The sequence below is a fragment of the Limnohabitans sp. 2KL-17 genome (assembly GCF_003063415.1).
Classification (GTDB): Bacteria; Pseudomonadota; Gammaproteobacteria; order Burkholderiales; family Burkholderiaceae_C; genus Limnohabitans_A.
In genome coordinates this window covers 1-56071 of sequence record NZ_NESK01000020.1, presented here as the reverse complement: position 1 = coordinate 56071, position 56071 = coordinate 1, and the positions used below count along the sequence as shown (strand labels likewise).

The 56071-nt window shown below is 58.5% G+C and carries 57 protein-coding genes and 1 pseudogene (1 of these 58 cut by a window edge); 33 read left to right on the top strand and 25 right to left on the bottom strand.

From position 1 onward, the window contains the following. The 3 genes in view from B9Z45_RS11370 to B9Z45_RS11360 are tightly spaced (at most 6 nt apart) and all read left to right on the top strand, a layout consistent with a single transcriptional unit that may run on beyond the window. Window positions 1-200, top strand: the 3' end of a protein-coding gene (locus B9Z45_RS11370; RefSeq protein WP_233252178.1) for a uroporphyrinogen-III synthase. It extends 634 nt beyond the left edge of the window; only the last 200 of its 834 coding nucleotides appear in the window; its start codon lies beyond the left edge, outside the window; it ends in the stop codon at window positions 198-200. Further along, on the top strand, window positions 197-1243 hold the full coding sequence (locus B9Z45_RS11365; protein WP_108407337.1) for a uroporphyrinogen-III C-methyltransferase: 1047 nt from the start codon (window positions 197-199) through the stop codon (window positions 1241-1243). Before B9Z45_RS11370 ends, B9Z45_RS11365 begins: the two co-directional genes overlap by 4 nt. Window positions 1244-1249: 6 nt before the next feature. Continuing rightward, entirely contained in the window at window positions 1250-2548 is a 1299-nt protein-coding gene (locus tag B9Z45_RS11360) for a heme biosynthesis protein HemY (protein ID WP_108407336.1), read from the top strand. Between the two features lie 235 nt (window positions 2549-2783). Here B9Z45_RS11360 and B9Z45_RS11355 read toward each other — a convergent pair whose 3' ends face one another. Continuing rightward, a complete protein-coding gene (locus B9Z45_RS11355) occupies window positions 2784-5735 on the bottom strand; it encodes an Rne/Rng family ribonuclease (RefSeq protein ID WP_108407335.1) in 2952 nt (983 codons plus the stop codon). Window positions 5736-6327: 592 nt separating this feature from the next. Here B9Z45_RS11355 and B9Z45_RS11350 point away from each other — a divergent pair. The 4 genes from B9Z45_RS11350 to B9Z45_RS11335 are packed head-to-tail and all read left to right on the top strand — an operon-like array spanning window position 6328 to window position 9372. Continuing rightward, window positions 6328-7335 (top strand): RluA family pseudouridine synthase, encoded by a 1008-nt coding sequence (locus B9Z45_RS11350; RefSeq protein WP_108407334.1) that lies wholly within the window; start codon window positions 6328-6330, stop codon window positions 7333-7335. Further along, window positions 7307-7996: an HAD family hydrolase gene (locus B9Z45_RS11345; RefSeq protein ID WP_370445836.1), complete on the top strand. Its 690-nt coding sequence runs from the start codon at window positions 7307-7309 to the stop codon at window positions 7994-7996. Before B9Z45_RS11350 ends, B9Z45_RS11345 begins: the two co-directional genes overlap by 29 nt. 12 nt (window positions 7997-8008) lie before the next feature. Continuing rightward, window positions 8009-8374, top strand: coding sequence for a Rieske 2Fe-2S domain-containing protein (locus B9Z45_RS11340; RefSeq protein ID WP_108407333.1), 366 nt, complete (start codon window positions 8009-8011; stop codon window positions 8372-8374). A gap of 2 nt (window positions 8375-8376) precedes the next feature. Then, window positions 8377-9372, top strand: a complete 996-nt coding sequence (locus B9Z45_RS11335) for a S49 family peptidase (protein ID WP_108407332.1) — start codon at window positions 8377-8379, stop codon at window positions 9370-9372. A gap of 3 nt (window positions 9373-9375) precedes the next feature. On the opposite strand, the gene B9Z45_RS11330 is transcribed toward B9Z45_RS11335, so the two are convergent. Together B9Z45_RS11330 and B9Z45_RS11325 are read right to left on the bottom strand one after the other, a co-directional pair. Then, window positions 9376-10149, bottom strand: coding sequence for an SAM-dependent methyltransferase (locus B9Z45_RS11330; protein ID WP_108407331.1), 774 nt, complete (start codon window positions 10147-10149; stop codon window positions 9376-9378). Next, a complete protein-coding gene (locus tag B9Z45_RS11325) occupies window positions 10146-10757 on the bottom strand; it encodes a Maf family nucleotide pyrophosphatase (protein WP_108407330.1) in 612 nt (203 codons plus the stop codon). The genes B9Z45_RS11330 and B9Z45_RS11325 overlap by 4 nt, the downstream gene beginning before the upstream one ends. A gap of 51 nt (window positions 10758-10808) precedes the next feature. On the opposite strand from B9Z45_RS11325, the gene B9Z45_RS11320 reads away from it, so the two are divergent. The 19 genes from B9Z45_RS11320 (at window position 10809) to B9Z45_RS11230 (ending at window position 27624) form a co-directional block, all read left to right on the top strand. Further along, window positions 10809-11357 carry a DUF177 domain-containing protein gene (locus B9Z45_RS11320; protein WP_108407329.1) on the top strand — a complete coding sequence of 183 codons (549 nt, stop codon included), beginning with the start codon at window positions 10809-10811 and terminating at the stop codon, window positions 11355-11357. A gap of 134 nt (window positions 11358-11491) precedes the next feature. Beyond that, window positions 11492-11674: a 50S ribosomal protein L32 gene (rpmF, locus tag B9Z45_RS11315; protein WP_019575026.1), complete on the top strand. Its 183-nt coding sequence runs from the start codon at window positions 11492-11494 to the stop codon at window positions 11672-11674. A 109-nt stretch (window positions 11675-11783) separates the two neighbouring features. After that, on the top strand, window positions 11784-12848 hold the full coding sequence (gene plsX, locus B9Z45_RS11310; protein ID WP_108407328.1) for a phosphate acyltransferase PlsX: 1065 nt from the start codon (window positions 11784-11786) through the stop codon (window positions 12846-12848). Beyond that, window positions 12845-13822 (top strand): beta-ketoacyl-ACP synthase III, encoded by a 978-nt coding sequence (locus B9Z45_RS11305; protein WP_108407327.1) that lies wholly within the window; start codon window positions 12845-12847, stop codon window positions 13820-13822. Before plsX ends, B9Z45_RS11305 begins: the two co-directional genes overlap by 4 nt. 66 nt (window positions 13823-13888) lie before the next feature. Next, window positions 13889-14839 (top strand): ACP S-malonyltransferase, encoded by a 951-nt coding sequence (gene fabD, locus B9Z45_RS11300; RefSeq protein ID WP_108407326.1) that lies wholly within the window; start codon window positions 13889-13891, stop codon window positions 14837-14839. Further along, window positions 14836-15591, top strand: coding sequence for a 3-oxoacyl-ACP reductase FabG (gene fabG / locus B9Z45_RS11295; RefSeq protein ID WP_108407325.1), 756 nt, complete (start codon window positions 14836-14838; stop codon window positions 15589-15591). The genes fabD and fabG overlap by 4 nt, the downstream gene beginning before the upstream one ends. A gap of 62 nt (window positions 15592-15653) precedes the next feature. After that, entirely contained in the window at window positions 15654-15890 is a 237-nt protein-coding gene (acpP, locus tag B9Z45_RS11290) for an acyl carrier protein (protein ID WP_019427049.1), read from the top strand. Window positions 15891-15896: 6 nt separating this feature from the next. Continuing rightward, window positions 15897-17141, top strand: coding sequence for a beta-ketoacyl-ACP synthase II (gene fabF, locus B9Z45_RS11285; RefSeq protein WP_108407324.1), 1245 nt, complete (start codon window positions 15897-15899; stop codon window positions 17139-17141). A gap of 14 nt (window positions 17142-17155) precedes the next feature. Further along, window positions 17156-17653: a hypothetical protein gene (locus B9Z45_RS11280; RefSeq protein WP_108407323.1), complete on the top strand. Its 498-nt coding sequence runs from the start codon at window positions 17156-17158 to the stop codon at window positions 17651-17653. 97 nt (window positions 17654-17750) lie between these two features. Then, window positions 17751-19205: a DegQ family serine endoprotease gene (locus B9Z45_RS11275; protein ID WP_108407322.1), complete on the top strand. Its 1455-nt coding sequence runs from the start codon at window positions 17751-17753 to the stop codon at window positions 19203-19205. 497 nt (window positions 19206-19702) lie between these two features. After that, complete coding sequence (gene lepA, locus B9Z45_RS11270) at window positions 19703-21511, top strand: translation elongation factor 4 (protein WP_108407321.1); 1809 nt, start codon at window positions 19703-19705, stop codon at window positions 21509-21511. Next, entirely contained in the window at window positions 21511-22476 is a 966-nt protein-coding gene (gene lepB, locus B9Z45_RS11265; protein WP_108407320.1) for a signal peptidase I, read from the top strand. The genes lepA and lepB overlap by 1 nt, the downstream gene beginning before the upstream one ends. A 7-nt stretch (window positions 22477-22483) precedes the next feature. After that, window positions 22484-23176, top strand: coding sequence for a ribonuclease III (gene rnc, locus B9Z45_RS11260; protein WP_370445835.1), 693 nt, complete (start codon window positions 22484-22486; stop codon window positions 23174-23176). Then, complete coding sequence (gene era / locus B9Z45_RS11255) at window positions 23173-24225, top strand: GTPase Era (RefSeq protein ID WP_108407319.1); 1053 nt, start codon at window positions 23173-23175, stop codon at window positions 24223-24225. The genes rnc and era overlap by 4 nt, the downstream gene beginning before the upstream one ends. Before the next feature lie 12 nt (window positions 24226-24237). Beyond that, complete coding sequence (gene recO / locus B9Z45_RS11250; RefSeq protein WP_108407318.1) at window positions 24238-24987, top strand: DNA repair protein RecO; 750 nt, start codon at window positions 24238-24240, stop codon at window positions 24985-24987. Between the two features lie 8 nt (window positions 24988-24995). Next, window positions 24996-25745: a pyridoxine 5'-phosphate synthase gene (locus tag B9Z45_RS11245; RefSeq protein WP_370445834.1), complete on the top strand. Its 750-nt coding sequence runs from the start codon at window positions 24996-24998 to the stop codon at window positions 25743-25745. A 13-nt stretch (window positions 25746-25758) separates the two neighbouring features. Then, a complete protein-coding gene (acpS, locus tag B9Z45_RS11240) occupies window positions 25759-26184 on the top strand; it encodes a holo-ACP synthase (RefSeq protein ID WP_108407316.1) in 426 nt (141 codons plus the stop codon). A 36-nt stretch (window positions 26185-26220) separates the two neighbouring features. Further along, window positions 26221-27306 carry a beta-N-acetylhexosaminidase gene (gene nagZ, locus B9Z45_RS11235; RefSeq protein WP_108407315.1) on the top strand — a complete coding sequence of 362 codons (1086 nt, stop codon included), beginning with the start codon at window positions 26221-26223 and terminating at the stop codon, window positions 27304-27306. A gap of 18 nt (window positions 27307-27324) precedes the next feature. Next, on the top strand, window positions 27325-27624 hold the full coding sequence (locus tag B9Z45_RS11230; RefSeq protein ID WP_108407314.1) for a hypothetical protein: 300 nt from the start codon (window positions 27325-27327) through the stop codon (window positions 27622-27624). Window positions 27625-27683: 59 nt separating this feature from the next. Here the strand turns inward: B9Z45_RS11230 and lysS are convergent, their stop codons facing one another. Beyond that, on the bottom strand, window positions 27684-29243 hold the full coding sequence (gene lysS, locus B9Z45_RS11225) for a lysine--tRNA ligase (protein WP_108407313.1): 1560 nt from the start codon (window positions 29241-29243) through the stop codon (window positions 27684-27686). Window positions 29244-29325: 82 nt separating this feature from the next. Continuing rightward, complete coding sequence (locus B9Z45_RS11220; protein ID WP_108407312.1) at window positions 29326-30009, bottom strand: LON peptidase substrate-binding domain-containing protein; 684 nt, start codon at window positions 30007-30009, stop codon at window positions 29326-29328. 31 nt (window positions 30010-30040) lie between these two features. Between B9Z45_RS11220 and B9Z45_RS11215 the strand changes: the two genes are divergently transcribed. Next, entirely contained in the window at window positions 30041-30589 is a 549-nt protein-coding gene (locus B9Z45_RS11215) for a YggT family protein (RefSeq protein ID WP_108407311.1), read from the top strand. Window positions 30590-30659: 70 nt separating this feature from the next. Here the strand turns inward: B9Z45_RS11215 and accD are convergent, their stop codons facing one another. The 18 genes from accD to B9Z45_RS11125 all read right to left on the bottom strand — a co-directional run bounded on the left by accD (window position 30660) and on the right by B9Z45_RS11125 (window position 47768). Further along, the gene (gene accD / locus B9Z45_RS11210) at window positions 30660-31532 is read right to left on the bottom strand and encodes an acetyl-CoA carboxylase, carboxyltransferase subunit beta (protein ID WP_108407310.1); all 873 of its coding nucleotides are present in this window, start codon (window positions 31530-31532) and stop codon (window positions 30660-30662) included. 99 nt (window positions 31533-31631) lie between these two features. Then, complete coding sequence (trpA, locus tag B9Z45_RS11205; RefSeq protein WP_108407309.1) at window positions 31632-32441, bottom strand: tryptophan synthase subunit alpha; 810 nt, start codon at window positions 32439-32441, stop codon at window positions 31632-31634. 10 nt (window positions 32442-32451) lie between these two features. Then, on the bottom strand, window positions 32452-33735 hold the full coding sequence (gene trpB, locus B9Z45_RS11200) for a tryptophan synthase subunit beta (protein WP_108407308.1): 1284 nt from the start codon (window positions 33733-33735) through the stop codon (window positions 32452-32454). Window positions 33736-33768: 33 nt separating this feature from the next. Next, window positions 33769-34473, bottom strand: a complete 705-nt coding sequence (locus B9Z45_RS11195; RefSeq protein ID WP_108407307.1) for a phosphoribosylanthranilate isomerase — start codon at window positions 34471-34473, stop codon at window positions 33769-33771. Next, entirely contained in the window at window positions 34470-35255 is a 786-nt protein-coding gene (gene truA, locus B9Z45_RS11190) for a tRNA pseudouridine(38-40) synthase TruA (protein ID WP_108407306.1), read from the bottom strand. Before truA ends, B9Z45_RS11195 begins: the two co-directional genes overlap by 4 nt. After that, window positions 35252-36664: a FimV family protein gene (locus tag B9Z45_RS11185; protein ID WP_158270417.1), complete on the bottom strand. Its 1413-nt coding sequence runs from the start codon at window positions 36662-36664 to the stop codon at window positions 35252-35254. The genes truA and B9Z45_RS11185 overlap by 4 nt, the downstream gene beginning before the upstream one ends. Before the next feature lie 53 nt (window positions 36665-36717). After that, the gene (asd, locus tag B9Z45_RS11180) at window positions 36718-37875 is read right to left on the bottom strand and encodes an aspartate-semialdehyde dehydrogenase (protein WP_108407304.1); all 1158 of its coding nucleotides are present in this window, start codon (window positions 37873-37875) and stop codon (window positions 36718-36720) included. Window positions 37876-38124: 249 nt separating this feature from the next. Next, entirely contained in the window at window positions 38125-39210 is a 1086-nt protein-coding gene (leuB, locus tag B9Z45_RS11175) for a 3-isopropylmalate dehydrogenase (protein WP_108407303.1), read from the bottom strand. 28 nt (window positions 39211-39238) lie between these two features. Continuing rightward, window positions 39239-39892 (bottom strand): 3-isopropylmalate dehydratase small subunit, encoded by a 654-nt coding sequence (gene leuD, locus B9Z45_RS11170; protein ID WP_108407302.1) that lies wholly within the window; start codon window positions 39890-39892, stop codon window positions 39239-39241. A gap of 5 nt (window positions 39893-39897) precedes the next feature. Then, window positions 39898-40023: an entericidin A/B family lipoprotein gene (locus B9Z45_RS11165; RefSeq protein ID WP_108407301.1), complete on the bottom strand. Its 126-nt coding sequence runs from the start codon at window positions 40021-40023 to the stop codon at window positions 39898-39900. A 17-nt stretch (window positions 40024-40040) separates the two neighbouring features. Further along, complete coding sequence (gene leuC / locus B9Z45_RS11160) at window positions 40041-41492, bottom strand: 3-isopropylmalate dehydratase large subunit (RefSeq protein WP_108407300.1); 1452 nt, start codon at window positions 41490-41492, stop codon at window positions 40041-40043. 251 nt (window positions 41493-41743) lie between these two features. After that, window positions 41744-43042 (bottom strand): citrate synthase, encoded by a 1299-nt coding sequence (gene gltA, locus B9Z45_RS11155; protein WP_108407299.1) that lies wholly within the window; start codon window positions 43040-43042, stop codon window positions 41744-41746. A gap of 41 nt (window positions 43043-43083) precedes the next feature. Further along, window positions 43084-43392, bottom strand: coding sequence for a succinate dehydrogenase assembly factor 2 (locus tag B9Z45_RS11150; RefSeq protein ID WP_108407298.1), 309 nt, complete (start codon window positions 43390-43392; stop codon window positions 43084-43086). After that, complete coding sequence (locus B9Z45_RS11145; RefSeq protein WP_108407297.1) at window positions 43392-44096, bottom strand: succinate dehydrogenase iron-sulfur subunit; 705 nt, start codon at window positions 44094-44096, stop codon at window positions 43392-43394. Before B9Z45_RS11145 ends, B9Z45_RS11150 begins: the two co-directional genes overlap by 1 nt. A 64-nt stretch (window positions 44097-44160) precedes the next feature. Further along, window positions 44161-45966, bottom strand: coding sequence for a succinate dehydrogenase flavoprotein subunit (gene sdhA, locus B9Z45_RS11140; RefSeq protein WP_108407296.1), 1806 nt, complete (start codon window positions 45964-45966; stop codon window positions 44161-44163). A 53-nt stretch (window positions 45967-46019) separates the two neighbouring features. Beyond that, window positions 46020-46385, bottom strand: coding sequence for a succinate dehydrogenase, hydrophobic membrane anchor protein (gene sdhD, locus B9Z45_RS11135; RefSeq protein WP_108407295.1), 366 nt, complete (start codon window positions 46383-46385; stop codon window positions 46020-46022). A 34-nt stretch (window positions 46386-46419) separates the two neighbouring features. Continuing rightward, window positions 46420-46851 carry a succinate dehydrogenase, cytochrome b556 subunit gene (gene sdhC / locus B9Z45_RS11130; protein WP_108407294.1) on the bottom strand — a complete coding sequence of 144 codons (432 nt, stop codon included), beginning with the start codon at window positions 46849-46851 and terminating at the stop codon, window positions 46420-46422. 131 nt (window positions 46852-46982) lie between these two features. Then, on the bottom strand, window positions 46983-47768 hold the full coding sequence (locus B9Z45_RS11125) for a GntR family transcriptional regulator (RefSeq protein ID WP_108407293.1): 786 nt from the start codon (window positions 47766-47768) through the stop codon (window positions 46983-46985). 236 nt (window positions 47769-48004) lie between these two features. Here B9Z45_RS11125 and B9Z45_RS11120 point away from each other — a divergent pair, with 236 nt between their 5' ends. The 6 genes from B9Z45_RS11120 to B9Z45_RS11095 all read left to right on the top strand — a co-directional run bounded on the left by B9Z45_RS11120 (window position 48005) and on the right by B9Z45_RS11095 (window position 55400). Next, window positions 48005-48991, top strand: coding sequence for a malate dehydrogenase (locus B9Z45_RS11120; RefSeq protein WP_108407292.1), 987 nt, complete (start codon window positions 48005-48007; stop codon window positions 48989-48991). Window positions 48992-49100: 109 nt separating this feature from the next. After that, complete coding sequence (locus B9Z45_RS11115) at window positions 49101-50027, top strand: CoA ester lyase (protein WP_370445838.1); 927 nt, start codon at window positions 49101-49103, stop codon at window positions 50025-50027. Between the two features lie 28 nt (window positions 50028-50055). Next, the gene (locus tag B9Z45_RS11110) at window positions 50056-50604 is read left to right on the top strand and encodes a hypothetical protein (RefSeq protein ID WP_108407290.1); all 549 of its coding nucleotides are present in this window, start codon (window positions 50056-50058) and stop codon (window positions 50602-50604) included. Window positions 50605-50616: 12 nt separating this feature from the next. After that, a complete protein-coding gene (gene acnB / locus B9Z45_RS11105) occupies window positions 50617-53208 on the top strand; it encodes a bifunctional aconitate hydratase 2/2-methylisocitrate dehydratase (protein WP_108407289.1) in 2592 nt (863 codons plus the stop codon). A gap of 132 nt (window positions 53209-53340) precedes the next feature. Further along, window positions 53341-54336: an aldo/keto reductase gene (locus tag B9Z45_RS11100; RefSeq protein ID WP_108407288.1), complete on the top strand. Its 996-nt coding sequence runs from the start codon at window positions 53341-53343 to the stop codon at window positions 54334-54336. A 101-nt stretch (window positions 54337-54437) separates the two neighbouring features. Continuing rightward, window positions 54438-55400, top strand: coding sequence for an MBL fold metallo-hydrolase (locus tag B9Z45_RS11095; protein WP_108407287.1), 963 nt, complete (start codon window positions 54438-54440; stop codon window positions 55398-55400). A gap of 64 nt (window positions 55401-55464) precedes the next feature. Here B9Z45_RS11095 and B9Z45_RS11090 read toward each other — a convergent pair whose 3' ends face one another. Both B9Z45_RS11090 and B9Z45_RS11085 read right to left on the bottom strand, forming a co-directional pair. Further along, window positions 55465-55815: a tripartite tricarboxylate transporter substrate-binding protein gene (locus tag B9Z45_RS11090; protein ID WP_108407286.1), complete on the bottom strand. Its 351-nt coding sequence runs from the start codon at window positions 55813-55815 to the stop codon at window positions 55465-55467. A 126-nt stretch (window positions 55816-55941) separates the two neighbouring features. Continuing rightward, window positions 55942-56071, bottom strand: a pseudogene (locus tag B9Z45_RS11085) (IS5/IS1182 family transposase); the annotation flags it as partial.

Below are 56071 nucleotides of genomic sequence, written 5' to 3'. Positions count from 1 at the left end.
GCAGCCGGTGGTTGTTCAGCAGCTCCGAGGCGGCTCAGCTTCTGCTGCAGACTTGTCCGGACTTGCCTTTGGGTCAGGCTTGGGCGCTGGCCACGCACCCTCGAATTGCCCAGCGGCTGCGGGCATCCGGATGGGGGAGGGTTGACAATGTTCCTGCCGGACTGCAAGCACAAGCGGAGTCTATAAAATCGCTGGCATGACTTCCACACCTGAAACTGCTTCATCCTCTGCAAAGCCCGTGGCTTCGGCACCCGTGCCGGTTCGGCGTGCATGGACCCGGTGGCTTGCGATCGGTGTGGCAGGCCTGGCGTTGCTGGTGTCTGTTTTGCTGTGGCAAAAGCTGTCGCGCATTCAAGAGCAACTGGCTCGGCAAAGCGCGGATACCGGGCAGCAATCACTGGAGGCCAAAGCATGGGCCAAACAGGCTCAGGAGACAGTGAAAGACAGTGCCGCACGGCTGGCACTGGTCGAGGCCCGCCTGGGTGAAGTGGCCCTGCAGCGTGGACAGCTTGAAGAGTTGATGCAAAGTCTGTCGCGGTCACGCGATGAAAATTTGGTGGTGGACATTGAATCGGCTTTGCGCATGGCCCAGCAGCAAGCTCAGTTGACAGGCAGTATCGAGCCCTTGCTGGCCACGCTCAAGTCGGCGCAGATGAGGGTGCAGCGTGCCGCACAACCGCGTCTGGCCCCGGTGCTCCGGGCACTCGAAAAAGATCTGGATCGTCTCAAAACAGCCAATGTATTTGATTTGCCGGGCTTGTTGATCAAGTTGGACGAAGGCGTGGCTTTGGTGGATGGCTTGGTGCTGGCCAATCAGGAGTTACCGACAGCGGCCATGAGCCGGACTTTGGCCGAAGCGGGCAGTTCCCCACCGCCGCCATCGTGGTGGATGGCTGGCTTGAACCAGTTTGCAGACCAGATCAAGGGATTGGTGCGTGTCAGCCGAATCGAATCGCCCGAAGCGGCCCTGTTGTCGCCAGACCAGGGGTTTTTCCTGCGCGAAAACATCAAGCTCAAATTGCTCAATGCCCGTCTGGGTTTGTTGGCTCGGCAAAAAGACGCGGCCCGCGCAGACTTGGCTTCTGCTGCCGTCATCGTTCGCCGCTATGCCGATGGATCTTCTCGCAAAACAACTCAAATGCTTCAGTTGCTTGAGCAATCCGGTATGCAACTGAAAGCCAGCGATATCCCACCCCTGGAAGGGTCTTTTACAGCGTTGGCGACAGCTGCTGCAGGAAGGTGAGCGGGTATGCGCGCAGCTCTTTGGCTCATCAGTTTGTTTGCACTGGCCGCTGCAGCGGCATGGCTCGCTGGGCACAACCAGGGCACCGTGACTTTGTTTTTGGCGCCCTACCGGGTCGATTTTTCGCTCAATCTGGTGTTGTTGGTGTTGAGCCTTGTGGTGCTGGTGGTGGTGTTGGCACAGCAGGCTTTGTCGGCTTTGTTGTCTTTGCCCAAGCAGGCCAAGCGCTGGCGCCTTCAGCAAAAAGAACGGGCGGCCCATGCCGCGATGCTCGATTCGATCAGCCAGTTCATGGCCGGGCGTTTTTTGCGGGCTCGCAAGTCGGCGCAATCAGCCCTTGAAAAAGAAACCCTCTTGAGGGATGCCGGCCTCCTGCTTGACCATTCAGTCTCTTTGCGCACGGTAGCGCACATCATGGTGGCTGAGTCGGCGCACGCCTTGCAAGACCGTGAGTTGCGACAAACCCATTGGCAAGAGGCCATGCAGTCTGCCAAAGAGGGGCAGTCTTCTGAGCGCCAGACATTGACCGAGGGCGCCCAGCTTCGAGCAGCCCGTTGGTTGCTCGATGACCGGGATGCCGCAGGAAGCTTGGGTTTGTTGCAGACGTTGGCTCCAGCTTCGTCGCGTCGCATGGTGGCCATGCGGCTTCAACTCAAAGCGGCCAGGTTGGCGGGTCAACCTGCAAAGGCTCTCGATACGGCGCTTTTGCTGGCCAAGCACCGTGCGTTCAAGCCAGCCACGGCCAACAGCCTGGTGCGCAGTCTGATTCTGGAATGGTTGATGCATACACACGATGCCGATGCTGTTCAGCGTTTGTGGCTGAGTCTGACCCCCACCCAACGCAACATGCCCGACCTTGCTGCAGAGGCCGCTTTGCGTCTTGTGGCTTTGGGGGGAAGCAGTGCGGTGGCCAGGCCGTGGTTACAGCCTTTGTGGGCCGCTTTGCAGTCGCCGCAGCAGTCGAATTGGACTTCTGATCAGTTGACTCGCATGGTGCAAGCCATGGAGGCCAGTGTGGCAGATGTTCATGCTGCCGATGCCCGGCAATGGCTGGCTCGAATAGAAACCGCTCAGCAAGCACAACCTCAAGATGCGCGTTGGCAGTATCTGGCGGGCATGGTGTGCTTGCGCCACCAGTTGTGGGGCAAGGCGCAGAGCCTGCTGACCCAAGCGGTCAAGGGTTTGCAGGCCCCTGCACTGAAGCGGCAGGCTTGGTGTGCTTTGGCCGAATTGGCTGAGCAAAGGCAAGAGCCCGCCGTGGCTGCGCAAGCCTGGAAACAGGCCGCTTTGGTCAATCAGAGCTGATGCCTTGATGCCCCTTGGGGCTGATCCGGATGGCCCCGCATGGCCTCCTGAGTTGAAGGGTGCTGTCGAACAACAAGCACAGAGCGGACAAACCGATGCGCGCCAGGCCTGCCCGGTTCATTGGGCATGCTTACCCCTGTAGCCCCTTAGCCCCTGACGCAACTGATCGGATGTGCCAAAAAAAACCGGGCGCTGGGCCCGGTTTTTCATCAGCGCGCAGCGCTGGACTTGGAAATCAGAACGGCAAGTTCATGTCTTTCAAGTCTTTGCGTGTTTCCACCAAAACCAGGGGACCTTCATTCAGGGTCACAGCGGGTGGACGCTCGCGCGGCACACGAGCCGGTTTGATTTCGGCCGCAATGCCAGCTTGAACGGCAGCCACCTTGGCAACATCCGAATTCACCCAAACCAGACCGGAGCCTTGCGCCACCTGTTCCAGATTGTCGATTTGCAGTGTGTAGCTGGCCACGGATGGCAGGTCTGCGCGTGTGGCCACTGCAGGCGCTGCTGGTGTCACCGCCGCCGCAGGCGCGGCTAGAGCAGCAGGTGCCGACACAGGGGTAGGTTCAGGGGCGGATGATGGTGCAGATGCTGCAACAGGTACTGAAGCAGGTGCTGAAACAGGTGCGTCTGGTCGTTCAATGGGCGCCTGCTCGGCTGCAGGTGCAACCGACGTTGGCTGGGCACGCTCAAAGTATGAGCGTGATGCAGGGCGGTCTTCGCCTGTGGATTCAGCGACAGGCGCAGAGAACGCACTGTCATCTGCCTCGCCCAGGGTCACTTCGCCAGGGTTTTCCTGGCGTCCTTCGCTTGGGCGGTCCCGGCGGTCACGCCCGTAGCGATCGCGCGATCGGCGATCACGGCGCTCGCCCGTGTTTTCGCTTGACGCACCACCTTCAGAGGGCAGATTGGCTTGTTGACCTTCGGTGGCCATGACTTCGGATTCGGGGCTGAGTGCATCGCTGGGGGCTGTGTCACCCTGGCGGCGCTCGCCACCACGATCGCCGCGTTCACGTCGGCCTTCGACACCGCGTTCGCCGCGCTCTCGGCGACCGTCACCGCGGCCTTCGCCACGACCATCGCGACGGCCTTCGCGTGCAGGACGCTCCGCGCGTTCTCCCCGCTCATCACGTTCACCGCGTGCGGGGCGGACTTCGCCTTCACGCAGTTCGTTGCGGCCTTCACGACCTTCAACACGGCCTTCACGACCCTCGCCACGGCCTTCGCCGCGACGACCGCCTTCGCGAGGTGCGCGGACTTCACCGGTTGCACCTTCGCTGCGCTCGCCACGCCGACCATCACGGCCGCCTCGGCGACCGTCACGGCGTTCGCCATCGCGGCCCTCCGTGCGTCCCTCTGAACGGCGATCGCCATTTCGGCCTTCGCGGGATTTCTCATCCTTCTTGTCAACAGGTGCTGGCGCTGTTTCAGGGGCACTGCCACCGAACAGGTTTTTCAGCCATCCGAAGAAACCGGCTTCGGCTGCTGGAGCGGCGACAGTCGCAGGTGCAGCAACTGCTTTGTTGGGGGCAGGCTTGGCCGTTGCAGCCACCGCTTCGGGTTTGACCGGTGCAACAGGGGCTGGGGCGTCAGGCAAAACCCCTTTGATGACAGGCGTTTGCTTGTTGGTCGGCTCTTGCGAACGGCGGGTCACCGTGGTGGCATCTTCGATTTCTTCGGCCATTTTGTAGCTGACTTCGATACGGTCCAGGCGCGGATCGTCGTGCTTGAGGCGTTCGAGTTTGTAATGCGGTGTTTCCAGTGACTTGTTGGGCACCAGCAGCACATTGATCCGTTGCTGCAATTCGATCTTGGCGATCTCGGAGCGCTTTTCGTTGAGCAGAAAGGAAGCCACTTCCACCGGCACCTGGGCGTGCACAGCGGCGCTGTTGTCCTTCATGGACTCTTCCTGGATGATGCGCAGGATCTGCAGTGCCGAGCTTTCGGTGTCGCGGATGTGGCCTGCACCGCCGCATCGTGGGCAGGGGATGGACGCACCTTCACTCAAAGCGGGCTTCAAGCGCTGGCGGCTCATTTCCATGAGGCCGAACTTGCTGATGGTGCCGAACTGCACGCGTGCGCGGTCCTGGCGCAGCGCGTCGCGCAGGCGGTTTTCCACTTCGCGGCGGTTCTTGCTCTCTTCCATGTCGATGAAGTCGATCACGATCAGGCCACCCAAATCGCGCAGACGCATCTGGCGAGCCACTTCATCAGCGGCCTCCAGGTTGGTGCGGGTGGCGGTTTCTTCGATGTCACCGCCCTTGATGGCTCGGGCCGAGTTGACGTCCACTGAAACCAGGGCTTCTGTGTGGTCGATCACGATGGCGCCGCCTGAGGGCAGTTGCACGGTACGGGCGTAGGCCGATTCGATCTGGTGCTCAATCTGGAAGCGGCTGAACAGGGGTGCGTCGTCGCGGTAGCGCTTCACGCGGTTCGCAAACTCAGGCATGACATGGCTCATGAACTGCTGAGCCTGGTCGTAGATGTCATCGGTGTCGATCAGGATGTCGCCGATGTCGTTGTTGAAGTAATCACGTATGGCACGGATCACCAGGCTCGATTCCTGGTAAATCAGGAAGGCGCCTTTGCCACCTTTGGATGCGCCATCGATGGCGGTCCACAGTTTGAGCAGGTAGTTCAGGTCCCACTGCAACTCGGGGGCTGAGCGGCCGATGCCAGCAGTGCGGGCAATGATGGACATGCCTTTGGGGTATTCCAGCTGGTCCATGGCTTCTTTGAGCTCGGCCCGGTCATCGCCCTCGATGCGTCGGCTGACGCCGCCACCGCGGGGGTTGTTGGGCATGAGCACCACATAACGGCCAGCCAGACTGACAAATGTGGTCAGGGCTGCGCCTTTGTTGCCACGCTCTTCTTTTTCGACCTGCACCAGAAGGGATTGGCCCTCCTTGATGACGTCCTGAATGCGTGCTTGGCTGACCGAGACGCCTTCGGCAAAGTACTGGCGTGAGATTTCCTTGAACGGCAAGAAGCCGTGTCGGTCTTCGCCATAGTCCACAAAGCAGGCTTCGAGCGAAGGCTCTACACGGGTCACCACCGCTTGGTAGATGTTGCCCTTGCGCTGTTCGCGCCCTTCAATTTCGATTTCGTAGTCGAGGAGTTTTTGTCCATCGACGATGGCCAGGCGGCGCTCTTCAGCTTGCGTGGCGTTGATCAGCATCCGTTTCATGATGCGTTCCTTTTCTTGTCAGCTTTGGCCCCAGTGCAGAAAAATGTCTGCGGGCTGAGACCTGTTTACACAACCGGCTTGGGGATTCCTGGGAATCTCAAAGCCTACGTTGCCGGGGCTGACACCTGAAACGAAGGGAATTGCCGAAGTTGATCGCCATTCAGCTGCGCGTGAGCACAGGAATGGGGATCGTGGCGCGTGGATGGGGCGAGTGAAAAGGTGTGCAAAGATTTATCCACTGCCGGGGGCTTCCCCCGGTGTCCAGGACAAATTGCCGGGCACAAGGCGTGACTGTGAAGCATGGCTTCGTGAGCCACTCCAACCACATCAGCAAAGTTCCGAACAACACAACCATCTCGCTTTGATCCGTCCAACAGCCTGAAGGGCTGCTGGACTTGGGGTATTCCGTATCTGTGTTTCTGGGCATCGGCCCAACCTCGGGGCGATTGACCACTGTTGGCGTTGGCCTTCAGTCTGCAAATCCTGCCGGGGGTGGCATCGATCATCTGGTTTGGCGCGGTGGTGGTGGACTAAACTCCAGCTTTATCGGAATTCATTTCCATTTGAATCAACCACTTACAGCCAATTGCCAGTGAATCACATTATAGGGGCTAAGTCCGCCATTGCGACGCCCGCCGTCAAATGGTTGTTGGTGGACGAAGAGTCAGCCGGGCAGCGTTTGGACAACTTTTTGATGCGCCACCTCAAGGGCGTACCCAAAACCCACATTTACCGCATCATCCGCAGCGGTGAAGTTCGCATCAACAAAGGCCGTGCTGCGGCCGATACCCGGATTGAATCCGGTGACGAGGTGCGTTTGCCGCCCGTGCGCATTTCGGACAAAGTGGCCGAAAAAGCCGAACGGCCAGCCCCGGGACGCGAATTTCCCTTGCTTTTTGAAGACGACAGCTTGCTGGCCATCGACAAGCCAGCAGGCGTGGCGGTGCATGGTGGCTCGGGGGTGAGCTTTGGCGTGATCGAGCAATTGCGGCAGGCCCGCCCTCAAGCCAAGCTGCTGGAGTTGGTGCATCGCTTGGACCGGGATACCAGCGGCATTTTGCTGGTGGCCAAAAAGCGCAGCGCCTTGAGGCACCTGCAAGACCAATTCCGTGAGCGTGAGACAGGTAAAACCTATTTGGCGTTGGTCAAGGGCGATTGGCCGGCCAAGCTCAAAGTGATTGACCAGCCGTTGCTCAAATTTTTGCTGCAGGGCCAGGATGGCGCAGAGGGTGAGCGGCGCGTTCGTGTGACCACGCCCGAAGACCCCGATGGCATGCGATCCGTTACCTTGGTCAAGGTGTCCAGGCGATTGCCAGGAGCTACTTTGCTGGAGGTGACCATCAAAACCGGGCGCACCCACCAGATCAGGGTGCACCTGGCCTCACAAGGCCACCCAATTGCAGGCGACGACAAATATGGCGATTTCGAATGGAACCGCCAGCTTCAAAGGCCGGGGAGCAGCCCGGGCCTGAAGCGCATGTTTTTGCATGCCTGGCGATTGCAGTTCAACCACCCCGTGACAGCGGAGCGCGTTTCGCTGCAAACCGATTTACCCCCCGAATTGAAAGCCTATGTTGACCATGCCAGCCACTCTGAATGAATTCCGGCCCCGCCAGTTTGACCTGATCGCCTTCGATTGGGATGGCACCTTGTTCGATTCCACCGCCCTCATCACCCGCTGTATTCAGCGCGCGGTGGTGGATGTGGGTGGGGCAGAGCCCACTCGCGAGGCAGCCTCCTATGTGATTGGTCTGGCCCTCATGCCTGCGCTGGCGCATGCGGCGCCCGATGTGCCTGTCGACAAATACCCGGCTTTGGGTGAGCGCTACCGTCACCATTACATACAGCACCAACACGACATCTGCCTGTTTGATGGCGTGCTGGAGTTGCTGGACGACTTGAAAGCCCGGCACCACTGGGTGACGGTGGCCACGGGCAAAAGCCGACAAGGCTTGAACGAGTCCTTGCAGGCGGTGGAGTTGCGCCACCGTTTTGACGGCTCAAGAACGGCCGATGAAACGGCAGGCAAGCCCCATCCGCTGATGCTGCACGAGCTGATGCGTGAGTTTGGGGTTGAACCCGAGCGCACCTTGATGATTGGCGACACCACGCATGATTTACAAATGGCCCTGAACGCCGGTTGTGCCAGCGTGGGTGTGAGCTATGGGGCGCACGAGCCCGAGGCTTTTCATGCCCTGAACCCTCGCCATGTGGCGCACAGCGTGCGTGATTTGCACTACTGGTTGCTGCTCAACGCTTGAACAGGAGTGGTCATGGATCCGATGGTCCCTTTGTGCAACAGCGCTGATTTGGCCCAAGGAGGCCGTGCTGTGCCTTTTGACATTGTGTATGCCGGTCAGACTTGCCGTGCGTTTGCCATCCGTTACGAAGGCCAGGTGTACGCCTATCTGAACCGCTGCACCCATGTGGCCATGGAAATGGACTACCAGCCAGACCGCTTTTTTGACGACACTGGACGCTGGCTGATGTGTGCCACACACGGCGCCACTTACCAACCAGACACGGGGGCGTGCTCTGGTGGACTCTGCCGTGGCGGCCTTGTGAAAATAGACCTTTCAGAGCGGGACGGCGTGGTTCACTGGCATACTGCCTACAACTTAAAGCCCCTTGAATTTTGACCATGCAAGACCCCCAGGACAACACGTCCGCCTCGGCCCCCCCAGAACCCGTGAAAGCTGCCCTCCCCCTAGACGAAGGCTGGGCGCGCCAAACACTGGAGCAGTTGGCCTTTGCCAGCTTGAAAGAGCAGAAAGTGGCCAGGCGCTGGAAAGTGGGCTTGCGTTCTGCTTGGCTGCTGTTTTTGGCGGTGGTGTTTTGGCAGGCATTCAGCTATAAATCCCCCACCAGTCATCCCAGCTTGCCGCACACGGCGATGGTGTCTATCGTGGGCGAAATCGGCTCGGAGACCGAAGCCAGCGCTGAAAATGTGATGTCGGCGATGCGCCTTGCCTTGGAAGACTCAGGCTCGCAGGCCTTGGTGTTGCTGATCAACTCTCCTGGCGGCAGTCCGGTACAGGCAGGCCTGATCAACGACGAGATCGTCCGTTTGCGTGCTTTGCACAACAAGCCGATTTACGCCGTGGTGGAGGAGTCGTGTGCTTCGGCCGCTTATTACATCGCGGCAGCCACTGACCGCATTTATGTAGACAAGGCCAGCATTGTGGGCAGTATTGGTGTCTTGATGGATGGCTTTGGATTCACCGGACTCATGGACAAGCTGGGGGTGGAGCGGCGTTTGATGACGGCGGGTGTCAACAAAGGTTTTCTGGACCCCTTCAGCCCGCAAACTGAGCCGCAACGTAAACACGCCCAAGCCATGCTCGACCAAATCCACACCCAGTTCATCCAAGTGGTCAAGAAAGGCCGTGGTGATCGGCTCAAGGAAAGTCCTGATACCTTCAGCGGCTTATTTTGGAGTGGCCAGCAAGCGGTTGACATGGGCTTGGCCGACAGCCTGGGTAGCCTCGATGGCGTGGCCCGTGAAGTGGTGAAAGCCCCCGATGTGGTGGACTACACGCAACGCGAAAACGTGGCAGAACGCCTGGTCAAACGATTTGGCGCTGCCATGGGTGAAGGCACGTTGCGTGCCCTGCGAACAAGCACGGGCTTGCGCTGAACCTCAAGGCCCGATGGCATAGACCGCAGGCGTGTGACCATCAGGGCCTTTCAGGCCCTTTTTCCATTGCGCCACGCTGTGACTCTGGATGCTCGCCGAAGGCAGTGTCAGGCCGCTGGAAATGGCCAAACGGGTGTGGGCCTGCAAGCTTTGCAGCAGTCCCGACAACATGGCTGCGTTGCGGTAAGGCGTCTCTATCCAGAGCTGTGTTTGCCCGGTTTTATGGGCCAGAGATTCCAGTTGCTTGAGCCTGGTGGCACGTTCTGCGGCGTCTTGCGGCAAGTAGCCTACAAATGCGAAGTTTTGGCCATTCAGCCCACTGCCGGCCAAAGCCAGTAACAAAGACACCGGGCCGACCAGCGGCACCACCTTCAAGCCCAGATCGTGCGCAGCACGCACCACCGAACTGCCAGGATCGGCCACAGCAGGCATGCCGGCTTCGCTGATCAGGCCTACGTCATAGCCTTGCAAAGCCGCCGTCAGCAGCGGTTTGGCGTCAAAGCCGGATTGGTGGTCGCCTTTCTTGTGCACGTGGCGAGGCAACTCGGTGATGCTTTGCTCGGGCAGGGGGGCGATCAGGGGGTGGGTTTCTCCAACGCGCTTCAAAAATGCCCGGGTGGTTTTGGCGTTTTCACACACCCAATGCTGGATATTGGCAGCCGTGGCCAGTGTGGCTTCAGGCAGAACATGTGTGATGGGTGCTTGCTCAACGCAGCCAAAGTCCAACGGCGTGGGCACCAGATACAGGCAGCCCTTGGTGTTTTGGTGGGCGTTCACAGCAGCTTGACCCCAGCTAGGCGCAACAGCCGGGCGGTGCGGATGAGGGGCAGCCCCACCAGCGCAGTCGGGTCATCGTTGTCAATGGACTCCAGCAAGGCAATGCCAAGGCCCTCACTTTTGGCGCTGCCAGCGCAGTCATAGGGCTTTTCGGCTTGTAAATAAGCTTCGATTTCGTCGTCGCTCAAGTCGCGGAAAACCACCCGCACCTCTGCCAGATCAACTTGTTTAAAGCCCGTTGCCAAGCACACCACGGCCAGCGCAGTCTGAAAAATCACCGTTTGACCACGCATTTGGCGCAATTGCTGTACAGCCCGTGCGTGCTCACCCGGCTTGCCCAGGGGCTGTCCCGCCAGATCGGCCACCTGGTCCGAGCCGATGACCACCGCTTCCGGATGCAAGGCGGCGACGGCCTGGGCTTTGGCCAATGCGAGTCGCAAGGCTAAGTTCTTCGGGGTTTCGCCCGCCTGCGGGGTTTCGTCCACGTTGGGTGCGGTGACACTGAAAGGGATGCGCAGGCGCGCCAACAATTCGCGCCGATAGCGTGATGTAGAGCCCAGTACGACTTGGCGGACGTTGCTGGGTGTGGAGGAGAAATTCGGTGTCAAAGTGCAAACCCAAGGTGAAATTCGGACAGGTGATTCTCTTACACTGCAGCCATGGAAAAAAAAATGGACCCCCGGCACCTGGATGTGGTGTCTTTTGCCCGTGATGCCATCGGCCTGAAGGGCGAGGGCAATCTGGCCGATTGGCCGCGATTGGCAGAAGAACAATTCGGCAGCGCTCTGTCTCCTGGCCTTTTGCTTTGGCAATTGCAGGGCCGAATGGTTCCGCAACCGGGGGGCACTGACGAGATTTGGCTGGACTTGAAGGCTTCGGTGCGTTTGCCGATGCAATGCCAACGATGCCTGTCGCCTGTTTTGGATGTGGTGGCGGCTGAGCGTTCTTTGCGTTTTGTAGCCGATGAGGCCACGGCGGCGGCGCTTGACGATGAGTCCGAAGATGATATTTTGGCCATCAGCCGTGATTTTGACGCACTGGCCTTGATCGAGGATGAGCTGATTTTGTCATTGCCCTTGGTCCCTTTGCACGAGGTTTGCCCCGAAACAGTGCCTATGTCCGCAGTCGATCCCGAGTTTGACGCGGCATCCGAACGCCCCAATCCGTTTGGCGTATTGGCTGGCCTCAAAACAGGCCCTCCCAAGTAAGCGCGAAACTAAACCCTGAGGGGCTGGCTTGTCTTAGGCTATAATTTGCGGCTTCGCTCAGTTGATTTGGGCGACACTCTCATCAACCAGACGCTGCGCTACAGGCGCGGCCTCCAAGCTTCCAAGGAGCCACCATGGCTGTTCAGCAAAACAAAAAGTCGCCATCCAAGCGCGGTATGCACCGTTCACACAACGCCCTGAACGTGCCAGGCATCGCTGTGGAGCCAACAACAGGTGAAATCCATTTGCGCCATCACATCAGCCCCAACGGCTTTTACCGTGGCCGTCAAGTGCTGAAAAACAAGTCCGAAGCCTGATCGGCTTCAGCCTATAAGCCTGAATGGGCCCGGCGCTACTGTGTCAGTAGCCTCGGGCTTTTGTTTTTATGGCTTTGATTTCTTCACGATTTTTGATCTCTAGGATCTCATGACCTCGCCCACTCCGATCACCCTGGCTGTCGATTGCATGGGCGGCGACCATGGTCCCCGAGTCACCCTGGCGGCTTGCAGCCGCTTCTTGTCAAGCCACCCTGATGCCCGTTTGGTGCTGGTCGGGCGTCCTGAGGCCTTAGCCGGTTTTGATGATTTTCGTGCCACGGTGGTTGCCGCGACCGAAGTGGTCGAAATGGACGATTCGCTGGAGGTGGCCTTGCGCAAGAAGAAAGACTCTTCCATGCGGGTGGCCATAGAGCAAGTGCGTGATGGCAAGGCGTCAGTTGCCATCTCTGCCGGAAACACGGGCGCCTTGATGGCGATTGCCCGCTATGTGCTCAAAACCATGGATGGCATCGATCGCCCGGCCATTGCCGGTCAAATGCCCAACTTCAAAGGCGGCGGCACCACCATGCTGGATTTGGGTGCCAATGTGGATTGCACGCCAGAGCATTTGTTGCAGTTCGCAGTCATGGGCTCAGCCTTGGTTTCTGTCTTGCAGAACAAGGAGCAGCCCACTGTTGGTCTGCTCAATATTGGCGAAGAGGCCATAAAAGGCAATGAAATCATCAAAAAATCCGGTGAATTGTTGCGATTTGCTGCTAACTCCGGGGATTTGAATTTTTATGGCAATGTCGAAGGGAATGACATTTTCAAGGGAACAGTCGACATCGTGGTCTGCGATGGCTTTGTTGGCAATGTGGCCCTGAAGGCCAGTGAGGGCCTGGCCACCATGGTGAGCAGCTTTCTCAAGGCTGAGTTCTCTCGCAACATCTTCACTAAAATGGCCGCCATTTTGGCTTATCCGGTCCTAACAGCTTTTAAAAACCGTGTAGACCACCGCCGCTACAACGGCGCTGCCTTGTTGGGTCTGCGGGGGCTGGTGTTCAAAAGCCATGGTTCTGCCGACGAGCTGGCATTTGAAAATGCCTTGATCCGCGCTTATGATGCATCTCGAAACCAATTGCTTGAGCGCGTTCGTGAACGCATCGCCCATGCTGGCCCGTTGTTGGCAGGGGCTCAGGCTGAGCGGTCAGAACCAGCGGTCACATCTGTATGAGAATTTACTCCCGCATCTTGGGCACTGGCAGTTACTTGCCGGCAAAACGCATGACCAACGCCGATCTGGCTGCCGAGTTGGCGCAGCAAGGTGTTGAAACTTCGGACAACTGGATCGTGGAGCGAACCGGTATCCGCGCCCGACACTTTGCCGCCGATGAGCAAGGCTGCAGCGATCTGGCCACAGAAGCCTCTCGCAGGGCATTGGATGCCGCTGGCTTGGCTGCACAGGACATTGACCTGATCATCGTGGGCACTTCGACACCAGACATGGTTTTCCCCTCGGTTGCAACCATGGTTCAGCACAAGCTGGGCGCTGCAGGTTGCCCGGCGTTTGACGTGCAGGCGGTTTGCAGTGGCTTCATTTACGCGCTGACGATCGCAGATGCCATGATCCAAACCGGTTCGTCCAAGCGGGCGCTGGTCATTGGCGCAGAAGTGTTCAGTCGCATTCTGGACTTCAAGGACCGCACCACCTGTGTCTTGTTTGGTGATGGCGCAGGCGCCGTTGTCCTGGAGGCCTCGGACACGCCCGGCATTTTGGCCACTGATTTGCATGCCGATGGCAAATACAAAGATATTTTGTGTGTACCTGGTCATGTGAACCGTGGCGGTATTCTGGGCGACCCGGTTCTCAAAATGGATGGGCAGGCCGTTTTCAAACTGGCTGTGGGTGTGCTCGAAGAAACCGCTCGAGCCAGTTTGGCCAAGGCGAATTTGACCGATGCCGACATCGATTGGCTGATCCCGCATCAGGCCAACATCCGCATCATGCAAAGCACCGCCAAAAAGCTCAAGATGCCCGCCGACAAAGTGGTGGTCACCGTGGATCAGCACGGCAATACCTCGGCCGCCTCGATCCCTTTGGCGTTGGACACTGCCGTTCGCGATGGGCGAATTCAGCGGGGACAGACGCTCATGCTCGAAGGTGTGGGCGGCGGCTTCACTTGGGGCTCCGTGCTGCTGCGCTATTGATGGGACCTTCGCAGGTCAGCGGCATTGCGCCATGCTGATCCGATTTCAGATTCATTCAGACCGCATATGACCAACTTTGCATTTGTTTTTCCTGGACAAGGCTCCCAATCGGTGGGCATGCTCGACGCTTGGGGGGATCACCCGGTGGTGCTCGAAACCCTCAAAGAAGCCTCTGACGCCCTGGGTGAAGATGTCGCCAAACTCATTCATGATGGTCCCAAAGAAGCCTTGGCCATGACCACCAACACCCAACCCGTGATGTTGGTGTCGGCGGTTGCTGCATACCGGGCCTGGCTGGCCGAAGGGGGTACCAAGCCCTCGGTGGTGGCTGGCCATTCATTGGGCGAATACAGTGCCTTGGTCGCTTCGGGGGTGCTCACTTTGACGCAAGCTGCCCCGCTGGTGCGCTTGCGGGCCACAGCCATGCAAGAAGCTGTCCCTGTGGGCGTGGGTGCCATGGCGGCCATCTTGGGTCTGGAATCCGCCAAAGTAATTGCGGGTTGCCAGGAGGCGCAAGCCAGCTTTGCCCTCGGCAGCCCAGAGGTGGTCGAGGCCGTGAACTTCAACGATGCTGCCCAAACCGTGATTGCCGGCAGCAAAGCTGCAGTCGACAAAGCCTGTGAAGTGCTCAAGGCCATGGGCGCCAAACGTGCGCTGATCTTGCCTGTGTCGGCCCCCTTTCACTCGAGCCTGATGAAGCCTGCGGCTGAAAAATTGCGGGAAAAGCTGGCCACACTGAGCCTGGCCGCGCCGCAAATTCCGGTGCTCAACAACGTCGATGTAGCCGTCGAATCCGATCCGGTTCGCATCTGTGATGCGCTTTACCGCCAGGCTTTTGGTCCGGTGCGTTGGGTCGAATGCGTGCAGGCCATCAAGGCCCGTGGCGTGACCGTTTTGGTGGAATGCGGCCCCGGCAAGGTGTTGGCGGGTATGACCAAGCGCATTGACGCCGAATTGAACGGTGTGGCCTTGTACGACCCCACCACCCTGGCTGAAGTGAAAGGATTGTTGGCATGAGCGAAGTTCAAACCCCCCAAGCAAAACAAGTGGCGCTGGTGACCGGCGCGTCCCGCGGCATCGGCGCGGCCATTGCGCTGCATCTGGCCAAAGCCGGCTATGTGGTCATTGGTACCGCCACCAGTGAAGAAGGCGCCGCCAAAATCAGCCAGGTTTTGTCTGATTTTCCTGGCAGCCGCGGCGCGAATCTGAATGTCAACGATGCCGCCGCAGGCGAATCCCTGATCGATGCCATCGTCAAGGAACACGGCGGTCTGCAGGTGCTGGTCAACAACGCCGGCATCACCCGCGACACGCTGGCCATGCGCATGAAAGACGACGACTGGGATGCAGTGCTCGACACCAACCTCAAGGCGGTGTTTCGCATGAGCCGTGCTGTGATCCGCCCCATGATGAAGCAGCGCTATGGTCGCATCATCAGCATCACCAGCGTGGTGGGTGCCTCGGGCAACCCCGGGCAGGCCAACTATGCTGCAGCCAAGGCGGGCGTGGCGGGCATGACCCGTGCACTGGCCCGCGAGCTGGGAAGCCGAAATATCACGGTCAACTGCGTGGCCCCCGGTTTCATTGAAACCGACATGACTGCCAGCTTGCCCGAAGAGCAGAAAAAAGCCTTGTTGGGCCAGATTCCACTGGGGCATCTGGGCAAACCCGACGACATCGCCCATGCGGTGGCCTATCTGGCCGGAACGCATGCGGGCTATGTCACGGGACAAGAATTGCATGTCAATGGTGGCATGTTCATGGCCTGATTTCCGGAACAGCCTTCCGGACAGGTAAAATCTTCATTTTTCACAACCCTCAGAGGGACCCCATGAGCGATATCGAAGCACGTGTCAAAAAAATCATTGCCGAACAACTCGGCGTTGAAGAGTCACAAGTTACCAACGAAAAAGCCTTTGTGGCCGATCTGGGTGCCGACTCTCTCGACACGGTGGAACTGGTGATGGCACTCGAAGACGAGTTCGGCATCGAGATTCCTGACGAAGACGCAGAAAAAATCACCACGGTGCAAGCTGCGATCGACTACGCCCAAAGCAAGAAGGCCTGATAGACGATGACCCGGCGCCGCGTTGTAGTCACGGGTTTGGGATGCGTCAGCCCCGTAGGCAATACGGTGACCGATGCATGGACGAACCTGCTTGCCGGTCAGTCCGGCATTGGTCCTATCACCCGTTTTGACGCTTCGGCCATGTCTTGCCGATTCGTGGGTGAAGTCAAGAACTTTGACCTCGAGTCCTATATCTCCGCCAAAGAGGCCAGGGCTATGGACCGTTTCATCCATTTCGGTATCGCTGCCGCAGCTCAGGCCATCCAGGATTCTGGGCTGCCAACAGGCGATGCATTGGATGAAGAAGAAGCTTGTCGCATTGGCGTGGTGATCGGTTCAGGCATTGGCGGTTTGCCAATGATCGAAGACACCCATGCCGAATACATCGCCCGTGGTGCCCGGCGAATTTCCCCATTTTTTGTACCGGCCTCGATCATCAACATGATCTCTGGCCATGTGTCGATGCGCAGTGGTTTCAAAGGCCCTAATCTGGCTGTTGTAACTGCTTGCACCACAGGTTTGCACTCCATAGGCGAAGCCGGTCGTTTGATCGAATACGGCGATGCGGACGTGATGGTCGCTGGAGGCTCTGAAGCCTGTGTGTCACCGCTGGGTGTCGGCGGCTTTGCGGCCATGCGCGCCTTGTCTACCCGCAACGATGACCCTGCAGCTGCCTCCCGCCCCTGGGACAAAGACCGTGATGGCTTTGTGCTGGGAGAAGGTGCAGGTGTAATGGTCCTTGAAGAGTATGAGCACGCCAAAGCCCGGGGTGCCAAGATTTATGCCGAACTTTCAGGCTACGGCATGAGCGCTGACGCAGGGCACATGACAGCACCCAGCATGGACGGCCCACGCCGGGCCATGGTCAACGCCATGCGCAATGCCGGTGTCAATGCCGACCAGATCGATTACCTGAACGCGCACGGCACCTCCACGCCATTGGGGGACATCAACGAAACCAATGCCATCAAGGCGGCTTTGGGCGCGCATGCGTACAAAACCGTGGTGAGTTCCACCAAATCCATGACAGGTCACCTGTTGGGTGGTGCGGGAGGCATTGAGAGTGTGTTCACTGTGCTGGCGCTGCATTTGCAAAAAGTTCCACCCACCATCAACCTGACCAATCCTGACCCAGAGTGTGATCTGGACTACTGTGCCAACACGGCACGCGACATGAAAATTGACGTAGCCCTGAAAAACAATTTTGGTTTTGGTGGCACCAACGGTTCGCTGGTGTTTAAACGCATCTGACGCGAGTTATTGCCATGTACAACGCCCCACCTGCGGCTTTCCCGGTGGGGCGTTTTGTTTGGGGCCGTGCTGCCTTGATGGGCGTGGCCTTGCTTTCGGCGCTGGGGCTTGTTGGTTGGCAAGTGTCTGGGCAGGCAAGGTTTGCCATGGTGGGCTCAGCTTGGTTCTTTTGGGCCTTTTGCGTGCTTGGCGCTGTAGTTTGGGTGCCTCGGCAGGCCATGCAAGGTGGACGTTTTTTCTGGAGCGGCGAGGCCTGGCGCTGGTTGGCAGATGAGGGTAAAAACAAGGACGAAGAACTTCGCATTGAAGTGACGGTGGGTTTGGACTTGGGTTCCAGGCTTTTGCTATTTGTCAGGATGCTGGACGAGCAAGAGCAGCGTTGCGGATTGCTGGCCTTTGTCTGGTTGGAGGAAGTGACGATGCCCTCAAAGTGGCATGGTTTTAGATGCGCTGTAAATTCGCCTGCGAAGACAAGCCACAACACGGCCGAGCCTTTGGCAGAGCGTGCTTGAGGTGGCTTGAACTGACTGGATTAGCCCGTATTTGATGCAAACAATTTAAGTTCGGGACGTAACCCCATAAGGAGCTTTTGTGCAGAAAAAAAGTTGGATGAAAACGGCCGCTACGGCCACACTCTTCAGTGTCCTGGCGGCGGGAATTGCATGGACGCCATCAGCTGCTGTGATGGCACAAACCCCCAACACGGTCGTGCGCAGTCTGCCTGACTTCACGGACCTGGTGGAGCAGGTGGGCCCCTCGGTGGTCAACATCAGGACCCTTGAAAAAGTGCGTCCCAGCGCACCGGGCGCCGCCACACCGGACGAGGAAATGCAAGAGCTTTTCAGGCGGTTTTTTGGCGTGCCCATACCCAACGCGCCCAGACAAGCACCACGCCAAAACAAACCTCAAGAAGAAGCGCAGCCACGGGGTGTGGGCTCTGGCTTCATTTTGAGTGCTGACGGCTTCATCATGACCAACGCCCATGTGGTGGAAGGTGCCGATGAAGTCATGGTGACCCTGACCGACAAACGCGAATTCAAGGCGCGCATCGTGGGTGCCGACAAACGCACCGATGTGGCTGTTGTCAAAATTCAGGCGACTGGCCTGCCTGCCGTCAAGGTGGGCGATGTGGGCCGTTTGCGCGTGGGTGAATGGGTGATGGCGATTGGGTCGCCTTTTGGCCTGGAGAGCACGGTCACGGCTGGCATTGTGAGCGCCAAGCAGCGAGACACTGGCGATTATTTGTCATTCATTCAAACCGATGTGGCGATCAACCCTGGCAACTCCGGTGGGCCGTTGATCAATATGCGCGGTGAGGTGGTGGGCATCAACAGCCAAATCTATTCCCGTTCAGGCGGGTTCATGGGCATCTCGTTTGCCATTCCCATGGACGAAGCCATGCGCGTCAGTGAGCAACTGCGCGCTAGTGGCCGCGTCAGCCGCGGGCGCATTGGCGTCCAGATTGCACCCGTGACAAAAGACGTGGCGGAGTCAATCGGTCTGGGCAAGGCGCAGGGGGTGTTGGTGCGGGGCGTCGAAGAAGGCTCGCCCGCTGACAAGGCCGGCATTGAGGCCGGTGACATCATTACGCGCTTTGACGGCAAGCCCATCGACAAGCCTGCTGACTTGCCCCGTGCGGTGGGAAACACCAAACCAGGCAGCAAAGTGGGCATCACGGTTTTTCGCCGTGGCGCCAATAAAGACTTGAACATCACAGTGGCCGAGATTGAGGCCGAGAAAGTTGCTGCTGCAGCCCCCGCCCCAGAGAAAACCGCGCCCGCTGCCATTGGGCAGCACTGGGGTTTGAGCGTCAGCGATTTGACCGATGCCCAAAAGAAGGAACTTCGCGTGCGCGGTGGTGTGCGGGTGGATGCGGCAACTGATGCCGCTGCCAGGGCGGGTATACGCGAAGGTGATTTGATCTTGGCGGTTGCCAATTCGGAAGTCACATCACTCAAAGACTTTGAGTTGGCCATGTCCCGTGTTGATAAAAATCGACCGACCAGTGTCCTGATTCGCAGAGGTGACGGGGCGCAGTATGTGCTGATCAGACCGACCAAATAAACCGCTGGACTTGTCAAGAGTCCACAGTTTTTGAAGGTCATTGGCTGCATATTCAGGCCTTTCGGGGCCTGGTTTCGAACAGTTTTTGATTTCTGGAAAAGATTTTTAAAGTTTGTGCCAACTAACTTAACTGAGCTGCCATGATGAATTTGGATAAAATCTGGCGTCTTGACCTTCAATTGATGGCATAAAGTGCAGGGCTGAGTTCACGATGCGGGATTTCACACAGGAGTCCACCGTTGATCCACAGATGGCCCACAAGTTGTTCAGGAAGATATTAAATCTGCTGTGAATAACATGTGGATAAAGCCGTGTTGCAAAGCAGCAACGACCTGCCAAACGTGTTTTTGGGGCTGTGCGCGTGGGCCAATTTGCCTACAATGAAGACCCAACTATCGCAGTTGCCATAGATTGTTGGTTCAGGGCGCGTCTCCACCAGACGCGCCCTTTTTTCTTTTACGGATCCTTGATCCACAAATACTTGCAGACGTTGTTTGATGAATCACATCAGAAATTTTTCGATCATTGCCCACATTGACCACGGTAAATCCACGCTTGCCGATCGCTTGATTCAATGGTGTGGTGGTCTTGAAGCAAGAGACATGGAAGCCCAGGTCCTGGACTCGATGGACATCGAGAAAGAGCGCGGCATCACCATCAAGGCTCAAACCGCAGCACTTCAGTACAAAGCCAAGGACGGACAGGTTTACAACCTCAATCTCATCGACACGCCAGGCCATGTGGACTTCTCATACGAAGTCTCGCGGTCGTTGTCAGCATGCGAAGGCGCCTTGCTGGTGGTGGATGCCAGCCAGGGAGTCGAGGCACAGACGGTGGCCAATTGCTACACCGCACTCGAGTTGGGTGTCGAGGTGGTTCCCGTTCTGAACAAAATGGATTTGCCCAACGCCGATCCGGACAATGCCCGCAGCGAGATCGAGGACGTGATCGGCATTGACGCCACCGACGCCATTCCGTGCTCGGCCAAAACTGGCATGGGCATTGAAGAAATTCTCGAAGCCGTGGTGGCCCGCATCCCCCCGCCCAAAGGCAATCCCGATGGGCCATTGCGCGCCATGATCGTTGACAGCTGGTTTGATACCTATGTCGGCGTGGTGATGCTGGTGCGCGTGGTCGATGGGCAGTTGCTCAAAGGCGAGCGCATCAAGATGATGGCCAGCAACGCTGTCTATGAAGCGGGCAGCCTGGGTGTGTTCACCCCCGCCAACCAGCCGCGCGAATCGCTCAAGGCTGGCGAGGTGGGTTACATCATTGCGGGCATCAAGGAGTTGCAGGCCGCCAAGGTGGGCGACACCGTGACACTGGAAAAGAAGCTGCCCAACAACCAGGGCCCTGCGACGCAAGCTTTGCCGGGTTTCAAGGAAATCCAGCCACAGGTGTTTGCCGGGCTTTATCCGACCGAAGCCAACCAATACGATGCCCTGCGCGATGCCCTGGAAAAACTCAAGCTCAACGATGCATCACTGCATTACGAACCCGAAGTGTCGCAAGCGCTGGGCTTTGGTTTTCGCTGCGGCTTCCTCGGATTGCTTCACATGGAAATCGTGCAGGAACGTCTCGAGCGCGAATTCGACCAGGACTTGATCACCACAGCCCCCAGCGTGGTTTACCAAGTGGTGAAGCCTGATGGTGAAGTCGTGATGGTCGAGAACCCCTCCAAAATGCCTGACCAGGGCAAGGTGCAGGAGATCCGTGAGCCGATCGTCACGGTGCATCTGTACATGCCACAAGACTATGTCGGGCCCGTCATGACCCTGGCCAACCTGAAACGTGGCGTGCAACTGAACATGGCCTATCACGGCCGACAGGTCATGCTGACCTATGAAATGCCCTTGGGCGAAATCGTGCTTGATTTTTTTGACAAACTCAAATCGGTCAGTCGGGGCTATGCCTCCATGGACTACGAGTTCAAGGAGTTCCGGGCATCGGACGTGGTGAAGGTCGACATTTTGCTCAATGGCGAGAAGGTCGATGCGCTGTCCATCATCGTGCACCGCACCCAGTCCCAGTACCGCGGCAGGGCGGTTGTAGCCAAGATGCGCGAAATCATCAGCCGCCAGATGTTCGATGTGGCCATTCAGGCGGCCATTGGGGCCAACATCATTGCCCGTGAAAGTATCAAGGCCTTGCGCAAGAACGTGCTGGCCAAGTGTTACGGTGGCGATATTTCACGCAAACGCAAACTGCTTGAAAAGCAGAAAGCGGGTAAAAAGCGGATGAAACAAATTGGTTCGGTCGAGGTGCCCCAAGAGGCGTTCTTGGCCATTTTGCAGGTGGAAGATTGATGCAGTTCTTGACGTCTTTGATGTTGGCCGCCTTTGTGGGATACGCCGGGTCCTGGTACCTGGGTTTCATCGAGGGCAACTTCGCCTTGCTCTTGCTTTTGGCCACGGTCATCACGGGTATTTATTGGCTGGCTGAGCGTTTTGTTTTCTTGCCGCAGCGCCAAAGAGCGGTGGATCGGCTGGAGGCCGAGACAGCGCAGCGCAGCGCCGGATTGGCCAAAATGGGCATTGAAAAAGTCGACACTAACCTCCAGGAGAGCCGTGAAAAGCTGCTGATGCAGCCTTGGTGGCTGGACTGGACTGCAGGACTGTTCCCGGTCATCGTGGTGGTGTTCATCTTGCGCTCTTTTTTATTCGAGCCCTTCAAGATCCCTTCTGGTTCGATGATCCCGACGCTCCACATTGGGGATTTGATTTTGGTGAACAAATTCCACTACGGCATTCGCTTGCCTGTGGCCAACACCAAGCTGACTGAAGGCGCTGCCGTTCAGCGCGGTGACGTGATGGTGTTCCGTTATCCGCCCAAGCCCAGTGTGGACTACATCAAACGCGTGGTCGGCGTGCCCGGCGACGAGGTCGCATACCTGAACAAGCGGCTGAGCATCAATGGCAAGCCAGTGAGCACCCAAGCCTTGCCCGATTTCTTTGACGAGTCGACCATGCGCTATTTCAAGCACAGCAGTGAAACGCTGGGGGTCAGGCCGCACCAAACCATTCAGGACGATGAACGCCCCGCTTTCATACCGGGTGCCGACACCTTTGCGGGTCGTGAAAATTGCAATTACACCGTTGAAGGCGTGACCTGCAAAGTCCCTGCTGGGCATTACTTCATGATGGGCGACAACCGCGACAACTCGCTCGATTCGCGTTACTGGGGTTTTGTGCCCGATGCCAACATTGTGGGCAAAGCCTTTTTTGTTTGGATGAACTTTGGCAACATCAAGCGCATCGGCGCTTTTGATTGAGGTGACTGTGGCGACCTCCTCTGCATTGTCCGAATTGCAAATCCGCTTGGGCTATGCCTTTCGCCAGGCTGGCTTGCTGCAGCAAGCGGTCACCCACCGCAGCTTCAGTTCGGACCACAACGAGCGCCTTGAATTTCTCGGTGATTCGGTGCTCAACCTGTCTGTGGCGCACATGCTCTATGCCCAATTGTCCAGCTTGCCTGAAGGCGACTTGTCGCGGGTGCGGGCCAATCTGGTCAAGCAAGACACTTTGCACCAATTGGCCAAAACGCTGGATTTGTCTGCCGTGATGCGCCTGGGTGAAGGCGAAATGCGCTCCGGAGGCCAAAGCCGCCCCTCGATTTTGGCCGATGCACTGGAGGCCATCATCGGCGCCGTGTATCTGGATGGCGGCTACCAGGATGCGCAAGCACTGGTTGAGCGTTTGTTCCAAAAAGTGGACATCAAACCCGACATGCAGGCAGCGGGAAAAGACCCCAAGACCGAGTTGCAAGAGTGGCTTCAGGGGCGCAAGTTCGCGTTGCCCAAATACACCGTGGTGGCCACCTCCGGGGCAGCGCACCGGCAGCAATTTGAAGTCTCCTGCGAGGTCACCGAATTGCGCCAAACCCAACAAGGCTCGGGCGCATCGCGTCGTGCGGCTGAACAAGCAGCGGCAGCCGCCTTACTGCAGATCCTGAAATCCGAAAGCCCAGCATGAGTTCCGATAAAAAACCTGTTGCACCTGAACGCACCGCTGCCGAGCAACAGATGCGCCGTCCCGTTCAAATTGCGGGGGTGACCATTCAGCCGCGCGATGCCTCCGAAGATGTCGCCTTGCCCGCTGTGGCTGCACCTGCGCCCGTGCCCGTGATCGGTCAACACTGCGGCCTGGTGGCCATCGTGGGCAAGCCCAACGTCGGCAAGTCGACTTTGCTGAACGCCCTGGTGGGCCAGAAAATCAGCATCACCTCGCGCAAGGCGCAAACCACGCGCCACCGCATCACGGGCATTCGCACCCAGGGCGTATCGCAGTATGTTTTTGTGGACACGCCAGGGTTCCAGACCATCCATGGCACCGCCCTCAACAAGTCACTCAACAAAACCGTGGTGGGTGCCGTCAGTGACGTCGACCTGGTGCTGTTCGTGGTCGAGGCCGGCAGCTTTACCACGGCCGATGCCAAGGTGCTGGCACTTTTGAAACCCGGTATTCCGGTCTTGCTGGTGGCCAACAAACTGGACAACGTGCACCGACGCGGCGACATCGCACCGTGGCTGCGCGAGATGCAAGAGCGCCACGCCTTCAATGAATTTGTGCCCATGTCGGCCAAGCAGCCCAAAGACATTGAGCGCCTGCTGGGCATTTGCGAAAAATACCTGCCCGAGCAAGCCTGGTGGCACGCCGAAGACGAATTGACCGACCGCAGCGAGAAGTTTCTGGCCAGTGAGATGGTGCGCGAAAAATTGTTCCGTTTGACCGGCGATGAGTTGCCCTACACCTCCACCGTGGTGATCGACAAGTTCGAGGAAGAACCGGGCCGCACGGCCAAACGCATGCTGCGCATTGCGGCAACCATCGTGGTCGAGCGTGAAGGCCACAAAGCCATGGTGATTGGTGACAAGGGTGAGAAGCTCAAGCGTATTGGCACCGAGACACGCATGGAGCTGGAAAAGTTGCTGGACGCCAAGGTGTTCATTGAACTGTGGGTCAAAGTCCGCTCGGGTTGGGCCGATGACGAAGCGCGTGTGCGCAGCTTCGGGTACGAGTAACTTTCAGCGCCAATGGCCACCAAGCGGATTGCTGACGAGCCAGCCTATGTGCTGCACCGCTACGACTGGAGTGAGACCAGCCTGATTTTGGAGGTGTTCACCCGCCACCATGGTCGGGTGGCGTTGGTGGCCAAGGGGGCGAAACGGCCGACTTCCAGCTTTCGCCCCGTGCTGCTGCCATTGCAACCCCTGTCACTGGCATTTGGTGGCGATGGTGACATTCGCACCCTCAAGTCCGCTGAGTGGGTGGGTGGGCATGTCATGCCCACGGGCGAGGCACTGTTGTCGGGTTACTACCTCAACGAGTTGCTGATGCGTCTGACGGCGCGAGACGATCCCCACCCGCAGGTGTTTGATGTGTACGCAGCTGCAGTGCGCTTGCTGGCCAGTGGCGACCCTGATGCCTTGCAATGGGCTTTGCGGGGGTTTGAACTGCTGTTGCTCAAAGAGATGGGCTTGCTGCCTGCATTGGATCTGCAGACCCTGACCGTCAAGCCCTTGTCTGCCAACGACTGTTATGTTTTGCTGCCTGAGGCGGGACTGCAATGGGTGAATGACGACACGCGCAATGCCTTGCGAGGCGAGCAATGGCAGTCGCTGCAAGCTGCGCTGGCTGCCCCCAAGCCGCTGGCAGCCTTGCTGAGTGAATGTGCCGATCTTCTGGTTCAGCTGCAACGCCCCTTGCGCCTGTTGCTCAACTACCATTGTGGTGTGGGTGCCCTGCGCACCCGACAAATGATGCTGGACTTGCAAACCTTATGAACACCCTCATGCCCACATCTTCCCAACGTGTTGCCCTTTCGGTCAACGTTAACAAAGTCGCGCTGTTGCGCAATTCACGGCACTTGGGCATTCCCACCGTGATCCGCGCCGCCGAGCTGTGCCTGCAAGCGGGTGCCCACGGCATCACCATCCATCCGCGCCCTGATGAGCGCCACATCCGCGCCAGCGATGTGCCGCAGTTGCATGCCCTGATGAAAGCCTGGCCTGAGCGCGAGTTCAACATCGAAGGCAACCCCTTTCACAACCTGATGGACCACGTGCGCGCAGTGCGCCCACACCAGGTGACCTTTGTGCCCGACAGCGAAGGCCAGTTCACCAGCGACCACGGCTGGACTTTCCCCAAAGACGCTGAGCGTCTGAAGCCCTTGATTGCCGAATGCAAAAGCCTGGGCGTCCGTGTGAGCCTGTTCATGGACCCGATCCCAGAGCAAATGGCCGCAGTCCGCGCTGTCGGTGCCGACCGGGTGGAGCTTTACACCGAGCCGTATGCGGCCACTTGGGGGGCGCCAGAAAATGCGATCCAGTTGCAGCGCTATGCCGATGCCGCAGCAGCAGCCGTGCAGGCCGGCTTGGGCGTGAACGCCGGACACGACCTGAACCTCGACAACTTGCCCGCCTTTGTGGCCGCCGTCAAGGGCCTGCAGGAAGTCTCGATCGGCCACGCCTTCATGGCCGATGCCCTCGAGACGGGCTACGCTGCGACAGTCAAAGCGTATTTGAACGCTCTGGCCCCTTGATGAAGGCGCCCGCATGATCTACGGCATTGGCACCGATATTTGCGACATCCGCCGTATCCGGGCCAGTCTGGATCGGCATGGTGAACGCTTTGCGGCCAAAGTCTTGAGTGATGGCGAAATGGCCAACTGGAAATCCCGCAGTGCGCGCTGGCCCGAGCGTGGCGTGCGTTACCTGGCCACCCGCTTTTCGGCCAAGGAGGCCTTCAGCAAAGCCATTGGACTGGGTATGCGCATGCCCATGACCTGGCGCCTGTGCGAAATTGGCAAACTGCCCAGCGGCCAGCCCGTGATCGTCCTGCATGGTGAACTGAAAAAATGGTTTGAAGCCAAAAATCTCAGTGCCCACATCACCGTCACCGACGAGAGCGAATATGCGGCGAGTTTTTGTGTCGTCGAAACCAGGGCGCCGCTCCCTGTGCAAACCAGCCCCAACCCTTGATTTGTTGTTGTTCACCCCGAACTGTAGAGAAATAACATGAGCATTCACGCCCCCCTGATTCTGGACATTGAAGGCATCTCTCTGAATGCCGATGACCGCCGCCGCCTGGCCCATCCCTTGACAGGCGGCATGATTTTGTTTGGCCGCAACTGGCAAAATCGCGCCCAACTGACCGACTTGTGTGCCGAGGTCAAAAGCATCCGCGCTGATCTGTTGATCGCTGTGGACCATGAAGGTGGCCGCGTGCAGCGTTTTCGCACCGATGGCTTCACCCACTTGCCACCCATGCGCGCCCTGGGCGAACTCTGGGCACAAGATGCCCAAGGCCAGCCCGGTTCGGGTGTGCTCAAGGCCTGTGAGGCAGCCACGTCAGCCGGCTTTGTGCTGGGCAGCGAGTTGCGTGCTTGCGGGGTGGATTTCAGCTTCACACCGGTGTTGGACCTCGATCATGGCGAGAGTGGTGTCATTGGTGACCGCGCCTTCGCCCGCGACCCGCGCGTGGTCAGTCTTTTGGCGCGCAGCCTGATGCACGGCTTGCTGCAAGCGGGCATGGGCAACTGCGGCAAGCATTTCCCCGGGCATGGCGCCGTCAAGGCCGATTCGCATGTGGCGCTGCCCGTGGACAAACGTGGCCTCAAAACCATCTTGGCCGACGACGCGCAGCCCTACCGTTGGCTGGGCAGCGTGCTCACAGCCGTCATGCCCGCCCATGTCATCTACAGCAAGGTGGACAGCCGCCCAGCGGGGTTCTCGCCACGATGGCTGCAGGACATCCTGCGCAGACAACTGGGCTTTCAGGGCGTGGTTTTCACCGACGACTTGTCGATGGCCGCTGCGCGCCAAATGGACGGGCGCACGCTCAGTTACGCCGAAGCCGTGATCACCGCCTTGGAGGCCGGGTGTGACCTGGCGCTTTTGTGCAACCGCTCTGCCGTGAATGACGGGACTGAACTGGACGAAGTACTCGATGCCTTGGCAGAGGCCCAGCTCAAGGGACACTGGATGCCCAGCGAAATCAGCGAAGAGCGCCGTTTGAACCTCTTGCCCCGATCCCCCGCCCGTCCCTGGGACGAGTTGGTGCGCTCAAGCGACTATATGCAGGCACTCGACCGCCTGCCTTGAACTGAACAGGACCCACGAATGAACTGGTTTGCACGCATTGTCATGGGCCTGCTGGGGCTTGTCTTTCTGGCCGTGCTGCTGGGCGCTCTGGGCCTGTACACCGTGTTTGCCACCCTTCGCTGGCTGCTGACCGGACGCAAGCCCCAAGTGGTGCTGGTCTGGCAGCAGTTCAGTGCGCTGCGCAAGGGCGCACGCTGGGGCGCCCGGCCAGGCTTTGAGTCCGGTTTCGAGCCGCCGCGCCAGGATGACATCGTCGACGTTGAAGTGCGCGAGGTGGTGGAAGACCCGCCCCGTTTGCCGCCCCGGCAACAGGGCTGAAGCCGCAAGCCAGAAAAAACCCGGCAATGGCCGGGTTTTTTGTGGGTGCTGTGCGTTGCTCAGCCTTGAATATGGCGCAGCGCCGGGAACAAGATCACGTCGCGGATGCTGGGGCTGTCGGTCAGCAGCATCATCAGGCGGTCAATGCCGATGCCACAGCCACCTGCGGGCGGCATGCCGTATTCGAGCGCACGCACAAAATCGTGGTCGTAGTACATGGCTTCGTCGTCGCCATCGTCCTTGGCGGCCACCTGGGCATGGAAGCGGGCGGCCTGGTCTTCGGCGTCGTTCAATTCACTGAAGCCGTTGCCGAACTCGCGTCCGGTGATGTAGAGCTCAAAGCGCTCGGTCACTTCAGGCCGTGTGTCGTTGGCGCGCGCCAGGGGTGAAATTTCGGTAGGGTGCTCCATGATGAAGGTCGGCTCCCAGAGCTTGTCTTCCACGGTTTCCTCGAAATAAAACACCTGCAGACTGGCCAGGCTGCGGGTGGACAGTTTGTCCTTGGCTTCGCTCATGCCCAGCTTTTTCAGCGCATTGCGCAGCCACTCGGCGTTGTCCACGTTTTCACCCGCCTCGGTGTGTTTGAGGATGGCCTCGCGGATGGTCAAGCGCGTGAAAGGCTTGTTCAGGTCTACCGGTTTGCCGTTGTAGCTCAGGTCGAGCGTGCCTGCGGCAATCATGGCGGCGTCACGGATCAGGCTTTCCGTGAAGGTCATCAGGTCCTGGTAATTCCAGTAAGCCGCGTAGAACTCCATCATGGTGAACTCGGGGTTGTGGCGCACCGAGATGCCTTCGTTGCGAAAGTTTCGGTTGATCTCGAACACGCGTTCAAACCCCCCCACCAGCAAACGCTTGAGGTACAGCTCAGGGGCAATGCGCAAAAACATTTCTTGTTCCAGCGCATTGTGGTGAGTCACAAAGGGCTTGGCGTTGGCACCACCGGGAATCGGGTGCAGCATGGGCGTTTCGACTTCCAGGAAGCCGTGCTTGACCATGAACTCACGGATGCCACTGACGGCTTTGCTGCGGGCCATGAAGCGCTTGCGTGCGGTTTCGTCGGTCATCAGGTCCACGTAGCGCTGGCGGTACTTCACTTCCTGGTCGGCCACACCGTGGAATTTGTCGGGCATCGGCCTCAGGCTCTTGGTCAGCATGCGGATCGAGGTGGCATGGATCGACAACTCGCCAGTGCGGGTTTTGAACAAATGGCCCTCGACACCCACGATGTCGCCCAGATCCCAGTGTTTGAACAAGGCATACAGGTCTTCGCCCACATCGTCGCGGGTGACATAAACCTGGATGCGTCCTGTGACATCTTGCAGTGTGGCAAAGCTGGCCTTGCCCATCACACGCTTGAGCATCATGCGGCCAGCCACTTTGGCGGGGGTTTTGGCCACGCCTTCGCCGTTCAGGGTTTCAGCGGTTTTTTCGCCATGGGCCTGGTGCAGATTGGCGGCGTGGTGATCGGGCTTGAAGTCGTTGGGAAAGGCCACGCCTTTGCCCTCAGTCTGCGCCTGGCGCATGGCTTTGAGCTTTTCGCGGCGCTCTGCGATCAGTTGGTTTTCATCCTGGGGCGCAGGGGTTTGCGCGGCAGAGGCAGAGGCAGTCGTGTCAGACATGGCGAGGTGCTGTTGGGGTCGGGCTCGGTGGGCCGCCCGATCCGGGGTTGTAAAGGGGCGCGAACGCGCAAAGCCTTTTATTTTAAGAGTTTGCGGGCGGTTTCTGGCCCTCATTGCCGCCAGAAGTGGCCGAAGGCGCCGATTCCACCATATCGCCCACCAATTCCAGGCGCATCAGGGGCTCTTGCAGCGTGAAAAGTCGGTATTTCATGGCCAGAGGCAGGGGCAGCAGTTCGCACCAGCGGTCAGACAACCAGGCGCAGTCGTTCAAGGCCCATGGCTGAGGCCAGTGGGGCACCACGCTGTCTTGCGCGCTCAAGGTGTCCAGTGCCGACTGGATCTGCGAGGCCAAATACTGCAAATGCTCGGGTACAGGCAAGACTGGCTCAACAAGCAAGTCTTCAACCTGTCCGAGCCACAGACCGTCGCTGCGTTGGTGTTTGCCGAGAATGCGAAAACGTCCAAGGCCTCGGCACCACACCAGCACCACACCGGGACGGGGCCGCTCGATGCGCTCAATCGCCACCCGGGTTCCAATGGGCTCAAATTGCTCGACCGCATCACCGGGGCGATGAACTTCACGGCCTTGGGTCAGCGTCACCACGCCAAACCCGGTCCCCAGGCGCTCACATTCGCCAATCATTTGCAAGTAGCGCAGCTCGAACAATTGCAAGGGCAGCAAGGCCCCGGTGAAAAGCACGGTGCCCAGCGGAAACAGAGGTAATTCCGTCTGTGCAGGAGGAAAAGGATCGTCGTTTTCAGGCATCTGGGTATCATCGCACGATAAGGAGAATTCAATGGTGTATCAGATGGTCAGTATGGTGTTGGAGGTGGTGGCGGGCTTGATCGCGGGCACCTGTCTGTTGCGCTTTTTGATGCAATGGCAACGCATTTCATTCCATCAGCCTCTGGGGCAGTTTGTTTTTGCCGTGACCGACTGGTTGTTGTTGCCGTTGCGACGTGCCATACCCCCATGGTCTGCCTGGGATCTGTCCAGTCTGGTCGGTGCATTCCTGATCAAGCTGGTGCAGTATTCGTTGCTCTTGCTCGTGGCGGGTGGGCAGGGGTCATGGGTCCTGTTGCCGCTGGTCAGTCTGGTGGGCTTGGGCCAGTTGGTGGTCTCCGCGCTGAGCGCCTTGGTACTGGTCTTGGCGGTCATGTCCTGGGTCAACCCAGGCTCGCCCATGTACGCTCTTACAAGCCGGCTTTGCGAGCCTTTTTTGCGCCCGTTTCAGCGCGTGATTCCCTCGATTGGCGGGGTCGATCTGTCACCCTTGGCGCTGCTGCTGGTCTTGCAGATCTTGGGCATGCTGATGTCGGGGCTGCAAATGGGCTGGACGCATTGAAGCTGCAAGATGTCACCATGAAAAAGGCCCTCCGAAGAGGGCCTTTTTCATGGGTGGTCAGAGGGAAAAATCAGCTCACCGCATCGGCGGGCTGGCGCTGCAGCATAGCCAGGGTGCTGGCGATGGTTTTGCGCAGTTCACGCCGGTCACAAATCAGATCCACCGCGCCCTTGGTTTGCAGAAACTCTGCGCGCTGAAAGCCTTCGGGCAAGGTCACGCGCACGGTGCTTTCAATCACGCGGGGACCCGCAAAACCGATCAGGGCTTTGGGCTCTGCCATGACCACGTCGCCCAGGAAGGCAAACCCTGCTGAAACGCCTCCCATGGTCGGGTCGGTCAGTACGCTGATGTAGGGCAGGCCCTTTTTGGCCAGGCGGGTCAGTGCGGCATTGGTCTTGGCCATCTGCATGAGTGACAGCAGGCCTTCCTGCATGCGGGCGCCGCCGGTGGCTGTGAAGCAAACAAAAGGCACTTTTTGTTCGATGGCTGTTTCGACGCCACGCACAAAGCGTTCCCCTACAACGGAGCCCATGGAGCCGCCCATGAAGTCAAACTCGAAGCAGGCCACCACCAAGGGGATGCTGTGCACCGCACCCCCCATGACGACCAGGGCGTCTGTTTCGCCCGTGTTGTTCATGGCTTCCTTCAGGCGCTCGGGGTATTTGCGGCTGTCCTTGAACTTCAGGGCGTCCACGGGCACGACTTCCTGACCGATTTCGTAGCGACCTTCGCCATCCAGGAAGCCATTCAGGCGAGCGCGAGCACCGATGCGCAGATGGTGCGCGCAGCCGGGGCAGACATTTTGGTTTTCTTCGAGATCGGTCTTGTACAACACGGTCTCGCAGCTGGGGCATTTGACCCACAAGCCTTCTGGAACCGAGCGGCGGTCGGCCGGATCGGTGTGCTGGATCTTGGGGGGAAGCAGTTTTTCTAGCCAACTCATGAGGGTTCTCCTTCAACGGCGGATTATCGTTGAAACGACGAAAGGGTCATTGCACCAATAAAGGTGGCCAGAACAAGCATGGGCGCTGGCCTTTTCAGTTCATGCATCCAGAGCTTGGCGAATGCCGCTCAAAAAATCAGCGGCCACGGCATTGACCTGGTCGGCCGGTGCCGCATCGATGAGCTGGATCAAACGGCTGCCCATCACCACCGCATCGGCCACTTTGCTGATGGCCTGGGCCGTTGCAGCATCGCGAATGCCAAAGCCCACGCCCACCGGGATGTGCACATGCTGGCGGATGCGCGGAAGCATGGCTTCGACTGCATCTGTGTCCAGTGTGCCGGAGCCTGTAACGCCCTTGAGGGACACGTAATAAACATAGCCGCTGGCCACCTGGGCCACTTGCTGCATGCGCTCGTCGGTGGAGGTCGGGGCCAGCAAAAAGATCAGGTCCATGCTGTGCTCGCGGAGTTTGGCGGCAAACGCCACGCACTCCTCAGGCGGGTAGTCCACGATCAGCACGCCATCGACACCGGCTGCCGCGGCATCGCGGATGAAGCTGTCGGTGCCGTGTTTCTGGTCGTAGCGTTCCACAGGGTTGGCGTAACCCATCAACACCACGGGTGTCGTGCTGTTGGTCTGGCGGAATTCGCGCACCATGGCCAGCACCTGAACGGTGCCAATGCCCAGGGCCAACGCTTTGTCGCCGGCTTTCTGGATGACCGGGCCATCGGCCGAAGGGTCTGAAAAGGGCACCCCCAGCTCAATGATGTCGGCCCCAGCCTGCGCCATGGCGTGCATCAAGGGCACGGTGGTGCCGGCTTGCGGAAAGCCCGCCGTCACATAAGGGATCAGGGCTTTTCGGCCTTGTGATTTCAGCTCGGCAAGGGTGGCATCGATACGGCTCATTGATGGACCCTCACTTCACGAAATTCACAGGCTGCTCAGCGCCCTTGACCGACTGGCCCTGGCAACTGGGTCGGCAGTAGAAGTCGGCATTGGACAAATCGGCCACGGTGCCAATGTCCTTGTCGCCGCGTCCGGACAGGTTGACCAAAATGGACTGGTCGGGGCGCATGGTCTTGGCCAGCTTCATGGCGTAGGCCACGGCGTGGCTGGATTCCAGGGCGGGAATGATGCCCTCGGTGCGGCACAGGTAATGAAAGGCTTCGAGCGCTTCCTTGTCGGTGATGCCCACGTACTCGGCGCGACCAATGTCTTTCAGGAAGGCATGTTCAGGGCCGACACCAGGGTAGTCCAGCCCAGCGCTCACGCTGTGCGTTTCGGTGATCTGGCCGTTGTCGTCTTGCAAAATATAGGTGCGGTTGCCGTGCAGCACGCCGGGTGTTCCCATTTGCAGTGAGGCGGAGTGTTTGCCCGTGTCCATGCCCTCGCCAGCCGCTTCCACGCCGATCAGCCGCGTTTTTTCGAAAGGGATGTAAGGGTGGAAGATGCCCATGGCATTGCTGCCGCCGCCCACGCAAGCGATGACGGCATCCGGCTGTTCTTCGGCCATCTTCAGGCTGTGCAGCATTTCAGGCATTTGCGTGAGGCATTCCTCGCCGATCACGCTCTGAAAATCGCGCACCATCATGGGGTAGGGGTGGGGGCCGGCCACGGTGCCGATGATGTAGAAAGTGTTGTCCACGTTGGCGACCCAGTCGCGCATGGCTTCGTTGAGAGCGTCTTTGAGAGTCTTGCTGCCTGACTCCACCGGCACCACGGTCGCGCCAAGCAGCTTCATGCGGTAGACATTGGGGCTTTGGCGTTTCACGTCTTCAGCGCCCATGTAGACCACGCATTCGAGTCCATAACGGGCGCAGATGGTGGCCGTGGCCACGCCGTGCTGGCCCGCACCGGTTTCGGCGATCACACGGGGCTTGCCCATGCGCTTGGCGAGCATGGCCTGGCCAATGGTGTTGTTGATCTTGTGCGCGCCGGTGTGGTTCAGGTCTTCGCGCTTGAGAAAAATTTGCGCACCACCCATTTCACGGCTCATGCGGGCAGCGTGATAAATCGGTGAAGGACGGCCCACAAAATGCGCCAGCTCTGACTTGAATTCGGCGATGAATTCCGGGTCGTGCTGGTATTTGGCGTAAGTGGCCTTCAGCTCATTGATGGCGTGGGTCAGGGTTTCGCTGACGAAACTGCCACCGTAAATGCCGAAATGGCCCTTGGCGTCGGGTTGTTGGTAGTCGAACATGGCGTGTATTGGCGGAATTGAATCCGGAAAATTTCAAAGGAGGTCAGCATCGGCGGCGCGGACTGCCGCAACAAATTGCTGTATTTTTTGGGCATCTTTCAGGCCTTTTTCAGCCTCAATGCCAGAGCTCACGTCAACGGCCAGAGACCGGCCGTGCGTTCGCAGAGCCCGAATGCCATCGGCCACGTTTGCAGGTGTGAGTCCACCAGACAAAACGAGGTGAGCATTGACGTTTGGTGGCAGCAGTGACCAATTGAATGTTTTCCCGCCTCCGCCGTATCCGTCGACATGGGCGTCGAGCAAGATGGCTTGGGCTTGATTGTGGAGATGCCCAAATTTTACCAAGTCGAATTGGGCTACTTCGGTCAGGGGGATTCGGGCCGCCTTTAGATGTGGGCGGCCAGTGGCCTGGCTCATGGCCTCGCAAAATTCGGGGGCTTCGTCGCCATGAAACTGGATCAAGGCGCCAGGTACAGCCGCGCAAGCGGCCTGAATGCGTTCGGCCGTGTCGTTGACAAACAGCAACACTGGTGTCACAAAGGCGGGCAGCAAGCGGGCCAGCTCGGCGGCGCGGTCGATGCTGACATGGCGCGGGCTGGGCGGGTACAGCACAAAGCCTATGGCATCGGCCCCAGCGGCAGCCGCGGCCAGCACGTCGGCTTCTCGGGTGAAGCCGCACATTTTGATGCGTGTGCGTTGCTGGGGGGCATTGGCAAAAAGGGTGTTTGGCTGAGTCATGGCAACCAATCAAAAGCGGGGGTGGTGTCAGGCAAGCCCCACTCGGGGCTGTAAATCGGCCCGGCAAAGTACAGGCCATCGGGCGAAAAAGTGGGCGCAGCCGCATCGCGGTTTTTGGCCTCAAGCACTTCGCGCATCCAGTCCGGGCTCTGTTGTCCCTGACCAATGCTGACCATGCAACCCATGATGTTGCGGATCATGTGGTGCAAAAAGGCATTGCCTTCAAATTCAAACCGCCAGTAAGCGCCATGCCTTGAGATGCGGATGTGCCGCAGCGTCTTGATGGGTGACAAGGCCTGGCAACTGCTGGCCCGAAAAGAGCTGAAGTCTTGCTCACCCAGCAAGTGCTCGCTGGCTTGGCGCATGGGCGCTTCGGCCAGGGGGCGATAGACCCAGCCCACACGGCCCGTCTCCAGGCTGGGGCGAACGACCGAGTCCAGCACGATGTAGACATAACGCCGCCCTGTGGCGCTGGCGCGGCAATGGAAACTGTCGGATACATATTGGGACCATTGCACGGCAATGTCGTGAGGCAAATACCGGTTGGTGCCGCGTACCCACGAAGCCAGTTCGCGTTCGAGTGGGGTGTCAAAGTGCACCACTTGCATCAGGCCGTGTACGCCCGCATCGGTGCGCCCCGCACACAAAGTGCTGACCCGGGGTACATCGCAAAATTGAGCCAGGGCTTTTTCGAGCTTGTCCTGAACGGTCAGACCGGAGCTCTGGCTTTGCCAGCCTTGGTAGGCCGTGCCCGAGTAGCTGACGCCCAATGCGAGTCTCACGAGTTCGGACCCCTTGGGTTGGAGGCCTGAGGGGCTTCCTTGGACTCGGATTCAGGTGTAGGTGCGGGTGTCAGATTCAGGTCGAGGTTTGCAAACTGAGGCGGCAGGCCTGAGGGTAAAGGGGTTAAGGTGGGGGCTTTGGCCTGGCTGCTGGTCGGTCCAAACAAACTTTCATGGGGATCAGGGCGGCGCCTGACCACCCAGACCCAAGCGGCCATGCCTGCCAAAAGGGCCATCACCCACGCCCAGATGGATGGGTTGCTGGTGAACTGATCCAGCAAGGACCTGGGTGCCGATTCTGCGACGGCCTTGGGCAGGCTCGGTGTCAGGGCCGATGGATCGGAGGAACTTGTTGTTGACAAACCGCTTGCGGCCGCCAAAGACTTCAATGCTTCCAGGTTCTTTTTCAGTGCGGTCAGTTGTTCTGTCTTGTCCTGGATCTCGCGCTCCACTGCCAGTCGCGCTTCGGCGCTGTCGACTGTGACTTCGCGTTTGCTCAGGGTCAATTTGTCTTGTGCGTTTTGTGGCTGTTTAGGGGCCTGCAGTTCGCCGACCTTTCCAGTCATTTCGCGGGTTGCAGTGGCAGAAGCCTTCATCGGAGTCTGGGCCAAGCGCCTGGCGTAGGCCGCAAAGTCGATGGTTTGCGCGATCACGGTTTGACGGGCTTCTTCGGCCGGCACTTGTGCCGCTTCTTGCGCGTTCGGCAGTTGCACTTGCACGCCCTCGCGCAAGAGATTCACATTGCCTTCAATGAAGGCTTCCGGGTTGGCACGGACCATGGCCAGCAGCATTTGGTCCAGGGAGACACCTGCTGGCATTTTGCGCAAAACCAGTCGGGATGCGGTGTCGCCGGGCCGGACGGTGATGGCTTCTTCAACGTTTTTGCCTTTGGTGTCGGTCTCAGCCAACGCGACCGAAGCCAAGGCTTTGGGTGACACCACGGGCGCAATAAGCGTTTCATCACCCTTTACTTTCTCAGCAGAGGCTTTGGTAGGCCGCAAAGGCGAGACCAGCAGTGTGTAATTCATGGCCAAGCGGCCAGCAGGCCATTGCGCCTCCACGATCACATCCAGAAAATTGTCGTTCACGGGCGTTTGCCCGATCAGCGCTACATAGGGCTTGCCATCTCCACGAAACTCCAGACGTGCCTGCAAGCCATTCAGGGCCTGAGGAAATGCTATGCCGGCTTGTTCAAAGCTGGCGGGTTCGGCCAATTGAACCTTGAGTTTGCGAAGGTCTTCGACCTTGTAGTTCGTGATCTCGATGGCCGCCCGAAGTGGCTGGCCCAAGCCCGATTCCACCGAAAATTGGCCCAGGGTCAGAGCCTTTGCGGACATGCTGGCGCAGGCCCACACCGCAGCCACGGTCCAGTTCTTAGCGAGCTGATGGCTGCGGTTGGGCACGGGCATGAGCTGCATTTCTTTTCAGGGTGTGACCGTTGGGTTCTGTTGCCGCAGGGGCATCAGGCGTCCAGCAAAATGCGCAACATGCGGCGCAGCGGCTCGGCTGCGCCCCACAAAAGCTGGTCACCCACGGTGAATGCGCCCACGTATTCAGGGCCCATGGCCAGCTTGCGCACTCGGCCCACCGGAATGGTCATGGTGCCAGTCACGGCCACAGGGGTCAAATCCTTGACGGTGGCTTCACGGGTGTTGGGCACCACTTTGACCCACCCGTTGTCTGCGGCGATCATGGCTTCGATGTCGGCCACGGGCACGTCTTTTTTCAGCTTGAAGGTCAGGGCCTGGCTGTGGCAGCGCATCGCGCCAATACGTACGCAAAAACCGTCAACGGGAATGGACGCAAGGTTGAAGCCTTCGCCTAAACCCAGAATCTTGTTGGTTTCGGCCATGCCCTTCCACTCTTCCTTGGATGTGCCCCATCCGGGCTCGTCCCGGTTTTTGCCGATACCCAGGTCTTTGTCGATCCATGGGATCAGCGAGCCACCCAATGGCGCGCCAAAGTTGGCAGTCTCAGCCGCAGTGAGGGCGCGCTGTTTGGCGACCACCATGCGGTCGATTTCCAGAATGGCACTTTTGGGGTCGTCCAGCAGGGCTTTGACTTCGGCGTGCAGTGTGCCGTATTGGGTCAGCAGTTCGCGCATGTGTTGCGCGCCACCACCCGAAGCCGCTTGGTAAGTCTGGGTACTCATCCACTCGACCAGGCCGGCTTTGTACAAAGCGCCCACGCCCATCAGCATGCACGAGACGGTGCAATTGCCGCCCACCCAGTTGTTGCCACCGTGGGCTAGGGCGTTCTTGATCACGGGCATGTTGACCGGATCGAGAATAATGACTGCGTCTTTTTCCATGCGCAGGGTCGAGGCCGCATCGATCCAGTGGCCATGCCATCCTGCAGCGCGCAGTTTGGGGAAGACGTCCGATGTGTAGTCGCCGCCCTGGGCAGTGATGATGATGTCGCAGCGCATGAGCTGCTCGATGTTGAATGCGTCCTGCAACGTGGTTTCGTTCTTGGCCATTGCCGGGGCTTTGCCGCCCGCATTCGATGTGGAAAAGAACAATGGCTCGATCAGGTCAAAGTCTTTTTCCTGAGTCATGCGGTCCATCAACACTGAGCCGACCATGCCGCGCCAGCCGACCAAACCTACTAACTTGCTCATTTCAACGCCCTTTCAATTTTTAAAACAGTGTTCGACCTGACTGTTTGCCCGGCTCGTCTGGCCGGGGGGGGGCGCACGACGAACCAGGCTGATTAGCCCTTAATGGTCGTGGTTTTTGTGGAAGTTGCACGCGCGCCAGCAACTGCCTTGGCGGCAACAGCAAAGTTCAGGGAGAACAGGCGGGCGTGAAACATGAACGAAATTGTAATGGATGCAAGCTGAGCCCAGCCTGACAGCATGAGAGAGGGGTCAGCCGAGCGCTTTCACCACCGCTTCACCCATCTGCGCGGTGCCCACCTTGGTGGTGCCTTCGCTCCAGATGTCGCCAGTGCGCAAACCCTGTGCCAGTACTTTTTGCACAGCCGCTTCAATGCGCTGGGCCGCTTCGGGTTGGTTCAGGCTGAAACGCAGCATCATGGCAGCGCTCAGGATGGTGGCCAGAGGGTTGGCCACGCCTTTGCCAGCGATGTCGGGGGCACTGCCGTGGCTGGGCTCATACAAACCCTGGTTTTTCGTGTTCAGGCTGGCCGAAGGCAGCATGCCGATGGAGCCTGTCAGCATGGAGGCTTCGTCGGAAAGGATGTCGCCGAACATGTTGCCGGTGACCACCACGTCAAAGCGTTTGGGTTCCTTGACCAACTGCATAGCGGCGTTGTCCACATACATGTGGTCCAGGGCAATGTCGGGGTACTCTTTGCCGACTTCTGTGACCACGTCTTTCCAGAACTGGAAAGTCTCGAGCACGTTGGCCTTGTCCACGCTGGTCACGCGACCTTCTTTGTCTGCGGCTTTGCGTTTGCGGGCAGCCTGAAAAGCCACATGGGCAATGCGCTCGATCTCGGGCTTGCTGTAGCGCATGGTGTCAAAGGCTTCTTCGGCACCGGGGAAGTGGCCATCGGTGGCGGTGCGTCGCCCGCGTGGCTGGCCGAAATAGATATCGCCCGTCAGCTCGCGGATGATCAGGATGTCCAGACCCGAGATCAATTCAGGCTTGAGGCTGGACGCGCCGACCAGCTGCTCGTAGCAGATGGCCGGGCGGAAGTTGGCGAACAGGCCCATGTGCTTACGCAATCCCAAAATGGCTTGCTCGGGTCGAAGGGGCCGGTCAAGGGTGTCGTATTTCCAGTCACCCACGGCGCCAAACAGCACCGCGTCTGATGCCATTGCCAGCTTGAGGGTCGCTTCGGGCAGGGGGTGCCCAAACGCATCAAAGGCGGCACCACCGACCAGCGCGGTTTCCATCTCGAACTTGAGGTCGAGAACGTTCAGGACTTTGACGGCTTCGGCAACGATTTCGGTGCCGATGCCATCACCGGGGAGGACTGCTATTTTCATGGGGTATTTCGCAAAAGTGTTCAGGGTTTCAAGCGTGTATCGCCGTGTGGGCGAGCCAGGGCTTGGTGGCCAGGCGCTCAGCCTCAAAAGCCTTGATCTTGTCGGCATGCCGCAGGGTCAAGCCAATGTCGTCCAGACCGTTGATCAGGCAGTACTTGCGGAAGGCTTGAACTTCGAACGGAATTTCTTCGCCTTGGGGTTTGATGACCACTTGGCGTTCCAGGTCCACTGTGAGCTGGTAGCCGGGGAAGGCAGCGACTTCGTCGAACAACTGGCTGACCACGGATTCGGGCAGCACGATGGGCAGCAGGCCGTTTTTGAAGCAGTTGTTGAAAAATATATCGGCAAAGCTGGGCGCGATCACGGCACGAAAGCCGTATTGGTCGATGGCCCAGGGGGCATGCTCACGCGAGGAGCCACAGCCAAAATTTTTGCGGGCCAGCAAAATGCGTGCGCCTTCATAGCGTGGATGGTTCAGCACGAAGTCGGGGTTGGGCTTTCGGCTGTTCGGGTCCTGGCCGGGAAATCCCACATCCAGATAGCGCCATTCGTCGAACAGGTTGGGCCCAAAGCCCGTCTTGCGGATCGACTTGAGGAATTGCTTGGGAATGATGGCGTCGGTGTCCACATTGGCGCGGTCCATCGGGGCCACCAGGCCTTTGAGAAGGGTGAATTTATGCATGGTGATTATTTGGCTGATTTTTCGATGGCTGAACCGGCTTTTCCAATGTCCTGGCCAATACCGCGAACAGTATTGCAGCCTGACAGGGCCATCAGGCTCAAGGCGACCAACAGGCACGAGATGGTTTTCATGAAAAGTCTCCAGTGAATCAGGCGAATTGACGGATGTCTATGAAGTGACCATGCACCGCAGCGGCTGCGGCCATGGCGGGGCTGACCAGGTGGGTGCGCCCACCCGCACCTTGACGGCCTTCGAAGTTGCGGTTCGAAGTCGATGCGCAGCGCTCGCCAGGTTCCAGGCGGTCGGCGTTCATGGCCAGACACATGGAGCAACCAGGCTCACGCCACTCGAAGCCTGCGGCCTTGAAAATCTCGTGCAGGCCTTCGCGCTCAGCTTGCTCTTTGACCAAACCGGAGCCGGGCACCACCATGGCCAGCTTGACGTTTTTGGCGACCTTTTGCCCCAGCTTTTTTACGATCGCAGCGGCTTCGCGCATGTCTTCGATGCGGCTGTTTGTGCAAGAGCCGATGAAAACCTTGTCAACGGTGATGTCGGACAAGGCCTTGCCAGGCTGCAAACCCATGTAGGTCAGTGCGCGCTCAATGGCATCGCGCTTCACGTCGTCCTTTTCCTTGTCTGGGTCGGGTGTGTGGCCATCGATGCCCAGCACCATTTCGGGCGAGGTGCCCCAGGTGACTTGCGGCACGATCTGGCTGGCATCGAGCTCGATCGTGGCATCAAAGTGGGCACCGATATCAGATTGCAGGGTCTTCCAGTAGGCCGCGGCTTGGTCCCATTCCACGCCACCCACAAACTGGCCGGTTTTTGGATCAGTCCCCGGCGAAAGCAGGCGTCCTCTGACGTATTCAATGGTCTTGTCGTCCACTGCCACCAGGCCTGCGCGCGCACCGCCCTCGATGGCCATGTTGCAGACCGTCATGCGGCCTTCCATGCTGAGGGCTCGGATGGCTGAACCTGCAAATTCGATGGTGTAACCGGTACCGCCCGCCGTGCCGATTTTGCCAATGATGGCCAGCACGATGTCTTTGCCCGTGAGACCTTTGGCCAGGGTGCCCTCGACCTTGATGAGCATATTTTTGGCTTTTTTGGCCAGCAGGGTTTGCGTGGCCATGACGTGCTCGACTTCCGAGGTGCCGATGCCGTGGGCCAGTGCGCCGAATGCGCCGTGCGTCGAGGTGTGTGAATCGCCGCAAACCACGGTCATGCCGGGCAGGGTGGCGCCATTTTCAGGGCCAATGACGTGCACGATGCCCTGCCGTTTGGACAGGAAAGGAAAGAACGCGGCGGAGCCGTATTCCTTCATGTTCGCATCCAGTGTGGTGATTTGCTCTTTGCTGACGGGGTCGGTGATGCCGTCGTAACCCAACTCCCAGCCAGTGGTGGGGGTGTTGTGGTCTGCGGTGGCCACGATAGAGCTGATGCGCCAGACTTTGCGGCCGGCTTGGCGCAGGCCTTCAAAGGCTTGGGGGCTGGTGACTTCGTGCACCAGATGGCGGTCGATGTAGAGGACGGCTGTGCCGTCTTCTTCGGTGTGGACGACGTGTTCGTCCCAGATCTTGTCGTAAAGCGTACGGGCCATGGTGCTTCCTTCAGTGCAGCTCGTCATTTTATGCGGATCCCAGGGCTTGTTTGTCACCCTGGCTCGTGACCTCTTAAGCTTTGAGGGACTTGTGGTGGCAGCGCCGTGGCCCACAAGGCCTCATCAGTCGCTTCGCGCCAGCAAATCGGCCTTCCGTGCTGCGGCACTGACACCACAAGGTGGCTCTGAACAAGATGAAACCATGAAAAAAGCCCGCACGGGGCGGGCTTTGGGGGCGGGTGTGAACCGGATCAACGCTGAACGTCGCGGCGTGGTGAGCCGACGAACAACTGGCGTGGACGGCCAATTTTGTACTCGGGGTCGCTGATCATTTCGTTCAGTTGGGCAATCCAGCCGACGGTGCGGGCCAGCGCGAAGATGCCTGTGAACAAATTGACCGGAATGCCAATGGCACGTTGCACGATGCCGGAGTAGAAATCGACGTTGGGGTAGAGCTTGCGGCTGACGAAGTACTCGTCTTCCAGGGCGATTCTTTCCAGCTCTTTGGCCAACTTGAACAGCGGGTCGTTTTCCAGGCCCAGTTCTTTCAGGACTTCATCGCAAGTTTCCTGCATCAACTTGGCGCGGGGATCGTAGTTTTTGTAAACCCGGTGACCGAAACCCATCAGCTTGACGCCGGAGTTCTTGTCTTTCACCTGGCTCATGAATTCGCCGACCTTGGAGACGCCGCCCATTTTCTGGATGTCTTCCAGCATATTCAGGCAGGCTTCGTTGGCACCACCGTGGGCTGGGCCCCACAAACAGGCTACTCCGGCTGCGATGGCCGCAAACGGGTTGGTGCCGGAAGAGCCGCACAGGCGCACGGTGGAGGTTGAGGCGTTTTGCTCGTGGTCAGCATGCAAGATGAAGATGCGGTCCATGGCGCGTTCAAGCACAGGGTTGACCTTGTACTCTTCGCAGGGTGTGCCGAACATCATGCGCAGGAAATTGCCCGCGTAGGACAGTTCATTGCGGGGGTACATGAAAGGCTGGCCAACGCCGTATTTGTAAGCCATGGACACCAGGGTCGGCATCTTGGCGATCAGTCGGATCGCAGCGATGTGGCGGTGTTCCGGGTTGTTGATGTCGGTGCTGTCATGGTAGAAGGCCGACAGGGCGCCTACCAGGCCAGTCAAGACAGCCATGGGGTGAGCGTCACGTCGGAAGCCGCGCAGGAAAAACTGCATCTGCTCATTGACCATGGTGTGGTTGTTCACCAGCTTGTGGAAATCCTTGCTTTGCTGACCCACAGGCAGTTCGCCATTCAGCAGCAAATAGCAAGTATCCAGGTAGTCGGCCTTGTTGGCCAATTGCTCGATGGGGTAGCCGCGGTACAGCAGTTCGCCCTTGTCACCATCGATGTAGGTGATGGCGGACTGGCAGGAAGCTGTGGACAGGAAGCCCGGGTCGTAGGTGAACATGCCGCTTTGGGCATACAACTTGCGAATATCGATCACGTCGGGCCCGATGTTGCCCGAGTAAACGGGCATCTCGATGCTGGGGCTGCCATCGGAGAATGACAGGGTGGCTTTGTTCTCAGCGAGTTTCATGGTGGGTTTCCTCAGTAATTCCTGATGTGATCCATTTAAGGTCAAGCTCTCAACATGTCCAGGACTTCGCACACCTCGTCGGTGCTGATCTCGGGCTGCAGCGCCTTGCGGCGCAACAGCAAGTCCATGAGATCGTTGTCGGACAGGTCCATGAGCACATACATGCCTCGGGCCTGCCCAACTGTTAAGCGAGAACTGTGCCGATTGAAAAAGCGCTCGATGAACAAGTCATTTTCAAGCAGGCCCCGTCGGCTGCGCCAACGAAGCTTGCTCAGCGACCGCTCGCTCAAGGGGGCGAGTCGGTCTGCGCCTGTCAAAGACGCGTCTTCAAGCAAAGGCGTGACCAGCATCAGACAGCGCGACGGACCATTATCTCTTTGATCTTGCCGATGGCCTTGGTAGGGTTCAAACCCTTGGGGCAAACGTCGACGCAATTCATGATGGTGTGGCAGCGGAAAAGACGGTAGGGGTCTTCCAGGTTGTCCAGGCGCTCAGCCGTGGCTTCATCACGGCTGTCTGCGATGAAACGGTAGGCTTGCAGCAAACCTGCCGGGCCCACGAACTTGTCAGGGTTCCACCAGAAACTGGGGCAGGCGGTGGAGCAGCTGGCGCACAAGATGCACTCGTACAGGCCGTTGAGCTCATCACGCTCTTCCGGGCTTTGCAGGCGCTCGGTTTCGGGCGGGATGGTGCTGTTGATCAGGTAAGGCTTGATCGAGTGGTATTGCTTGAAGAACTGGGTCATGTCCACGATCACGTCGCGGATCACTGGCAAACCTGGCAGGGGTTTCAGCACGATGGTGCCGGGCAGGGTGTTCATGTTGGTGAGACATGCCAAACCGTTTTTGCCGTTGATGTTCATCGCGTCTGAACCGCACACGCCTTCGCGGCAAGACCGGCGAAAGGAGATGGTGGGGTCTACAGCTTTGAGTTTCATTAGGGCGTCAAGCAACATGCGCTCGTTGCCGTCCAATTCAACCTGGATGGTTTGCATGTAAGGCTTGGCATCCTTGTCTGGGTCGTAGCGGTAGATCTGGAATGTACGTAGGGCCATGGATAAACTCCTGTTGGATTCTGGTGATGGGCCGCCGACCGGAGGTGAGCGGCCTAGACAATCTTTAGAACGTGCGAACCTTGGGTGGCACGGAGTCCACGGTCAGGGGCTTGAGCTTCACAGGCTTGTAAGTGAGGCTGTTCGATGCGCTGTGCCACAGGCTGTGTTTCATCCAGTTGGCATCGTCGCGACCCAATGGGGCCACGGCATCGTCCACTGGGCGCTCGTAGTCACTCACAGTGTGGGCACCACGGCATTCCCGGCGAGCGGCCGCAGACACGATCGTGGCTTGTGCGGCTTCGATCAGGTTTTCTACTTCCAGGGCTTCGATGCGGGCGGTGTTGAACACTTTGGAGGTGTCCTTCAGGCCAATGGCGTTGACGCGGTCACGGATGGCCGCGATCTTCTGAACGCCTTCGTCCATGCTGGCTTGTGTGCGGAACACGCCAGCGTGCTGTTGCATGGCTGCCCGCATGTCGTTGGCCACATCCTGGGCGTATTCGCCGCCACGGCCTTCGAGTTTGTTCAGACGTTCCAGCGTGAGGTCGGTGGCATCGGCCGGCAATGCCTTGTGCGACTTGGTCTTGGAGGCGAAGTCGACAATGTGGTTGCCCGCAGCGCGGCCAAACACCAGCAAATCGAGCAGCGAGTTGGTGCCCAATCGGTTGGCACCGTGCACCGACACGCAAGAGCATTCGCCCACGGCGTACAAGCCGTTCACAACGGCGTTGTTCTCGGTGGCGTTTTGTGTGACCACCTGGCCGTTGATGTTGGTCGGGATGCCGCCCATCTGGTAATGGATGGTGGGCACAACCGGGATCGGCTCTTTGGTGATGTCGACGTTGGCGAAGTTGACGCCGATCTCGTACACCGATGGCAGGCGCTTGTGGATGGTTTCTGCGCCCAGGTGGTCGAGCTTGAGCAAAACGTAGTCTTTGTTGGGGCCGCAGCCACGGCCTTCCTTGATCTCTTGGTCCATGCAGCGTGATACGAAATCACGCGGAGCCAGATCTTTCAGGGTGGGCGCATAGCGCTCCATGAAGCGTTCGCCGTTGCTGTTGAGCAAGATGGCACCTTCGCCCCGGCAGCCTTCGGTCAAGAGCACGCCCGCACCGGACACGCCAGTGGGGTGGAATTGCCAGAATTCCATGTCTTCCATCGGGATGCCTGCACGAGCAGCCATGCCCAAGCCGTCACCCGTGTTGATAAAGGCGTTGGTCGAGGCGGCATAAATGCGGCCTGCGCCACCTGTGGCCATCAGCACGGTCTTGGCGTGCAAGACGTGCAGGTCACCGGTTTCCATTTCGAGTGCTGTCACACCGACCACGTCGCCTTCGGCATCACGGATCAGGTCAAGGGCCATCCACTCCACGAAAAAGCTGGTTTTAGCAGCCACGTTTTGCTGGTAAAGCGTGTGCAGCATGGCGTGACCCGTGCGGTCAGCCGCAGCGCAAGCGCGTTGCACGGGCTTTTCGCCGTAGTTGGCGGTGTGGCCGCCAAATGGACGCTGGTAAATGGTGCCATCCGGGTTGCGGTCGAAGGGCATGCCCATGTGCTCTAGGTCATACACGACCTTGGGCGCTTCACGGCACATGAATTCGATCGCATCCTGATCGCCAAGCCAGTCCGAACCCTTGATGGTGTCGTAAAAGTGGTAATGCCAGTTGTCGTCGGACATGTTGCCCAGCGAAGCGCCAATGCCGCCTTGGGCCGCCACGGTGTGCGATCGGGTAGGAAACACTTTGGACAGCACGGCCACATTCAGGCCAGAGCGGGCCAGTTGCAGCGATGCGCGCATGCCCGAACCACCGGCGCCGACGATCACGACATCTAACTTGCGGGTGGTGATTTTGTCTTTGGTATAGCTCATGGTTTATCTAAGTTGGGGTGAGTTCAATGCAATGACAAACGATCTCGAATTTTTCACAGGCGCCAGAGCGACTGAACGGCCCAGCCTGCACAGCTGACCAGCCAGACCAGGGTGAAAACGTGTAAAACCAGGCGGACAGCCAGGGGTTTAACGTAATCCATCCAGATGTCACGCATGCCCACCCAGACGTGGTACAGCAAGGAAAGAATGACAGAGAAAGTCAGGACCTTCATCCATTGGGAGGCAAAAATACCTGCCCATTCCTCGTAACCAATGGGGCCGGCTGTGAAGATGACCTGCGCCAGCAAAATCAGGGTAAAAAGGGCCATCAGGCTGGCGGTGACGCGCTGAGCGAGCCAGTCGCGAAAGCCATAACCAGCACCGGTCACGATGCGTTTGGAGCCGTAATTCACGGACATAAGTCAGTTTCCTTGTTTCTTGTGGGGGGGCTGATCAGTACAGACCAAACAGCTTGGCACCGAGCACTGCGGTCAGGCCGATGCTCAGAACCAGTGTGACGATGGCAGAAGATTTGCCGAATTCTTTGGTCACCGCGTGACAGATGTCCATGTACAAATGGCGCAGACCCGCAATGAAATGGTGCAAATAGGCCCAAATCAGTGCCAATGCGACCAATTTCATGAACCAGCCAGGTACAAAGCCCAGGCCAACGTTGAAAGCAGCCGAGAGTTTGGCGTAAGAGATCTCGGAAGTGATGGAACTGTCAAACAGCCAGATGATGAGTGGCATCAGCAAAAACATCAGGAAACCGCTGATGCGGTGCAAGATGGAGACGATGCCTGCCGCTGGCAAGCGGTAAGACGGCAAGTCTTTCAAGGCGTTGATGTTGCGGAATTCAGGCCGCTTTCGGGCGAGTTCAGTCATGTGTGTACTTTCTGGGTGTAACGCGTTCGTCATCTGAATGGCAAGCCGGTGAATTCTATTGCAACGCAGCAAACTGACATGAGCATTGCACACGGGGGGTGCAGGGAGATTTTTCAATCGCCCTTGTCGGGTCAACTCAAAGCGTTGTGATAGTGGTGACTTTCGGTGCGGTACAAGCCGCGCCGGAGCTCCATAGGGGTGTCGTTGTAGGTATAGGCAACGCGCTCCACACTCAGCAAAGGGGTTCCTGCGGCTAGTTTTAGCAATTGGCTTTGGGTCTCATCAGGTAGCACGGCGCGGATTTTTTCGTCCGCACGAACCATTCGCACACCAAATTCAGTTTCAAAAAGAGCATACATGGCGCCTTGGTAACCGGCCAGACGCTCGGAAGTCAAGCCTTTGAAGGGGGCGCCGGGCAACCACAAGTCTTCCAAAATAGTGGGGACGCCCGCAAAAGACAGCACGCGCCTGACCTGTAAAACGGTATCGCCCGTCCTCAATGCCAATGTGCGGGCGATGTCGGCTGTGGCACGCAAACGTTTGCAGTCCACGATGTCACGTTGGGCGGGACCTTCCTTGTCCAAATTGCCATTGTCCGGTACCAATTTCAGAAATCTGTACTGGACATGGTGCTCGGCATGTGTGGCGACAAACGTGCCTTTGCCCTGTCTGCGCACAAGCAGGTGGTCGCTGGCCAGCTCGTCGATGGCTTTTCTGACCGTGCCCTGGCTGACCCGGTAGCGTGCAGCCAGCTCCATTTCGCTGGGAATGGACTCGCCTGGCTTCCATTCACCGGATTGCAGGTTTTGCAGAATCAGGCTTTTGATTTGCTGGTACAGCGGGCTGAAAGCAGGCGTTGGCACGGGCGTGTTGGCTGCAGAAAAACTGTTGTCGGCCAATGGGGAGGTGTTGTTCATGGGTTGAGTTTGACGAGCGGGTCAGTTACGCGTCAGGGGGGACATCTTATCTTATATAAGACATAAGACAAATTGACGGATCAGGGTTTTCGAGGGTACACTCGCCGAGTGTTTGCCAGCGTTTCGTGCCCATGCATGTGTGCGCGCAGCCTGGTCCGGTGCGCCGGACAGACCTGCTGACAAGTTGTCAGCCAAGGACTGCAACCCTTGTTTTTAATACTTCTGGAGTTTCTACCATGAGCAAAAAGCCCGTCCGCGTTGCCGTTACCGGCGCAGCAGGTCAAATTGGTTACGCATTGTTGTTTCGCATTGCCTCCGGCGAAATGCTTGGCAAAGACCAGCCCGTCATTCTGCAATTGCTCGAAGTGCCCGTCGAAGGTCCTCAAAAAGCGCTCAAGGGCGTGATGATGGAACTTGAAGACTGCGCATTCCCGTTGTTGGTGGGCATGGAAGCCCATGGCGACCCGATGACCGCGTTCAAAGACGCTGACTACGCCTTGCTGGTGGGTTCGCGCCCACGCGGCCCCGGCATGGAACGCGCAGAGTTGCTGGCCATCAACGGGGCCATCTTCACGGCTCAGGGCAAAGCCCTGAACGCTGTGGCTTCGCGCAACGTCAAAGTGCTGGTTGTAGGCAACCCCGCCAACACCAACGCCTACATCGCCATGAAGGCCGCACCAGATCTGAAACCCGGTAATTTCACCGCCATGCTGCGTCTGGACCACAACCGTGCTGCTTCGCAGATCGCTGCCAAAACCGGCAAAGCCGTTGCTGACATCGAAAAACTTTGCGTCTGGGGCAACCACTCGCCCACCATGTACGCTGACTACCGTTTCGCCACCATCAAGGGCGAGTCGGTCAAGGCCATGATCAATGACCAGGTCTGGAACGAAACCGTGTTTTTGCCCACCGTCGGCAAGCGCGGCGCGGCCATCATCGAAGCCCGTGGCCTGTCCTCGGCTGCCTCGGCTGCCAACGCCGCCATTGACCACATGCGCGATTGGGCCCTGGGCACCAATGGCAATTGGGTCACCATGGGCATCCCTTCGCAAGGCTGGTACGGCATTCCCAAAGATGTCATGTTCGGTTTCCCAGTCACCTGCGAAAACGGCGAATACAAAGTCGTTGAGGGTCTGGACATCGATGCGTTCAGCCAGGCTTGCATCGACAAGACATTGAAAGAACTGACCGACGAGCAAGCTGGCGTCGCTCACCTGATCTGATTCAGGAAGAGACTTCAAAGTGAGTCATCCTCGCAGCGTCCTGTTGGGTGCGCAAGCCGGTAGCGTCTCGCTGCCAGTGTGTGACCATTACAGCGGTGTCGAAGCGAGGATGCGCAAAAGCCTGCAACTGCAGGCCGAGATGGCGCAAGAACTCGGCACTTGTGTCTTTGATGTCACCCTGGACTGCGAAGACGGCGCCCCGGTCGGTGGCGAAGCCGAACACGCGGTATTGGTCACCGATTTGGCCCTTGGCACGACCGCTGCAAGGCCGGGTGCGCGCATTGCGGTGCGCGTTCACCCTGTTGACCACCCCAGTTTTGAAGCCGACATGGCCTACATCGCAGGCCGTTGCGGCCGGGTTTTGACGCACATCATGGTGCCCAAAGTCGAAAGTGTGGCCGATGTCGACCGCGCCCAGGCCGCCCTGCTGGCCGCCGGCGTCCCTGATCTGCCCCTGCATGTGCTGATCGAGTCGCCCGCAGCCGTGCACCGTGCCTTTGACATCGCCGCCCACCCTAGCGTGCAGTCAATCAGCTTTGGCCTGATGGATTTTGTCTCTGCCCATGGCGGCGCGATACCGGCAGACGGCATGGGCATCGAGGGGCAGTTCACGCACCCGTTGGTGCTGCGCGCCAAGCTCGAGATTGCCAGCGCCTGCCACGCACATGGCAAAGTGCCATCGCACTGTGTGGTCACCGAATTCAAAAAACCTGACGCCATCCGCATGGCTGCCCTCAAGGCGGCACGTGAGCTGGGCTACACCCGAATGTGGAGCATCCACCCCGACCAGATACGCCCGATTCTGGAGGCCATGGCCCCCAGCGAAGCGCAAATTGAGCAAGCCAGCGAGATCATTTTGGCCGCGCAGGCGGCCAACTGGGCGCCTATCAGCCATGGTGGTCAGTTGCATGACCGTGCGAGTTACCGATTTTTTTGGCAATTGATTGAGCGCGCGCACCAGACAGGTCGCTCTTTGCCTCAAGAAATTCAGTTATTTTGGACAGACGCTGGCAACAACGCGCGGCTTGTTTCATGATGAAGCCCATTCAACAGAACGGAACAACATGCAAAAGATGATCATTTTCTGGATGCTTGCTGGTCTGGCTGTGCCCGCCTGGGCGCAAGAACCGCTGCGTTCTTCCAAGACAACACAGGCCAACGCCAAGCCGGCTGCGGCCAAGACTGGCAAGACAGCGAAAAACCAGGAAGCCCCCAAGGCCGAATCTGAAGCCAAGATGGGCCCGGATGAACTGGCCATCGCTGATCGCGTGCACAAAGGCCACTTGCCCTGCGAGCTGGGCGCGAGTGTGCGCATGGAGGCAGATGCTTCGCAGCCCGGTTATTTTTATTTGCATGGCAAGGGATTCCGTTACCGCATGCACCCTGTGGCCACGACCACAGGCGCGATCCGTCTGGAAGACCGCAAAGCGGGTGCAGTTTGGCTGCAACTGGCCAACAAGTCCATGTTGATGGACCAGAACAAAGGCCGTCGCCTGGCCGATGAATGCGTCAACGCCGAGCAAGTCGCTTTTGCCGAGGACATGAAAACCAATCCCCCGCCCAGCCTGATCGATACGACAGGCATGGGGCGGTATTTTTTGAACTTTGACTGACAGGAGAAAACCATGTTGAAAGCCTACCGTGAACACGCCGCTGAACGCGCTGCCCTGGGTATCCCCCCCCTGCCGCTGGATGCCAAACAAGTGGCTGACTTGATCGAGCTGATCAAAAACCCACCTGCAGGCGAAGACGCCTTCCTGATGGACTTGTTGACCCACCGCGTTCCGCCCGGTGTGGACGACGCAGCCAAAGTCAAAGCCTCTTTTTTGGCCGCAGTGGCCCACGGCGAAATCAAGGTCGGCCTGGTCTCCAAAGCCAAAGCCACCGAGTTGCTGGGCACCATGGTCGGCGGCTACAACGTGCACCCCCTGATCGAGTTGCTGGATGACGCTGAAGTAGCGGGCGTGTCTGCCCAAGCCCTGAAGAAAACTTTGTTGATGTTCGACTTCTTCAACGACGTTGCAGAAAAAGCCAAGGCGGGCAACGCCAAAGCCAAAGAAGTCATGCAAAGCTGGGCCGACGCCGAGTGGTTCACTGCACGCCCTGAAGTTGAGAAAAAAATCACCGTCACCGTGTTCAAGGTGCCTGGTGAAACCAACACCGATGACCTGTCCCCTGCGCCAGATGCCTGGAGCCGCCCTGACATCCCCTTGCACTATCTGGCGATGCTCAAAAACACCCGCGAAGGTGCGGCCTTCAAGCCCGAAGAAGATGGCAAGCGCGGACCAATGCAGTTCGTTGAAGACCTGAAGAAAAAAGGCCACCTGGTCGCCTACGTGGGCGATGTGGTCGGTACAGGCTCCAGCCGCAAGTCGGCCACCAACAGCGTGATCTGGGCCACAGGCCAGGACATTCCCTTCGTGCCCAACAAGCGTTTCGGTGGCGTGACTTTGGGCGGCAAGATCGCTCCCATTTTCTTTAACACGCAAGAAGACTCGGGTGCTTTGCCCATTGAAGTGGATGTGACCCAACTGGAGATGGGCGATGTGATCGACGTCTTGCCCTACGACGGCAAGATCGTTCGTAACGGCGAAACCTTGACCACTTTCCAACTCAAGAGCGATGTGTTGTTTGATGAAGTCCGTGCCGGTGGCCGCATCAACCTCATCATTGGCCGCAGCCTGACCGCCAAGGCGCGCGAGTTCCTGGGCTTGCCAGCGTCCACAGTGTTCCGTTTGCCCACCCCGCCGGTGGTGACCCAGGCTGGCTTCACACTGGCCCAAAAGATGGTTGGTCGTGCGGTTGGTTTGCCAGAAGGTCAGGGCGTTCGCCCCGGTACTTACTGCGAACCCAAGATGACCACCGTGGGTTCACAAGACACCACTGGCCCCATGACCCGTGACGAGCTGAAAGACCTGGCCTGCCTGGGCTTTTCTGCCGACATGGTCATGCAATCTTTCTGCCACACAGCCGCATACCCCAAGTCGGTGGACGTGAAAACCCACCGCGAATTGCCTGCTTTCATCAGCAACCGTGGCGGTGTTGCCCTGCGTCCTGGTGACGGCGTGATCCACTCTTGGCTCAACCGCCTGCTGTTGCCCGACACCGTCGGCACCGGTGGTGATTCGCACACCCGTTTCCCCATCGGAATTTCCTTCCCCGCCGGTTCCGGCTTGGTGGCCTTCGGTGCAGCCACAGGCGTGATGCCCTTGGACATGCCTGAATCCGTTTTGGTGCGTTTCAAAGGCGAGATGCAGCCCGGCGTGACATTGCGCGATTTGGTGCACGCGATTCCGCTGTACGCCATCAAGAAGGGTTTGTTGACCGTGGCCAAGGCCGGCAAGATCAACGAATTTTCGGGCCGCATCCTGGAAATCGAAGGCCTGCCCAACCTCAAGGTCGAACAAGCGTTTGAGTTGTCCGACGCCTCTGCCGAACGCTCTGCTGCAGGTTGCACCATCAAGCTGAACAAGGAGCCAGTTCAGGAGTATCTTAAGTCCAACATCGTGCTCATGAAAAATATGATCGCCGATGGTTATGCCGATGCACGCACCTTAGCCCGCCGAATCGAAAAAGTCGAAGCCTGGTTGGCCGCCCCCAACCTGCTCGAAGCCGATAAGGATGCTGAGTACGCACACGTCATCGAGATCGACCTGGCCGAAATCAAAGAGCCGATCTTGTGCTGCCCGAACGACCCGGACGATGCCAAGTTCCTGTCTGAAGTGGCCGGCACCAAGATCGACGAAGCCTTCATTGGTTCGTGCATGACCAACATCGGTCACTTTCGTGCCGCAGCCAAATTGCTTGGCGGTAGCCGCGACATCCCCGTCAAACTGTGGGTGGCACCGCCCACCAAGATGGACGAGAGTGAGTTGATCAAGGAGGGCCATTACGCCAACTTTGGTGCAGCAGGTGCTCGCACCGAGATGCCTGGCTGTTCACTGTGCATGGGCAATCAGGCGCAAGTGCGTGAAGGTGCGACCGTGGTGTCCACCTCGACCCGAAACTTTCCCAACCGTCTGGGCAAGAACACCAATGTGTACTTGGCCTCGGCCGAGTTGGCCGCCATCGCCTCCAAGCTGGGGCACATCCCCACAGTCGCCCAATACCATGAAGCCATGGGCATTGTGAACAAGGACGGTGCAGCCATCTACAAATACCTGAACTTCAACCAGATCGAAGAGTATGTGGAAAAAGCGAAAGGCGTGACCGCCTGATCAGGTCTTGAACCTGTCCAAAGCCCCCGCGCCGAAAGGCCTGGGGGCTTTTTTTGTTCTGCACAGGTGACAGCGTGGGTTTTGCAATTGGCTTAGCCTTGCCAAATCAACACTTTGTCTTAAAGGGCAACCATGAAATACACCATGCTGGGCAAAAGCTCATTGAAGGTTTCCCGCTTGTGCTTGGGCACCATGATGTTTGGTGACCAGACCCCTCTCGAAGATGCCCGCGACATCTTGGCGGATGCGCTGACCCGGGGCTGTAATTTCATCGATACAGCCGACGTTTACACCTTGGGTAAGTCCGAAGAGATTCTTGGGCAATTGCTGACCGGACAACGTCACCGATGGGTGCTGGCCAGCAAGGTCGGCAATCCGATGGCAGATTTGCCCAATCACCAGGGTTATTCGCGCAGCTGGATGGTGCGTGCCTGCGAGGACAGTCTGCGCCGCATGGGTACCGATTACCTCGACATTTACTACCTGCACCGAGACTACAACGGCATGAGCCTGGAAGAGCCTTTGCGTGCCATTGAGGCCTTGTTGCGCGACGGGAAAATCCGTTATTGGGGTGTCTCCAATTTCCGGGGTTGGCGCATTGCCGAGATGGTCAACATGGCTCGCCAGATGAACATGCCTGGGCCTGTGGTGTGCCAACCGTATTACAACCTGCTCAACCGCATGCCGGAGGTGGAAGTGCTGGAAGCCTGCGGACATTACGGCCTCGGCGTGGTGCCCTACAGTCCTATTGCGCGCGGCGTGCTGACTGGAAAATATGCACCAGGTCAAGCGCCCTCGGAGGGCACTCGGGCTGCCAGAGCTGACAAACGCATCATGGAAACCGAGTTTCGGGCAGAGTCATTGCAGATTGCGCAAACCTTGAAACAGCACTGTGAACGCAAAGGTGTGACGCTGGCACATTTCGCCACGGCGTGGGTGCTTGCCAATCGCTATGTGAGCGCGGTCGTTGCAGGTCCTCGTACGCTGGCGCAGTGGCAAGACTATTCTGCAGCGCTGGATGTCGAGATCACCGCCGAAGACGAAGCGGTGGTGGACAGTCTGGTGGTGCCTGGGCACCCCTCTACGCCGGGTTACAACGACCCGTCTTACCCAATCAATGGCCGTTGAATCCGTTTTAACCCCGCTCAGTGGGCGGGTATTTCGCCGATGACCCTTGGAGCCTGCAGGGCCGGTATGCTGTAATTTTTTTGACATTCAGGAGACACCAGATGCTCAATCGCCGTTCATTCATGGGGGCCGCTTTTGCCGGGACATCGGCCTTGGCCTTCTCGTCTGTGTGGTCGCAATCTGCGCCGAATTTCGGGCTGCCTACTTTGCCGACCACGGGTTTTCGGCGCATGAAGCTGGGCAGCATGGAGATCATTGCGCTCAATGACGGCGCCGTGCGCCGACCTTTGGGCGAAGAGTTTGTTCCCAAGGTTCCGCTGGACAACGTCAAGGCATTGCTGGCATCGCAAAACTTGCCGACCGATTACATCGATGTTCCGTACACCCCGTTTCTGCTCGTCAATGGCAACCAGCGCTATTTGTTCGACACAGGTTTTGCAGACAATGGCCCGCCCACCACGGGCAAGCTGCTGGGCAATTTGGCGGCTGCAGGCTTCAAGCCCGAGGACGTCAACCACGTGGTCCTGAGCCATTTTCATGGCGACCACATCAACGGCCTGCGTTTTAAAAACGGTGACTTGGTGTACCCCAATGCCCGCGTGCATGTGCCCACGGTTGAACATGCTTTTTGGACCGATGAAGCGCGCATCTCAGCGGCACCGCCAAGCATCAGAGGTGCTTTTGAAGGCGTGCGCCGCGCTTTGGGTAATTTGTCCGGTGATCAGTTGGTCAAGTTTGAGCCGGGCACAGATGTGGCGCCGGGTTTGACTTCTATCGCGGCCTTTGGTCACACCCCGGGGCACAGTTTGTTCAAGATGCAATCCCAGGGTCAGTCTTTTGCGTATGTTGCAGACATCACCAACGTGCCATCCTTGTTTGCTCGGGCACCCGACTGGGCGGTGATGTTTGACATGAACCCCGAGATGGCGCGTCAGTCGCGTCGCCGCATCTTCGACATGTTGGTCAAAGAGAAGATGGTGGCTGGGGGCTTTCACTTTCCATTTCCGGCGTTTGGCACCATCACTCCTTCCGGCGAAGGCTATCAATTCAACCCGATGGCTTGAATGCCTTGTCCCGTCTCTTCAAAAAAATGGCACCCAGGGTGCCATTTTTTTGCACTTGCCAGGATCAGTCAGGTTTGAGCTGAGCTTGTTGCACCACGGGTTTCCAGCGGATGATTTCACGCGCGATCAGCTCGCCGAAAACTTCAGGTGGCTGGGGGGTCGGCACGGCACCTTCGGTGTTCAGCCGCTGGAGGATCTCGGCCGACCGCAAGCTGGCGTTGATTTGTGCATTGAGTTTTTGCACGATGGCAGCAGGCGTGCCCGCAGGTGCAACGATGCCGTACCACTGGTCTGCTTCAAAGCCCGCCAGCTCGGGCAGGCCGCTTTCGGCCACCGTCGGCACATCTGGCAGCAGGCCAATGCGCTGGGGGCTAGAGACGGCCAAGGCCCTTAACAGGCTGCTGAAATACCCCATTCGCGAGCGCAATTTCGCCCCGCATGGTTTTGATTTTTTTGATTTTCCTTTCGCATTCTGATATTCCCTTCGTTTTTTGTTCGCCTTGGCCCACTTGTAAGCCCATTTCGGGGCTTTTTCTGCCCCTCACGCCCCCTGCTGACGGATTTGCCCCAAGGTGCGCATGCGCGTGAGGTTATAGGCGGTCATCGTCAGCACAAACATCTGATCGACTTTCTCCAGCCCCCGCACCATCACCTGCGCCATGTGGCCCACC

Excerpts from the sequence above, each read along its gene's own strand:
- B9Z45_RS11365 (WP_108407337.1), top strand. The coding sequence starts at position 197 with ATGACTTCCACACCTGAAACTGCTTCATCCTCTGCAAAGCCCGTGGCT.
- B9Z45_RS11360 (WP_108407336.1), top strand. The coding sequence starts at position 1,250 with ATGCGCGCAGCTCTTTGGCTCATCAGTTTGTTTGCACTGGCCGCTGCA.
- B9Z45_RS11355 (WP_108407335.1), bottom strand. The coding sequence starts at position 5,735 with ATGAAACGGATGCTGATCAACGCCACGCAAGCTGAAGAGCGCCGCCTG.
- B9Z45_RS11345 (WP_370445836.1), top strand. The coding sequence starts at position 7,307 with ATGTTGACCATGCCAGCCACTCTGAATGAATTCCGGCCCCGCCAGTTT.
- B9Z45_RS11340 (WP_108407333.1), top strand. The coding sequence starts at position 8,009 with ATGGATCCGATGGTCCCTTTGTGCAACAGCGCTGATTTGGCCCAAGGA.
- B9Z45_RS11335 (WP_108407332.1), top strand. The coding sequence starts at position 8,377 with ATGCAAGACCCCCAGGACAACACGTCCGCCTCGGCCCCCCCAGAACCC.
- B9Z45_RS11320 (WP_108407329.1), top strand. The coding sequence starts at position 10,809 with ATGGAAAAAAAAATGGACCCCCGGCACCTGGATGTGGTGTCTTTTGCC.
- rpmF (WP_019575026.1), top strand. The coding sequence starts at position 11,492 with ATGGCTGTTCAGCAAAACAAAAAGTCGCCATCCAAGCGCGGTATGCAC.
- plsX (WP_108407328.1), top strand. The coding sequence starts at position 11,784 with ATGACCTCGCCCACTCCGATCACCCTGGCTGTCGATTGCATGGGCGGC.
- B9Z45_RS11305 (WP_108407327.1), top strand. The coding sequence starts at position 12,845 with ATGAGAATTTACTCCCGCATCTTGGGCACTGGCAGTTACTTGCCGGCA.
- fabD (WP_108407326.1), top strand. The coding sequence starts at position 13,889 with ATGACCAACTTTGCATTTGTTTTTCCTGGACAAGGCTCCCAATCGGTG.
- fabG (WP_108407325.1), top strand. The coding sequence starts at position 14,836 with ATGAGCGAAGTTCAAACCCCCCAAGCAAAACAAGTGGCGCTGGTGACC.
- acpP (WP_019427049.1), top strand. The coding sequence starts at position 15,654 with ATGAGCGATATCGAAGCACGTGTCAAAAAAATCATTGCCGAACAACTC.
- fabF (WP_108407324.1), top strand. The coding sequence starts at position 15,897 with ATGACCCGGCGCCGCGTTGTAGTCACGGGTTTGGGATGCGTCAGCCCC.
- B9Z45_RS11280 (WP_108407323.1), top strand. The coding sequence starts at position 17,156 with ATGTACAACGCCCCACCTGCGGCTTTCCCGGTGGGGCGTTTTGTTTGG.
- B9Z45_RS11275 (WP_108407322.1), top strand. The coding sequence starts at position 17,751 with ATGAAAACGGCCGCTACGGCCACACTCTTCAGTGTCCTGGCGGCGGGA.
- lepA (WP_108407321.1), top strand. The coding sequence starts at position 19,703 with ATGAATCACATCAGAAATTTTTCGATCATTGCCCACATTGACCACGGT.
- lepB (WP_108407320.1), top strand. The coding sequence starts at position 21,511 with ATGCAGTTCTTGACGTCTTTGATGTTGGCCGCCTTTGTGGGATACGCC.
- era (WP_108407319.1), top strand. The coding sequence starts at position 23,173 with ATGAGTTCCGATAAAAAACCTGTTGCACCTGAACGCACCGCTGCCGAG.
- recO (WP_108407318.1), top strand. The coding sequence starts at position 24,238 with ATGGCCACCAAGCGGATTGCTGACGAGCCAGCCTATGTGCTGCACCGC.
- B9Z45_RS11245 (WP_370445834.1), top strand. The coding sequence starts at position 24,996 with ATGCCCACATCTTCCCAACGTGTTGCCCTTTCGGTCAACGTTAACAAA.
- acpS (WP_108407316.1), top strand. The coding sequence starts at position 25,759 with ATGATCTACGGCATTGGCACCGATATTTGCGACATCCGCCGTATCCGG.
- nagZ (WP_108407315.1), top strand. The coding sequence starts at position 26,221 with ATGAGCATTCACGCCCCCCTGATTCTGGACATTGAAGGCATCTCTCTG.
- B9Z45_RS11230 (WP_108407314.1), top strand. The coding sequence starts at position 27,325 with ATGAACTGGTTTGCACGCATTGTCATGGGCCTGCTGGGGCTTGTCTTT.
- lysS (WP_108407313.1), bottom strand. The coding sequence starts at position 29,243 with ATGTCTGACACGACTGCCTCTGCCTCTGCCGCGCAAACCCCTGCGCCC.
- B9Z45_RS11220 (WP_108407312.1), bottom strand. The coding sequence starts at position 30,009 with ATGCCTGAAAACGACGATCCTTTTCCTCCTGCACAGACGGAATTACCT.
- B9Z45_RS11215 (WP_108407311.1), top strand. The coding sequence starts at position 30,041 with ATGGTGTATCAGATGGTCAGTATGGTGTTGGAGGTGGTGGCGGGCTTG.
- accD (WP_108407310.1), bottom strand. The coding sequence starts at position 31,532 with ATGAGTTGGCTAGAAAAACTGCTTCCCCCCAAGATCCAGCACACCGAT.
- trpA (WP_108407309.1), bottom strand. The coding sequence starts at position 32,441 with ATGAGCCGTATCGATGCCACCCTTGCCGAGCTGAAATCACAAGGCCGA.
- trpB (WP_108407308.1), bottom strand. The coding sequence starts at position 33,735 with ATGTTCGACTACCAACAACCCGACGCCAAGGGCCATTTCGGCATTTAC.
- B9Z45_RS11195 (WP_108407307.1), bottom strand. The coding sequence starts at position 34,473 with ATGACTCAGCCAAACACCCTTTTTGCCAATGCCCCCCAGCAACGCACA.
- B9Z45_RS11185 (WP_158270417.1), bottom strand. The coding sequence starts at position 36,664 with ATGCCCGTGCCCAACCGCAGCCATCAGCTCGCTAAGAACTGGACCGTG.
- asd (WP_108407304.1), bottom strand. The coding sequence starts at position 37,875 with ATGAGCAAGTTAGTAGGTTTGGTCGGCTGGCGCGGCATGGTCGGCTCA.
- leuB (WP_108407303.1), bottom strand. The coding sequence starts at position 39,210 with ATGAAAATAGCAGTCCTCCCCGGTGATGGCATCGGCACCGAAATCGTT.
- leuD (WP_108407302.1), bottom strand. The coding sequence starts at position 39,892 with ATGCATAAATTCACCCTTCTCAAAGGCCTGGTGGCCCCGATGGACCGC.
- B9Z45_RS11165 (WP_108407301.1), bottom strand. The coding sequence starts at position 40,023 with ATGAAAACCATCTCGTGCCTGTTGGTCGCCTTGAGCCTGATGGCCCTG.
- leuC (WP_108407300.1), bottom strand. The coding sequence starts at position 41,492 with ATGGCCCGTACGCTTTACGACAAGATCTGGGACGAACACGTCGTCCAC.
- gltA (WP_108407299.1), bottom strand. The coding sequence starts at position 43,042 with ATGAAACTCGCTGAGAACAAAGCCACCCTGTCATTCTCCGATGGCAGC.
- B9Z45_RS11150 (WP_108407298.1), bottom strand. The coding sequence starts at position 43,392 with ATGCTGGTCACGCCTTTGCTTGAAGACGCGTCTTTGACAGGCGCAGAC.
- B9Z45_RS11145 (WP_108407297.1), bottom strand. The coding sequence starts at position 44,096 with ATGGCCCTACGTACATTCCAGATCTACCGCTACGACCCAGACAAGGAT.
- sdhA (WP_108407296.1), bottom strand. The coding sequence starts at position 45,966 with ATGAGCTATACCAAAGACAAAATCACCACCCGCAAGTTAGATGTCGTG.
- sdhD (WP_108407295.1), bottom strand. The coding sequence starts at position 46,385 with ATGTCCGTGAATTACGGCTCCAAACGCATCGTGACCGGTGCTGGTTAT.
- sdhC (WP_108407294.1), bottom strand. The coding sequence starts at position 46,851 with ATGACTGAACTCGCCCGAAAGCGGCCTGAATTCCGCAACATCAACGCC.
- B9Z45_RS11125 (WP_108407293.1), bottom strand. The coding sequence starts at position 47,768 with ATGAACAACACCTCCCCATTGGCCGACAACAGTTTTTCTGCAGCCAAC.
- B9Z45_RS11120 (WP_108407292.1), top strand. The coding sequence starts at position 48,005 with ATGAGCAAAAAGCCCGTCCGCGTTGCCGTTACCGGCGCAGCAGGTCAA.
- B9Z45_RS11115 (WP_370445838.1), top strand. The coding sequence starts at position 49,101 with ATGCGCAAAAGCCTGCAACTGCAGGCCGAGATGGCGCAAGAACTCGGC.
- B9Z45_RS11110 (WP_108407290.1), top strand. The coding sequence starts at position 50,056 with ATGCAAAAGATGATCATTTTCTGGATGCTTGCTGGTCTGGCTGTGCCC.
- acnB (WP_108407289.1), top strand. The coding sequence starts at position 50,617 with ATGTTGAAAGCCTACCGTGAACACGCCGCTGAACGCGCTGCCCTGGGT.
- B9Z45_RS11100 (WP_108407288.1), top strand. The coding sequence starts at position 53,341 with ATGAAATACACCATGCTGGGCAAAAGCTCATTGAAGGTTTCCCGCTTG.
- B9Z45_RS11095 (WP_108407287.1), top strand. The coding sequence starts at position 54,438 with ATGCTCAATCGCCGTTCATTCATGGGGGCCGCTTTTGCCGGGACATCG.
- B9Z45_RS11090 (WP_108407286.1), bottom strand. The coding sequence starts at position 55,815 with ATGGGGTATTTCAGCAGCCTGTTAAGGGCCTTGGCCGTCTCTAGCCCC.